The 57671-nt window shown below is 58.5% G+C and carries 43 protein-coding genes, 2 rRNA genes, 1 other RNA gene and 1 pseudogene (2 of these 47 only partly in view); 28 read left to right on the top strand and 19 right to left on the bottom strand.

The annotated features are described in order from the left end of the window. From AB4N41_RS12295 to AB4N41_RS12330, 8 genes are all read left to right on the top strand, one after another. Positions 1-2654, top strand: a 23S ribosomal RNA gene (locus tag AB4N41_RS12295) (it extends 240 nt beyond the left edge of the window). A 154-nt stretch (positions 2655-2808) separates the two neighbouring features. Continuing rightward, a 5S ribosomal RNA gene (gene rrf / locus AB4N41_RS12300) occupies positions 2809-2924 on the top strand. Positions 2925-3077: 153 nt separating this feature from the next. Then, on the top strand, positions 3078-6530 hold the full coding sequence (gene recC, locus AB4N41_RS12305; protein WP_252877393.1) for an exodeoxyribonuclease V subunit gamma: 3453 nt from the start codon (positions 3078-3080) through the stop codon (positions 6528-6530). Further along, entirely contained in the window at positions 6527-10213 is a 3687-nt protein-coding gene (recB, locus tag AB4N41_RS12310; RefSeq protein ID WP_252877394.1) for an exodeoxyribonuclease V subunit beta, read from the top strand. The genes recC and recB overlap by 4 nt, the downstream gene beginning before the upstream one ends. After that, positions 10210-12318: an exodeoxyribonuclease V subunit alpha gene (gene recD / locus AB4N41_RS12315; protein ID WP_252877395.1), complete on the top strand. Its 2109-nt coding sequence runs from the start codon at positions 10210-10212 to the stop codon at positions 12316-12318. The genes recB and recD overlap by 4 nt, the downstream gene beginning before the upstream one ends. 119 nt (positions 12319-12437) lie before the next feature. Next, the gene (locus AB4N41_RS12320) at positions 12438-13007 is read left to right on the top strand and encodes a YfiR family protein (RefSeq protein WP_252877396.1); all 570 of its coding nucleotides are present in this window, start codon (positions 12438-12440) and stop codon (positions 13005-13007) included. Next, a complete protein-coding gene (locus AB4N41_RS12325; RefSeq protein WP_252877397.1) occupies positions 13004-14272 on the top strand; it encodes a diguanylate cyclase domain-containing protein in 1269 nt (422 codons plus the stop codon). Before AB4N41_RS12320 ends, AB4N41_RS12325 begins: the two co-directional genes overlap by 4 nt. Then, on the top strand, positions 14272-14772 hold the full coding sequence (locus AB4N41_RS12330) for an OmpA family protein (RefSeq protein WP_252877398.1): 501 nt from the start codon (positions 14272-14274) through the stop codon (positions 14770-14772). The genes AB4N41_RS12325 and AB4N41_RS12330 overlap by 1 nt, the downstream gene beginning before the upstream one ends. On the opposite strand, the gene AB4N41_RS12335 is transcribed toward AB4N41_RS12330, so the two are convergent. Next, positions 14769-15716: a LysR family transcriptional regulator gene (locus AB4N41_RS12335; protein WP_016771799.1), complete on the bottom strand. Its 948-nt coding sequence runs from the start codon at positions 15714-15716 to the stop codon at positions 14769-14771. The two genes, AB4N41_RS12330 and AB4N41_RS12335, sit on opposite strands and share 4 nt — an antisense overlap. 149 nt (positions 15717-15865) lie before the next feature. Between AB4N41_RS12335 and AB4N41_RS12340 the strand changes: the two genes are divergently transcribed. Beyond that, positions 15866-17392 (top strand): CoA-acylating methylmalonate-semialdehyde dehydrogenase, encoded by a 1527-nt coding sequence (locus AB4N41_RS12340; protein ID WP_024011486.1) that lies wholly within the window; start codon positions 15866-15868, stop codon positions 17390-17392. A gap of 10 nt (positions 17393-17402) precedes the next feature. Then, positions 17403-18290 (top strand): 3-hydroxyisobutyrate dehydrogenase, encoded by an 888-nt coding sequence (gene mmsB, locus AB4N41_RS12345; RefSeq protein WP_252877399.1) that lies wholly within the window; start codon positions 17403-17405, stop codon positions 18288-18290. A gap of 233 nt (positions 18291-18523) precedes the next feature. On the opposite strand, the gene AB4N41_RS12350 is transcribed toward mmsB, so the two are convergent. Beyond that, positions 18524-18874 carry a cupin domain-containing protein gene (locus tag AB4N41_RS12350; RefSeq protein WP_016770579.1) on the bottom strand — a complete coding sequence of 117 codons (351 nt, stop codon included), beginning with the start codon at positions 18872-18874 and terminating at the stop codon, positions 18524-18526. A 42-nt stretch (positions 18875-18916) separates the two neighbouring features. Next, on the bottom strand, positions 18917-19855 hold the full coding sequence (locus tag AB4N41_RS12355) for a LysR substrate-binding domain-containing protein (RefSeq protein WP_460138399.1): 939 nt from the start codon (positions 19853-19855) through the stop codon (positions 18917-18919). A 232-nt stretch (positions 19856-20087) separates the two neighbouring features. On the opposite strand from AB4N41_RS12355, the gene AB4N41_RS12360 reads away from it, so the two are divergent. Then, complete coding sequence (locus tag AB4N41_RS12360) at positions 20088-20852, top strand: sulfite exporter TauE/SafE family protein (RefSeq protein ID WP_252877401.1); 765 nt, start codon at positions 20088-20090, stop codon at positions 20850-20852. On the opposite strand, the gene AB4N41_RS12365 is transcribed toward AB4N41_RS12360, so the two are convergent. Then, positions 20842-21156, bottom strand: coding sequence for a putative quinol monooxygenase (locus tag AB4N41_RS12365; RefSeq protein WP_252868770.1), 315 nt, complete (start codon positions 21154-21156; stop codon positions 20842-20844). The genes AB4N41_RS12360 and AB4N41_RS12365 overlap by 11 nt on opposite strands. Positions 21157-21337: 181 nt before the next feature. Here AB4N41_RS12365 and AB4N41_RS12370 point away from each other — a divergent pair, with 181 nt between their 5' ends. From AB4N41_RS12370 to AB4N41_RS12400, 7 genes are all read left to right on the top strand, one after another. Further along, positions 21338-21928 (top strand): NADPH:quinone oxidoreductase MdaB, encoded by a 591-nt coding sequence (locus AB4N41_RS12370; RefSeq protein ID WP_150635981.1) that lies wholly within the window; start codon positions 21338-21340, stop codon positions 21926-21928. 108 nt (positions 21929-22036) lie between these two features. Then, a complete protein-coding gene (locus AB4N41_RS12375; protein ID WP_150743427.1) occupies positions 22037-22948 on the top strand; it encodes a LysR family transcriptional regulator in 912 nt (303 codons plus the stop codon). Between the two features lie 103 nt (positions 22949-23051). Beyond that, positions 23052-23945 carry an NAD-dependent epimerase/dehydratase family protein gene (locus AB4N41_RS12380; RefSeq protein WP_252877402.1) on the top strand — a complete coding sequence of 298 codons (894 nt, stop codon included), beginning with the start codon at positions 23052-23054 and terminating at the stop codon, positions 23943-23945. A gap of 365 nt (positions 23946-24310) precedes the next feature. Beyond that, entirely contained in the window at positions 24311-25660 is a 1350-nt protein-coding gene (locus AB4N41_RS12385; RefSeq protein ID WP_236169264.1) for a GntP family permease, read from the top strand. A 16-nt stretch (positions 25661-25676) separates the two neighbouring features. After that, on the top strand, positions 25677-26537 hold the full coding sequence (locus AB4N41_RS12390) for a MurR/RpiR family transcriptional regulator (protein WP_252877403.1): 861 nt from the start codon (positions 25677-25679) through the stop codon (positions 26535-26537). A 1-nt stretch (position 26538) separates the two neighbouring features. Further along, the gene (locus tag AB4N41_RS12395; RefSeq protein ID WP_252877404.1) at positions 26539-27996 is read left to right on the top strand and encodes an N-acyl-D-amino-acid deacylase family protein; all 1458 of its coding nucleotides are present in this window, start codon (positions 26539-26541) and stop codon (positions 27994-27996) included. A gap of 176 nt (positions 27997-28172) precedes the next feature. Next, positions 28173-28541: a glyoxalase superfamily protein gene (locus AB4N41_RS12400; protein WP_016771789.1), complete on the top strand. Its 369-nt coding sequence runs from the start codon at positions 28173-28175 to the stop codon at positions 28539-28541. A 282-nt stretch (positions 28542-28823) separates the two neighbouring features. Here the strand turns inward: AB4N41_RS12400 and AB4N41_RS12405 are convergent, their stop codons facing one another. Both AB4N41_RS12405 and gliR read right to left on the bottom strand, forming a co-directional pair. Beyond that, positions 28824-29189 (bottom strand): DUF6124 family protein, encoded by a 366-nt coding sequence (locus tag AB4N41_RS12405; RefSeq protein WP_095180333.1) that lies wholly within the window; start codon positions 29187-29189, stop codon positions 28824-28826. Positions 29190-29666: 477 nt separating this feature from the next. Then, positions 29667-30683, bottom strand: a complete 1017-nt coding sequence (gene gliR, locus AB4N41_RS12410) for an AraC family transcriptional regulator GliR (protein ID WP_252877405.1) — start codon at positions 30681-30683, stop codon at positions 29667-29669. 188 nt (positions 30684-30871) lie between these two features. Between gliR and AB4N41_RS12415 the strand changes: the two genes are divergently transcribed. Genes AB4N41_RS12415 through AB4N41_RS12425 form a run of 3 tightly spaced genes read left to right on the top strand, consistent with a single transcriptional unit; the run spans position 30872 to position 35615 of the window. After that, entirely contained in the window at positions 30872-32476 is a 1605-nt protein-coding gene (locus AB4N41_RS12415; RefSeq protein WP_252877406.1) for an FAD-binding oxidoreductase, read from the top strand. After that, complete coding sequence (locus AB4N41_RS12420) at positions 32473-34068, top strand: glycerol-3-phosphate dehydrogenase/oxidase (RefSeq protein WP_252877407.1); 1596 nt, start codon at positions 32473-32475, stop codon at positions 34066-34068. Before AB4N41_RS12415 ends, AB4N41_RS12420 begins: the two co-directional genes overlap by 4 nt. After that, on the top strand, positions 34065-35615 hold the full coding sequence (locus tag AB4N41_RS12425) for an FGGY-family carbohydrate kinase (RefSeq protein ID WP_252877408.1): 1551 nt from the start codon (positions 34065-34067) through the stop codon (positions 35613-35615). Before AB4N41_RS12420 ends, AB4N41_RS12425 begins: the two co-directional genes overlap by 4 nt. 880 nt (positions 35616-36495) lie before the next feature. Here AB4N41_RS12425 and AB4N41_RS12430 read toward each other — a convergent pair. The 4 genes and pseudogenes from AB4N41_RS12430 to AB4N41_RS12445 form a co-directional block, all read right to left on the bottom strand. After that, positions 36496-37359 carry a methyl-accepting chemotaxis protein gene (locus AB4N41_RS12430; RefSeq protein WP_370593494.1) on the bottom strand — a complete coding sequence of 288 codons (864 nt, stop codon included), beginning with the start codon at positions 37357-37359 and terminating at the stop codon, positions 36496-36498. A gap of 42 nt (positions 37360-37401) precedes the next feature. After that, a pseudogene (locus AB4N41_RS12435) lies at positions 37402-38415 on the bottom strand (methyl-accepting chemotaxis protein); the annotation flags it as partial. A 147-nt stretch (positions 38416-38562) separates the two neighbouring features. Beyond that, positions 38563-39150, bottom strand: coding sequence for a GNAT family N-acetyltransferase (locus AB4N41_RS12440; RefSeq protein ID WP_252877409.1), 588 nt, complete (start codon positions 39148-39150; stop codon positions 38563-38565). A 238-nt stretch (positions 39151-39388) separates the two neighbouring features. Beyond that, positions 39389-40237, bottom strand: coding sequence for a hypothetical protein (locus tag AB4N41_RS12445; protein WP_252877410.1), 849 nt, complete (start codon positions 40235-40237; stop codon positions 39389-39391). 739 nt (positions 40238-40976) lie between these two features. Here AB4N41_RS12445 and AB4N41_RS12450 point away from each other — a divergent pair. The 7 genes from AB4N41_RS12450 to AB4N41_RS12480 all read left to right on the top strand — a co-directional run bounded on the left by AB4N41_RS12450 (position 40977) and on the right by AB4N41_RS12480 (position 49138). Further along, positions 40977-41141, top strand: a complete 165-nt coding sequence (locus AB4N41_RS12450) for a hypothetical protein (RefSeq protein ID WP_460138400.1) — start codon at positions 40977-40979, stop codon at positions 41139-41141. A gap of 190 nt (positions 41142-41331) precedes the next feature. Continuing rightward, positions 41332-41535, top strand: a complete 204-nt coding sequence (locus tag AB4N41_RS12455) for a helix-turn-helix domain-containing protein (RefSeq protein WP_434767654.1) — start codon at positions 41332-41334, stop codon at positions 41533-41535. A 93-nt stretch (positions 41536-41628) separates the two neighbouring features. Further along, entirely contained in the window at positions 41629-43188 is a 1560-nt protein-coding gene (locus AB4N41_RS12460) for a type I restriction-modification system subunit M (RefSeq protein ID WP_460138401.1), read from the top strand. Then, positions 43185-44492, top strand: coding sequence for a restriction endonuclease subunit S (locus AB4N41_RS12465; protein WP_460138402.1), 1308 nt, complete (start codon positions 43185-43187; stop codon positions 44490-44492). Before AB4N41_RS12460 ends, AB4N41_RS12465 begins: the two co-directional genes overlap by 4 nt. A gap of 1 nt (position 44493) precedes the next feature. After that, a complete protein-coding gene (locus AB4N41_RS12470) occupies positions 44494-45687 on the top strand; it encodes an anticodon nuclease (RefSeq protein WP_460138403.1) in 1194 nt (397 codons plus the stop codon). Positions 45688-45911: 224 nt separating this feature from the next. Then, positions 45912-46040, top strand: a complete 129-nt coding sequence (locus AB4N41_RS12475; RefSeq protein WP_460138404.1) for a hypothetical protein — start codon at positions 45912-45914, stop codon at positions 46038-46040. Next, entirely contained in the window at positions 46037-49138 is a 3102-nt protein-coding gene (locus AB4N41_RS12480; protein ID WP_460138405.1) for a type I restriction endonuclease subunit R, read from the top strand. Before AB4N41_RS12475 ends, AB4N41_RS12480 begins: the two co-directional genes overlap by 4 nt. An 843-nt stretch (positions 49139-49981) precedes the next feature. Here AB4N41_RS12480 and AB4N41_RS12485 read toward each other — a convergent pair. The 9 genes from AB4N41_RS12485 to AB4N41_RS12525 all read right to left on the bottom strand — a co-directional run. Continuing rightward, entirely contained in the window at positions 49982-50260 is a 279-nt protein-coding gene (locus AB4N41_RS12485; RefSeq protein ID WP_460138406.1) for a hypothetical protein, read from the bottom strand. Next, positions 50257-51237 (bottom strand): integrase domain-containing protein, encoded by a 981-nt coding sequence (locus AB4N41_RS12490; protein WP_460138407.1) that lies wholly within the window; start codon positions 51235-51237, stop codon positions 50257-50259. The genes AB4N41_RS12485 and AB4N41_RS12490 overlap by 4 nt, the downstream gene beginning before the upstream one ends. Then, entirely contained in the window at positions 51215-51574 is a 360-nt protein-coding gene (locus AB4N41_RS12495; RefSeq protein ID WP_248484625.1) for a hypothetical protein, read from the bottom strand. The genes AB4N41_RS12490 and AB4N41_RS12495 overlap by 23 nt, the downstream gene beginning before the upstream one ends. After that, the gene (locus AB4N41_RS12500; RefSeq protein ID WP_460138408.1) at positions 51558-52925 is read right to left on the bottom strand and encodes a YfjI family protein; all 1368 of its coding nucleotides are present in this window, start codon (positions 52923-52925) and stop codon (positions 51558-51560) included. The genes AB4N41_RS12495 and AB4N41_RS12500 overlap by 17 nt, the downstream gene beginning before the upstream one ends. Positions 52926-53831: 906 nt before the next feature. Then, on the bottom strand, positions 53832-55088 hold the full coding sequence (locus tag AB4N41_RS12505) for an integrase domain-containing protein (RefSeq protein WP_231671442.1): 1257 nt from the start codon (positions 55086-55088) through the stop codon (positions 53832-53834). Positions 55089-55274: 186 nt separating this feature from the next. Next, positions 55275-55663, bottom strand: a transfer-messenger RNA (tmRNA) gene (gene ssrA / locus AB4N41_RS12510). A 95-nt stretch (positions 55664-55758) separates the two neighbouring features. After that, entirely contained in the window at positions 55759-56034 is a 276-nt protein-coding gene (locus AB4N41_RS12515) for a hypothetical protein (protein WP_016771781.1), read from the bottom strand. 206 nt (positions 56035-56240) lie between these two features. Next, positions 56241-56522 carry a hypothetical protein gene (locus AB4N41_RS12520; RefSeq protein ID WP_041477921.1) on the bottom strand — a complete coding sequence of 94 codons (282 nt, stop codon included), beginning with the start codon at positions 56520-56522 and terminating at the stop codon, positions 56241-56243. A gap of 112 nt (positions 56523-56634) precedes the next feature. Continuing rightward, positions 56635-57671, bottom strand: partial view of an FAD-binding and (Fe-S)-binding domain-containing protein gene (locus AB4N41_RS12525; RefSeq protein ID WP_252877426.1) — the end only. It continues 1774 nt past the right edge of the window; only the last 1037 of its 2811 coding nucleotides appear in the window; the start codon falls outside the window, past its right edge; the stop codon is at positions 56635-56637.

The following is a 57671-nucleotide window of genomic DNA, read 5'->3' on the forward strand; positions in this document are numbered from 1 at the left end:
AGTAGTGGCGAGCGAACGGGGACTAGCCCTTAAGTGGCTTTGAGATTAGCGGAACGCTCTGGAAAGTGCGGCCATAGTGGGTGATAGCCCTGTACGCGAAAATCTCTTAGTCATGAAATCGAGTAGGACGGAGCACGAGAAACTTTGTCTGAATATGGGGGGACCATCCTCCAAGGCTAAATACTACTGACTGACCGATAGTGAACTAGTACCGTGAGGGAAAGGCGAAAAGAACCCCGGAGAGGGGAGTGAAATAGATCCTGAAACCGTATGCGTACAAGCAGTGGGAGCAGACTTTGTTCTGTGACTGCGTACCTTTTGTATAATGGGTCAGCGACTTATTTTCAGTGGCGAGCTTAACCGAATAGGGGAGGCGTAGCGAAAGCGAGTCTTAATAGGGCGTCTAGTCGCTGGGAATAGACCCGAAACCGGGCGATCTATCCATGGGCAGGTTGAAGGTTAGGTAACACTGACTGGAGGACCGAACCGACTACCGTTGAAAAGTTAGCGGATGACCTGTGGATCGGAGTGAAAGGCTAATCAAGCTCGGAGATAGCTGGTTCTCCTCGAAAGCTATTTAGGTAGCGCCTCATGTATCACTGTAGGGGGTAGAGCACTGTTTCGGCTAGGGGGTCATCCCGACTTACCAAACCGATGCAAACTCCGAATACCTACAAGTGCCGAGCATGGGAGACACACGGCGGGTGCTAACGTCCGTCGTGAAAAGGGAAACAACCCAGACCGTCAGCTAAGGTCCCAAAGTTATGGTTAAGTGGGAAACGATGTGGGAAGGCTTAGACAGCTAGGAGGTTGGCTTAGAAGCAGCCACCCTTTAAAGAAAGCGTAATAGCTCACTAGTCGAGTCGGCCTGCGCGGAAGATGTAACGGGGCTCAAACCATACACCGAAGCTACGGGTATCATCTTCGGATGATGCGGTAGAGGAGCGTTCTGTAAGCCTGTGAAGGTGAGTTGAGAAGCTTGCTGGAGGTATCAGAAGTGCGAATGCTGACATGAGTAACGACAATGGGTGTGAAAAACACCCACGCCGAAAGACCAAGGTTTCCTGCGCAACGTTAATCGACGCAGGGTTAGTCGGTCCCTAAGGCGAGGCTGAAAAGCGTAGTCGATGGAAAACAGGTTAATATTCCTGTACTTCTGGTTATTGCGATGGAGGGACGGAGAAGGCTAGGCCAGCTTGGCGTTGGTTGTCCAAGTTTAAGGTGGTAGGCTGAGATCTTAGGTAAATCCGGGATCTTAAGGCCGAGAGCTGATGACGAGTGTTCTTTTAGAACACGAAGTGGTTGATGCCATGCTTCCAAGAAAAGCTTCTAAGCTTCAGGTAACCAGGAACCGTACCCCAAACCGACACAGGTGGTTGGGTAGAGAATACCAAGGCGCTTGAGAGAACTCGGGTGAAGGAACTAGGCAAAATGGCACCGTAACTTCGGGAGAAGGTGCGCCGGTGAGGGTGAAGGACTTGCTCCGTAAGCTCATGCCGGTCGAAGATACCAGGCCGCTGCGACTGTTTATTAAAAACACAGCACTCTGCAAACACGAAAGTGGACGTATAGGGTGTGACGCCTGCCCGGTGCCGGAAGGTTAATTGATGGGGTTAGCTAACGCGAAGCTCTTGATCGAAGCCCCGGTAAACGGCGGCCGTAACTATAACGGTCCTAAGGTAGCGAAATTCCTTGTCGGGTAAGTTCCGACCTGCACGAATGGCGTAACGATGGCGGCGCTGTCTCCACCCGAGACTCAGTGAAATTGAAATCGCTGTGAAGATGCAGTGTATCCGCGGCTAGACGGAAAGACCCCGTGAACCTTTACTATAGCTTTGCACTGGACTTTGAATTTGCTTGTGTAGGATAGGTGGGAGGCTTTGAAGCGTGGACGCCAGTTCGCGTGGAGCCATCCTTGAAATACCACCCTGGCAACTTTGAGGTTCTAACTCAGGTCCGTTATCCGGATCGAGGACAGTGTATGGTGGGTAGTTTGACTGGGGCGGTCTCCTCCTAAAGAGTAACGGAGGAGTACGAAGGTGCGCTCAGACCGGTCGGAAATCGGTCGTAGAGTATAAAGGCAAAAGCGCGCTTGACTGCGAGACAGACACGTCGAGCAGGTACGAAAGTAGGTCTTAGTGATCCGGTGGTTCTGTATGGAAGGGCCATCGCTCAACGGATAAAAGGTACTCCGGGGATAACAGGCTGATACCGCCCAAGAGTTCATATCGACGGCGGTGTTTGGCACCTCGATGTCGGCTCATCACATCCTGGGGCTGAAGCCGGTCCCAAGGGTATGGCTGTTCGCCATTTAAAGTGGTACGCGAGCTGGGTTTAGAACGTCGTGAGACAGTTCGGTCCCTATCTGCCGTGGACGTTTGAGATTTGAGAGGGGCTGCTCCTAGTACGAGAGGACCGGAGTGGACGAACCTCTGGTGTTCCGGTTGTCACGCCAGTGGCATTGCCGGGTAGCTATGTTCGGGAAAGATAACCGCTGAAAGCATCTAAGCGGGAAACTTGCCTCAAGATGAGATCTCACTGGAACCTTGAGTTCCCTGAAGGGCCGTCGAAGACTACGACGTTGATAGGTTGGGTGTGTAAGCGCTGTGAGGCGTTGAGCTAACCAATACTAATTGCCCGTGAGGCTTGACCATATAACACCCAAGCAATTTGCTGACCTGAAAAGGCACCAGATTGCGGTGTGTGAAGACGAAACGAACCGAAAGTTCGAAATTCACAAACACCTAGCTGTCACATACCCAATTTGCTGAAGCGAGGCCATCTGGTCACGAGTCAGTACCCGAATTTCTTGACGACCATAGAGCGTTGGAACCACCTGATCCCATCCCGAACTCAGCAGTGAAACGATGCATCGCCGATGGTAGTGTGGGGTTTCCCCATGTGAGAGTAGGTCATCGTCAAGATTAAATTCCGAAACCCCAATTGCGAAAGCAGTTGGGGTTTTGTTTTGCCTGCGAGAAAGTTCTTACAGCCTTCGCAGACCTCGTCCGGCTGTCACAGCCGGCCGACAATGCTAAGGTTCTGCCTCGGCTTTAGCGATTTTCCAAGGAATCCATATGTCGGACGCCCAGTCCCTCAACGCTGCATTCATGGTGGTTCAGAGCAACAGTCTCGATGAGTTGCGCAGTCTTGTGGTCAGCATCATGCGGCGCTACCCTCTGGCACCCCTGGAAAACGAAATCGCTTTGGTGCAAAGCAACGGCATCGCCCAATGGCTCAAACTGGCATTGGCCGAAGATCCTGAAGACGACGACCTTGGCGGTTGCGGGATCGCTGCGGCGATTGACGTTCAACTACCCGGCAGTTTCATGTGGCAGCTCTATCGCCTGGTATTGGGACGAGAAGAGATTCCGCCTAAATCCCTGCTCGATAAGGCTCCGCTGACTTGGCGCCTGATGCGCCTCTTGCCACAGGTAATCGATCGCCCCCATTTCGAGCCGCTGCAACGCTTCCTTACCCACGACAGCGATCTGCGTAAGCGCTACCAATTGTCAGAGCGCCTCGCTGACCTGTTCGACCAATATCAAGTTTATCGGGCCGACTGGCTCGAGGACTGGGCTGAAGGGCATCATCAACTGCGCAATGTCAGAGGTGAAATAAAACCGCTGCCACCGACCAGTTGCTGGCAGGCCGAGTTGTGGCGAGCGCTGCTGAATGATGTCGGCGAACAAGGCATGGCGCAGAGCCGTGCCGGCGTCCATCAACGTTTCATGGAACGCATCAACACCCTTGATGAGGCTCCGGCTTCACTGCCGCCGCGCGTTATCGTCTTTGGCATTTCTTCATTGCCCGCACAAGTTCTTGAAGCGCTCGCCGGTCTGGCGCGCTTCAGTCAGGTTCTGCTTTGCGTACACAACCCCTGTCGCCATCACTGGGCCGATATCGTTGCCGACAAGGATCTGCTGCGACATCAATACAAGCGCCAACAACGCAAAAGCGGGATGCCCGTTGTACTTGATGCCGAAACCCTGCATCAGCACGCGCATCCGTTGCTGGCCGCTTGGGGCAAGCAAGGTCGCGACTATATCAACCTGCTCGACAGCTACGACGATCCCAACAGCTACCGCGCAGCCTTTCGTGACGGCCGCATCGACCTGTTCAGCGAAGCCCAGCCGCACAACATGCTTAACCAGCTTCAGGACGACATCCTCGAATTGCGCCCCCTCAACGAGACTCGTGAGCTCTGGCCCGCTGTCGACCTGACGCAGGACCAATCGATCCGTTTTCACATCGCCCACAGTGCCCAGCGCGAAGTCGAAATCCTGCACGATCAACTCCTGGCGCGTTTCAGCGCCGACCCGGCTCTACGCCCACGGGACGTGATCGTGATGGTCCCTGATATCGACAGCTACGCCCCGCATATCCGCGCGGTTTTCGGTCAGCTCGATCGATTTGACCCGCGCTTCATTCCGTTCACTTTGGCGGACCAGGGCCAGCGAGGACGTGATCCATTACTGATCGCCGTCGAGCACCTGCTCAAGCTGCCGGACAGCCGTTTCCCGGTCAGCGAGATTCTCGACCTGCTCGATGTTCCAGCTCTGCGTGCTCGCTTTGGCGTAGAGGAACGTGACCTGCCAACCCTGCACCGCTGGATCGAGGGTGCCGGCGTGCGTTGGGGCATGAGTGCCGAACAACGGGCCGGTCTCGGATTGCCTGAGGAACTGGAGCAGAACAGCTGGCATTTCGGTCTACGCCGAATGCTGCTGGGCTACGCCGTCGGCAGTGCCGATGCATGTGCAGGTATCGAGCCTTACGACGAAATTGGTGGACTTGACGCTGCCCTGATCGGGCCATTGGTGGCGCTGCTGGATGCCTTGGAAATCGCTCATCAGCAACTCACGCAACCGGCTCAACCGAAAGAGTGGGGGCTGCGCTTGCAGGCGCTGATGCAAGTGTTCTTTCAGGCGAGCAACGAGCACGACGACTACCTGCTGACTCAGCTCGAAGAGCTTCGCGAGACCTGGCTGGAGACCTGCGAGGCGGTCGGCCTGACTGACGAACTGCCGCTGACTGTCGTGCGCGAAGCCTGGCTCGCCGGGCTCGATCAGGGCCGTTTGTCACAACGATTCCTCGCAGGTGCGGTGAATTTCTGCACCTTGATGCCGATGCGTGCCATTCCTTTCAAACTGGTTTGTCTGCTGGGCATGAACGACGGCGATTATCCCCGCGCGCAACCACCGCTGGACTTCGATCTGATGGGCAGCGATTACCGACCTGGGGATCGCTCACGACGTGAGGACGACCGCTATCTGTTACTTGAAGCGCTGTTGTCCGCGCGCTCTCAGCTCTACATCAGTTGGGTCGGTCGCAGCATCCGCGACAACAGCGAACGACCTGCCTCGGTGCTCATCGGCCAGTTGCGCGATCACCTCGCCAGCGGCTGGCGTTCAATCGACCCTACCCAGGATCTATTGGAAGCGCTGACCGAAGAACACCCCCTGCAACCTTTCAGTGCCCGCTATTTCCACGAAGGCGAGCAACTGTTCAGCTACGCCAGCGAGTGGCAGGTGTTACATCAAGAGAAAGCGCAGCAAAGCGAAGCGCCGTTACTCGCGCCATATGTTCAAGAGGAACCGTTGACGCTGGCATTGCTGCAGGATTTTCTGCGTAATCCGGTTCGGCATTTTTTCACCCAGCGTCTCAAGGTCTATTTCGAGGCGGCGCAAGCGCCGTTGGCAGATGAAGAACCTTTCGTGCTGGACGCCCTACAGCGCTACACGCTGAGCGACAGTTTGCTGGAAGCCGCACTCAGCCAGCCGGACAATATCGATCAGGCACTGCAAGCCCGGGCGCTGCGCCTGCAAAACAGTGGTCTGCTGCCTATGGCCGGTTTTGGCGAATGCCTACAGCGTGAACTGATCGAACCGCTGCCGGATCTTCTGCAGCGTTATCAACAGTTGCTGACGTTATGGCCGACGCCATTGAGTAGTGCAATCCCGGTCAGTCTCGACTTGCAGGGTTTGCGGCTGGAGGGCTGGCTCGCAAACCTGCATCAACGCGCCGATGGCGGCCTGCTGTCGGTCACGACCATTCCCAATAGCATCGGCTCGATCAAAACTCGCAAGTGGCATCGGCTGACCAAATCGTGGGTTACCCATCTGGTCGCCTGCGCCAGCGAGCATGCGCTGACCACGGCATTGGTCGCCAGTGACGATACGTTGTTGCTGGAGCCAATGGAGCGAGACCGAGCGTTGCGTTTGCTCGGTGACCTGCTTCTTGCGTGGCAATCAGGCATGCGCCAGCCCTTGCCGATTGCGATAAAAACCGCGTTCGCCTGGTTGTCTCAAACTGACCCGGTCAAAGCCGAAGCAGCTGCGCGAAAAGCCTATGACGGTGACGGCCAGACCAGCAACGGCGAGCGGCGTGAAAGCCCGGCACTGCTCCGGCAATATCCCGACTTCGATGCATTGTTGGCAGACGAAACCTTCACCGGCTGGTGCGACGCGTTGTACCGCCCATTATTCGAAGCGCCGTGGCGTTCCTTGTCCAGCGAAGGTACGCGCGCATGAGTACCAAAACACCTTTGGCTCTGGCCTTCCCGCTGCGCGGCAGTCAGTTGATCGAAGCAAGCGCAGGCACCGGCAAAACCTTCACGATTTCGGCACTTTATCTGCGGCTGATTCTCGGCCATGGCGGCGAGACAAGCGGTTTTGCACGCGAACTGCTGCCGCCGCAAATCCTCGTAGTGACGTTTACCGACGCTGCTACCAAAGAGCTGCGTGAACGGATTCGGACACGCTTGGCTGAGGCCGCGCGGTTCTTCCGCGACGAAATTGTTGCCCCGGACGGACTGATTGCCGAGCTGCGCGATCAGTTCGATCCGCAGCAATGGCCGGGCTGCGCCAACCGCCTTGATATCGCCGCGCAGTGGATGGACGAAGCCGCCGTCTCGACCATTCACAGCTGGTGTCAGCGCATGCTGCGCGAGCATGCGTTCGACAGCGGCAGCCTGTTCACGCAATCCCTGGAAACCGATCACAGCGATCTGCTCGGCGAGGTGCTGCGCGATTACTGGCGGCTGTTCTGCTACCCGATGCAGGGCGATGCGCTGAACTGGGTGCGCAGCAATTGGGGTGGCCCCGCCGCGTTGTTGCCTCGGGTGCGCGGTTTGTTTGCCAGCGAGCGTGACACCGATGAAGGCAAGGCGCCCGCGGAGCTGATCGAGGAGTGTTTGCTGGAGCGGCGAGCGGCGTTGGTCGAACTGAAAATGCCTTGGCGTGACTGGGCAGACGAGCTGCTTGCTCTCTGCCATGAAGGCGTCGCCAGCAAAACCGTCGATGGCCGCAAGATGCAGGCGCGTTATTTCGAGCCCTGGTTCGAGAAGCTCAAGACCTGGGCCGAAGACGAGTCGCTTGAGCAACTGGACATTGGCACCGGCTTCACCCGATTGACGCCCGATGGCATGGCCGAGGCCTGGAAAGGCCAGGCTCCCAGTCATCCGGGGCTGGACGCCATGCCCGGACTCAAGTCGAGCCTGGATGCCTTGCCGACGCCCGATGCTGCTGTTCTGCAACACGCTGCCAAGTGGGTCGGCGCGCGTTTTGAAGAAGAGAAGCGCCGTCGCGCAGAAATGGGGTTCGACGACATGTTGCTGCGTCTGGATGCCGCGCTGCAATCGGAGGGCGGCGAGCGTCTGGCAACGCTGATCCGCGAGCAGTTCCCGGTCGCGCTGATCGACGAATTCCAGGACACCGACCCGGTTCAGTACCGCATCTTCGAGAGCATTTACCGCATCGAAGACAATCACCCTGACACCGGCCTGTTCCTGATCGGCGACCCCAAGCAGGCGATCTATGCCTTCCGTGGTGCCGACATCTACACCTATCTGCGCGCACGTCAGGCCACTACCGGCCGTTTGCATACACTAGGCACCAACTTCCGCTCCAGCCACGGCATGGTGACAGCGGTCAATCACGTATTCGAACGCGCCGAGTCCCGAGAGCAGGGACGCGGCGCGTTTTTGTTTCGCGAAAGAAATGGCGAGAACCCGGTACCGTTCCTCCCGGTCGAGTCTCAGGGACGCAAGGAAACGCTGCGGATTGCCGGGCAAGACGTCGCGGCACTCAATGTCTGGCTACTGCCCAGCGATCAGCCGCTGTCCGGCGCGGTTTATCGCCAGCAAATGGCCGCCGCCTGCGCCAGTCAAATCACCGCACTGCTCAATGGCGGGCAAACCGGCAGCGCTGGTTTCTTTCAAGCAGACGACTTCAAAGGTTTACGCCCTTCGGACATCGCGATCCTCGTCCGCGACGGTAAGGAAGCCCAGGCCGTACGCGCCGAACTCGCCGCCAGAGGGGTGCGCAGTGTTTATCTCTCGGACAAGGATTCGGTGTTCGCCGCGCAAGAGGCGCACGACCTTCTGGCGTGGCTGAAGGCTTGCGCCGAGCCCGATGTCGAACGTTCGCTCAAGGCTGCGCTGGCTTGCACCACATTGAACCTGCCGCTGATCGAACTGGAGCGCCTGAACCAGGATGAAATGGTCTGGGAAGCCCGGGTCATGCAGTTCCGCGGCTATCGAGAGCTTTGGCGCAAACAGGGCGTGTTGCCAATGTTGCGACGCCTGCTTCACGACTTCCACCTGCCGCAAACCCTGATGCAGCGCAGTGACGGCGAACGCGTGCTGACCAACCTTTTGCACCTCTCGGAACTGATGCAGCAAGCCGCCGCTGAACTGGACGGGGAGCAAGCGTTGATCCGCCATCTGGCCGAGCTGCTGGCACTGTCCGGTCAGGCCGGTGAAGAGCAGATTCTGCGTCTGGAAAGCGACGAGCAACTGGTTAAAGTGGTGACCATCCACAAATCCAAGGGGCTGGAATATCCGCTGGTGTTCCTGCCATTCATTTGCTCGGCGAAACCGGTGGATGGCAGCCGTTTGCCGCTGCATTACCACGACGCTGCGGGCAAGGCGCAGTTCAGCCTCAAGCCTACCCCCGAGTTGATCGCCCTGGCTAACGATGAGCGTCTGGCCGAAGATCTGCGTCTTCTGTATGTCGCGTTAACCCGCGCGCAGCATGCCTGTTGGCTGGGCATCACTGATCTCAAGCGCGGCAATAACAACAGCTCGGTGCTGCACCTGTCGGCGTTGGGTTATTTGCTCGGTGGCGGTGCCGCTTTGGGCGAGTCCAGCGAACTGAATCGCTGGCTGCGGGATCTGCAGCAAGACTGCCCGGTCATCGGCATCGGCGAAATGCCTCAGCCCACTGACGAGCATTACCAGCCGCCGCGCAATGAAGCAGTCCTGCGAGCCACGCTACGGCCCAAGCGCAAAGCCAGTGAAAACTGGTGGATCGCTTCCTATAGCGCTTTGCGCATCAGCGACATATTGAGCGTCGGCAGCGATGAAGCACCGGACAGTCCGCAGGCGCAAAAGCTCTTCGACGACGAGCGCCTCGATCCCGACGCGCCACATGAAATCAGCAGCGGTGGCGCCGATATCCACCGTTTTCCTCGCGGACCGAATCCCGGCACGTTTTTGCATGGCTTGCTCGAATGGGCGGGCGCTGAAGGTTTTTCGGTTACCCGCGAAGCGCTGGAAGATGCAATTGCCCGGCGTTGCAACCTGCGCGGCTGGCAAGGCTGGATCACCACGCTGACTGACTGGCTGCAGCATTTGCTCAAGTCACCGTTGCCGATCGCTGGCGGGCAACCGCCGGTGGTTCTTGAGCAGTTGAAGCAATACCGCGTCGAGATGGAGTTCTGGTTTGCCAGCCACAAAGTCGACGTGCTCAAGCTCGACGAACAGGTGCGCCAGCACACCCACAATGGCGTCGCCCGGGTGTCGGCGGAGCCGGTACAACTCAACGGCATGTTCAAGGGCTTTATCGACCTGACCTTCGAGCACGCTGGCCGCTATTACGTCGCCGATTACAAATCCAATTGGCTCGGCGTGGATGATCAGGCCTACACGGTGCAGGCGATGGAGCAGTCGATCCTCGACAACCGTTATGACCTGCAATACGTGCTGTATCTGCTGGCACTGCATCGCCAGTTGAAGGCGCGGCTGGCGGATTACGATTACGACCGTCACATCGGCGGGGCGCTGTATCTGTTTCTGCGCGGTACGCGTGCGGAAAGTCGCGGCGTGTACTTCGTGCGTCCGCCACGGGAATTGATCGAACGCCTCGACCGGATGTTCCAGGGCAAACCCGAACCCAAGTCCGAACCCGCCTGGGAACAGGGAGTCCTGCTATGAGCCGCACATTCGCCGATCTGCTGCCGACGCCGCTGGAAGCGGACAGCCTGTCGAAACTCTCGCCGCTGACCCGCGCCGATGATTTGCTGTTGTTGCTGAGCCGTTGGGTCGAGCGCGGCTGGCTGCGCGCGCTGGACCGCGCCTTTGTCGCGTTCCTGCATGAACTCGAGCCCCAGACCGACCCGTTGGTGTTGCTGGCGGCGGCGTTGACCAGTCACCAACTCGGCCATGGTCACGTGTGTCTGGATTTGTTCGAAACCCTCAAGGCGCCGGATTTTGCCCTGTCATTGCCGCCCGAAGGCGATGTGCAGGGCGGTGTGTTGTTGCTGCCCTCGCAATTGCTCGAATCGCTCGATGGAGCCCATTGGTGCAAAGTGCTGGCAAGCAGTCCATTGGTGGCCCTGGCCGCTGACCCGAGTGAAACAGCGCAGACACGTCCGCTGGTGCTGTCCTCGAAACGCCTGTACCTGCGCCGCTACTGGACCTACGAACGCCGCATCGATGCAGCGTTGCGCCAACGCTTGTTGCAGCAGGAGCCGACGCCGGATGATCTGCCGCAGCGTCTGAACGAATTGTTCGGCGGCGCGGAATCCGCAGCTGTCATCGATTGGCAAAAACTCGCCTGCGCCATCGCTACGCGCAGCGCCTTCAGCATCATCACTGGCGGCCCGGGCACCGGGAAAACCACCACGGTGGTGCGCTTGCTCGCGTTGTTGCAGGCACCGGCCGTCGAGGCTGGCCATCCGCTGCGCATTCGTCTGGCGGCACCGACCGGCAAGGCCGCTGCGCGTTTGACCGAGTCGATCAGTCAGCAAGTGCAATCACTGCAAGTCGCCGAAGCGGTGCGCGCGGCGATCCCCAGCGATGTGACCACCGTGCACCGTTTGCTCGGCAGTCGACCGGGCACTCGCCACTTCCGTCACCATGCCGGCAACCGCCTGCCGCTGGATGTGCTGGTGGTCGATGAAGCGTCGATGATCGACCTGGAAATGATGGCCAATTTGCTCGACGCCATGCCGGCCCATGCTCGGCTGGTACTGCTGGGCGACAAGGATCAGTTGGCCTCGGTCGAGGCCGGCGCGGTACTGGGCGATCTGTGCCGTGACGCCGAGGGCGGTTGGTACAGCCCGCAAACGCGACAATGGCTGGAGTCGGTCAGTGGCGAGTCGTTGCAGGGCAGCGGTTTGCATGAGGACCGCGACGGCACCCACCCGCTGGCGCAGCAAGTGGTGATGCTGCGTCACTCGCGCCGCTTCGGCGAGGGCAGCGGTATCGGTCAGCTCGCGCGCCGGGTCAATCAGCAATTGGCCGATGAAGCGCGGCAGTTGCTCGCGGTCGGCAGCTACGACGACGTGTATTCGCTACCGCTCAAAGGCGAGCACGATCTCAAGCTCGAACGTCTGCTGCTCGAAGGTCACGGCAACGGCCCGCAAGGTTACCGCCATTACCTGAGCGTACTGCGCGATCAGCGTCCACCGTCGACGCGGCCCCTTGAGCATGCGGCCTGGACCGATTGGGCGCGGGAAGTCTTGCAGGCGTTCGACACGTTCCAGTTGCTGTGCGCCGTGCGCAAAGGGCCATGGGGCGTTGAAGGTCTGAACCAGCGCATTACCGCTGCCTTGCTCAAGGCGCGTCTGATCGAGAGCGATCAGCAATGGTATGAAGGTCGGCCGGTGCTGATGACTCGTAACGACTATGGTCTGGGCCTGATGAACGGCGACATCGGCATCGCCCTGAAACTTCCCGAGCGTGAAGGCGCAGAAATCGGCAAGACGGTTCTGCGCGTGGCCTTCCCGCGTAACGATGGTCAGGGCGGCGTGCGCTTCGTGTTGCCGAGTCGACTCAATGATGTCGAAACCGTGTACGCCATGACGGTGCACAAGTCCCAGGGTTCGGAGTTCGCCCACACGGCGCTGATCCTGCCGGATGCGTTGAACCCCGTGCTGACCAAAGAACTGATCTACACCGGAATCACTCGCGCCCGGCACTGGTTCACCTTGATCGAGCCGCGTGCCGGCGTGTTTGAAGAGGCGGTGCTGCGCAAGGTCAAGCGTCTGAGCGGGCTGATGCTGGAACTGGAAGAGGGCACCGAGCCTCCGGTATGAAGCGCTGAATGACCGACAACGAGTACTGACCAACCGGTCAGAGGCAGGCGCCTCGCTGGTGTCCTGGCGCTGTGCTATCGTTGCGGCATCATTTCGTTACGCTCCAAGAGAATCCCTCCATGAAGGTGGCCGTCTGGGCGACACAGCGTGTGGTGGCCTGCCAGCACGCATTGCTGATCGTTTTGCTCTGGTTGTTCACGGGCAGCGCCATCGCCCAAGCGCAAACCGGGCCGGCCGAGCAACGGGCCAAAGCGGTCACGCAAGTGGTGCTTGGCATCCTCAGTTATGCACGCTGGCCGGTGGAACCGGCGCAATTGCACCTGTGCATCGTCGGCCCCACCGAATACACCGATGACCTGGTCAAAGGCACCACCCAAGCCACGGGGCGGCCGGTGGCTGTGCGGCGCCTGCTGGCAGACAACCCGGCCATCGTCAGCGAATGCGATGCGGTGTACATCGGCAAGCTCACCGCCGATGAACGCAGTCGCCTGTTCGCATCGTTGATCGGGCATCCAGTGCTGAGCATCAGCGAAGCAGACGATCAATGCACCGTCGGCAGTCTGTTCTGCCTGCGCGTTGGCGATGAACAGGTGTCGTTCGAGGTCAATCTCGACTCCGTGGCTCGCAGTGGTGTGCGCATTCACCCCAGCGTGTTGCAGTTGTCCCGTCGCAAAGCGGCGGCGCCATGAAGCTGTTCAGTTGGAAGGCTCGCCCCACCCTTGGTTCGGTCATTGGCCGTGGGCATTTGATTGTCGCGCTGGTGGCGGTGGCGATGGCCAGTGTTTCGCTGACCTTGCTGGGCGTGCTCGCGCTGCGGGTCTATGCCGACCACAACCTGCACTTGATCGCCCGTTCGATCAGCTACACCGTCGAGGCAGCCGTCGTGTTCAATGACAAAGCGGCGGCAACCGAGGCGCTGGCGATCATCGCCGCCACCGAGGAAGTGGCAGATGCCCGAGTGCTCGACGCGCAAGGCCAATTGATCGCGCAATGGCAGCGCGTCGAGACCGGCTTGTTCTCCGAGCTGGAAATGCAGATCACCCGCGCTCTTCTGGAAAAACCGGTCAGCCTGCCGATCGAGCATCAGGACCGTGAAATTGGTCGCGTCCTGCTCATCGGCCACGGCGGCAGCCTGATGCGCTTCCTGCTCAGCGGCCTGGCCGGGATTTTGCTCTGCACCGCGATCAGCGCCTGGGTCGCGCTCTATCTGGCGCGGCGGCAGCTGCGCGCAATCATTGGCCCACTGCACAGCCTCGCCGCCGTCGCCCACGCCGCGCGCAGTGAGCGAGCGCTGGATCGGCGCGTGCCGCCGGCGCAAATCGCTGAACTGGATAATTTGGGCAACGACTTCAATGCCTTGCTCGGCGAACTCGAGTCGTGGCAAACCCATCTGCAAAACGAAAACGAAACTCTCGCTCACCAAGCGACCCACGACAGCCTCACCGGTTTGCCCAACCGCGCGTTTTTCGAAGGCCGCTTGATCCGCGCCTTGCGCAACGGCAAAAAACACGATGAGCGGGTCGCCGTGCTGTTTCTCGACAGCGACCGCTTCAAAGGCATCAACGATAACTTCGGCCACGCCTCGGGCGACGCAGTGCTGGTGGCCATCGCCAATCGCGTGCGAGCGCAATTGCGCGAGGATGATCTGGTCGCGCGGCTGGGTGGCGACGAGTTCGCCGTGCTGCTTGCGCCACTGCACACGGTCGAAGACGCTGAGCACATCGCTGACAAGATTCTCGCCAGCATGGACATGCCGATCACCCTGCCCGGCGACAGCAGTGTGGTGACCTCGCTCAGTATCGGCATCGCCGTTTACCCCGATCATGGCGCCACGCCGGGTGCCTTGCTCAACGCAGCCGACGCGGCAATGTACCAGGCCAAGCGCCTGTCGCGCGGCGCGCAATTCACCGCCGGGTCGGAGCGCCCGGTCGATTCCGTTCACACCAGGAGCTGATGTCCGTGTTCACTCTTCCCGTTCGACTTTTTTCCGCATTGCTGATGATCGCCGCGCTGACCCTGAGCGGTTGCCAGACCGCCCCGCAAAAGGGCCTGACACCGGCGCAGGTCGCCGTGCTCAAACAGCAGGGTTTCGAGTTGACCGATGACGGCTGGGAGTTCGGCCTGTCGGGCAAAGTGCTTTTTGGCAGCGATGTCGAAAGCCTGAACGCAGCCAGCACGGAAATCGTCGAACGCATCGGCAAGGCGTTGCTCGGCGTGGGAATCGAGCGGGTGCGCGTCGATGGCCACACCGATGCGTCCGGCAAGGAAACCTACAATCAGCAACTGTCGCTGCGCCGGGCCAAGAGCGTCGGCAACGTCCTCGGCACGGTCGGCATGAAGCAGGAAAACATCCAGCTGCAAGGCCTGGGCAGCAGCGAACCGGTGGCTTCCAACGACACCGCAGCGGGGCGCACGGAAAATCGCCGGGTGTCGATCGTGGTCAGCGCCGACTAATCGGCAAAGCGCATCTCCCGCGTTTCACCCATCAACAACGCCTGATTGCGTTCAGTCACCTCACGGATGTAATCCCACAACAACGTAATCCGCTTCAGCTTCCTCAGATCCTCCCGGCAGTACATCCAGAACTGCCGGGTGATGTCGATTTCCTCCGGCAACACCGGCAGCAATCGCGGGTCTTGTGCGGCGAGAAAGCACGGCAGGATCGCCAGCGAGCGCCCCTGCTGTGCGGCGACGTATTGCGCGATCACGCTGGTGCTGCGCAAGTTTGCGCTGGCGCCGGGCAGCACGTTGGCCAGGTAGAGCAGCTCCGAGCTGAACGCCAGATCATCCACATAACTGATGAATTGATGCTTGCTCAAATCGGCCGGTCGGCGGATCGGTGGGTGTTTGTCCAGATAGTCCTGGGTTGCGTACAGCTGCAAGCGGTAGTCGCAGAGTTTGCAACAGACGTACGGCCCGTGCTCCGGCCGCTCGAGGGCGATGACGATGTCGGCCTCGCGCTTGGACAGGCTGATGAAGTGCGGCAGCGGCAGGATGTCCACCGAGATTGCCGGGTAGGCGTCGACGAAATGGCTCAGTTGCGGGGTGATGAAAAAACTGCCGAAGCCTTCGGTGCAGCCCATGCGCACATGGCCGGACAGGGCCACGCCCGAGCCCGAAACCTGCTCGCAAGCCATGTGCAATGTGCTTTCGATCGACTCGGCATAACCGAGCAAGCGCTGGCCTTCAGTGGTCAGGACGAAGCCGCTGGTGCGGGATTTCTCGAACAGTAATGTGCCGAGCGCCGCTTCCAGCGAACTGATCCGTCGCGACACCGTGGTGTAGTCCACGGCCAGGCGTTTGGCGGCGGTGCTGGCCTTGCGGGTGCGGGCGACTTCAAGGAAAAACTTCAGGTCGTCCCAGTTCAGCGAGCCTAGCGAGGTGATGTTTTTTTGCATGATGGTCGGGCTTATATGTGCGTTCTTATTAGAAGTTTGCACATCTATACTCCAAAAACAGTCCGACAACCAATTCGCGACACACGCCTCATCTCAAGGCGAACCTTTCGCCTTGGCTCCTACGATAAAAACAAGTTCTGGAGACCAGCATGAACGCATCGCTTACGCCCAACGACACCACGCTGCAAAAGGTCAAACTGCTGATCGACGGCGAGTGGGTCGAGTCGCAGACCACCGAGTGGCACGACATCGTCAACCCGGCCACCCAGCAAGTGCTGGCCAAGGTTCCGTTCGCCACCGCCGCTGAGGTCGATGCCGCTGTCAGCGCCGCCCAGCGCGCGTTCCAGACCTGGAAATTGACCCCGATCGGCGCGCGGATGCGCATCATGCTCAAGTTGCAAGCGCTGATCCGCGAGCACTCCAAGCGCATCGCCGTGGTCCTCAGCGCCGAACAGGGCAAGACCATTGCTGACGCCGAGGGCGATATTTTCCGTGGCCTGGAAGTGGTCGAGCACGCGTGCTCGATCGGCACCCTGCAAATGGGCGAGTTCGCCGAGAACGTGGCTGGCGGCGTCGACACTTACACCCTGCGCCAGCCGATCGGCGTCTGCGCCGGCATCACGCCGTTCAACTTCCCGGCGATGATTCCGCTGTGGATGTTCCCGATGGCGATCGCCTGCGGCAACACCTTCGTGCTCAAGCCTTCGGAACAGGACCCGCTGTCGACCATGCTGCTGGTGGAACTGGCCATTGAGGCTGGCGTTCCGGCGGGCGTGCTCAACGTCGTGCACGGCGGCAAGGATGTGGTCGATGGTCTGTGCACGCACAAGGACATCAAAGCCGTGTCGTTCGTCGGTTCGACCGCTGTCGGCACCCACGTTTATGACCTGGCCGGCAAACACGGCAAGCGCGTGCAGTCGATGATGGGCGCAAAAAACCACGCCGTGGTGCTGCCGGACGCCAATCGCGAGCAAGCGCTGAATGCTTTGGTCGGTGCCGGTTTCGGTGCCGCCGGGCAACGCTGCATGGCCACGTCGGTGGTGGTGCTGGTCGGTGCCGCAAAACAGTGGCTGCCAGACCTGAAAGCGCTGGCGCAGAAACTCAAGGTCAACGCCGGCAGCGAGCCGGGTACCGATGTCGGCCCGGTGATTTCGAAAAAAGCCAAGGCGCGGATCCTCGAACTGATCGAAAGCGGCATCAAGGAAGGCGCCAAGCTTGAACTCGATGGTCGTGACATCAGCGTGCCGGGTTATGAACAAGGCAATTTTGTCGGCCCGACCCTGTTCTCCGGTGTGACCACCGACATGCAGATTTACACCCAGGAAATCTTCGGCCCGGTGCTGGTGGTGCTGGAAGTCGACACCCTCGACCAGGCGATTGCGCTGGTCAACGCCAATCCTTTCGGCAACGGCACTGGCCTGTTCACCCAGAGCGGTGCGGCGGCGCGTAAATTCCAGACGGAAATCGACGTCGGTCAGGTCGGCATCAACATTCCGATTCCGGTGCCGGTACCGTTCTTCAGCTTCACCGGTTCGCGCGGTTCGAAACTCGGCGACCTCGGCCCGTACGGCAAGCAAGTGGTGCAGTTCTACACGCAGACCAAAACGGTCACGGCGCGCTGGTTCGACGACGACAGCGTCAACGACGGCGTGAACACCACCATCAACCTGCGCTGAGGATTCGATCATGAAAATCGCATTTATCGGGCTGGGCAACATGGGCGCGCCGATGGCGCGCAACCTGATCAAGGCCGGCCACTCGTTGAACCTGGTCGACCTGAACAAAACCGTGCTGGCGGAACTCGAGCAACTGGGCGGCACCATCCGCGCTTCGGCCCGCGAGGCGGCGGAAGATGCCGAACTGGTGATCACCATGCTCCCGGCCGCGGTGCATGTGCGCAGTGTCTGGCTGGGTGAAGAGGGCGTGCTCGCCGGCATTCGCCAAGGCGTGCCGGCGGTGGATTGCAGCACCATCGATCCGCAGACCGCCCGCGACGTCGCAGCGGCCGCCGCCAAACACGGCGTGGCCATGGCCGATGCGCCGGTCTCCGGCGGTACTGGCGGTGCGACGGCCGGAACGCTGACCTTCATGGTCGGCGCTACCTCGGAACTGTTCGCCACCCTGCAACCGGTGCTGGCGCAGATGGGCCGCAACATCGTCCATTGCGGTGAAGTCGGCACCGGCCAGATCGCCAAGATCTGCAACAACCTGCTGCTGGCGATTTCGATGGTCGGCGTCAGTGAGGCGATGGCGTTGGGCGATGCGCTGGGGATCGACACCGGCGTGCTGGCCGGGATCATCAACAGCTCGACCGGGCGTTGCTGGAGTTCGGAGATGTACAACCCGTGGCCGGGCATCGTCGAAACGGCGCCGGCCTCGCGCGGTTATACCGGCGGGTTCGGTGCAGAACTGATGCTCAAGGATCTCGGGCTGGCGACGGAAGCGGCGCGGCAGGCGCACCAGCCGGTGGTGCTCGGCGCGGTGGCGCAGCAGTTGTATCAGGCGATGAGCCAGCGCGGTGACGGTGGGAAAGATTTCTCGGCGATCATCAACAGCTATCGCAAGCCGCAGTAACGCGATCAGCCCTTTGTGGGGAGGGGGTTTATCCCCGTTGGGTTGCGCAGCAGCCCCCTGGATTGTGTCAGGCAAACCGAGTCCTCAGGGTTTGCGACTGCTGCGCAGTCGAGCGGGGATAAATCCCCTCGCCACAGGGTTCTCTATGTCCACAGGTAACACTGGGGTGTGTTTAAAAATTGCAGCAGGTGTTGCCGGGAAATCACGTCGGGTGATTTCCCGGCTTTTTTGCATCAGGCGAAGACGAAATATTTGCGCACGGTCTCGACCACTTCCCACGTGCCTTTCATGCCCGGCTCAACCACGAAGATATCGCCCGCGCGCAAGTGGATCGGCGCCATGCCGTCCGGGGTGATCACGCAGTAGCCTTCCTGGAAATGGCAGTACTCCCACTTCACATAATCGACGCGCCACTTGCCTGGCGTGCAGATCCAAGTGCCCATGATCTTGCTGCCGTCTTCGCTGGTGTAGGCGTTGAGGTTGACGGTGTGCGGGTCGCCTTCGAGTTTTTCCCATTTGCAGGCGTCGAGTACCGGCAGCGGGTGGGTGTCGCGCAGAACGGTGATAGGGGCGGTCGCGGTCATGAGGGACTCCGGGCAAGTGGACTTGAGAATTGAAGTCGCACCCTATAGCGGCCGGTCGCCGCTCAGTTGTCTGGGGTCGACATCGGAGTGCTCAGAAACGCGCGCAGCAATAAGTGCTTGTAACAGCGCTTGGGCATAACCCGGCAGCGCGGCGAAGTCTTTCGCGCAGAGCAATAACGCGCGGCGCGCCCACGGCTCATTCAGGGTCACGCACTGGAACCGTTTGAGCGTCGCGCGTTCGACAGCGGCCAAGGGCACGATGGCCAGTCCCGCTCCTCGGGCGACCATACGCATCGCGCCATCAAAGCCATCGGCGCGAATGCGCACCTGCATCCGCGCGCCGCTGTGCAGCGCCTGTTCTTCCAGATAAATCGCCAGTGCGCTGTCGGCGCTCAATCCGACAAAGTCGTGCTGCAAAGCGTCGCTGAAACTGACCCCGGCGGCGTCAGACAACGGGTGATCAAGCGGCAGAATCAGCACCAGCGGATCGTCGCGAAACGCCTGGGTCTGCAGGCCGTTGGTGTCGACCGCGTCGGAGACGATGCCCAGATCCGCTGCGCCTTCACGCAAGGCATGGGTAATTCGCGCACTGGGTAGTTCCTGTAGATCGATGTCGAGATTGGGATGGCTGCGCAGGAAATCCGCGAGCACTTCCGGAAGGTACTCGGTGATCGCCGTGGTGTTGCATAACAGCCGCACCTGGCCTTTGACGCCATGCGCGTAATCGGCCAGATCCTGCTGCATGCGTTCGGCCTGTTGCAAAAGAATGCGCGCATGGCGGGCGAGGGCTTTACCGGCCGGGGTCGGGGTGACGCCACGCCGACCACGTTCGAGGAATTCGGCGCCCAGCGAGGCTTCCATCGCGCGGATTCTGGCGCTGGCGGCGGCGAGGGACAAGTGGCTGCGGGCGGCGCCGGCGGTGATGTTGCCGGTGTCGAGAATGTGCAGGTAGAGGCGCAGGTCGGTGAGGTCGAAGTGCATGGGGTTTGCCTCTGATTTTTATGGTGTGTGGGCTGGCCCTTTCGCTGGCAAGCCAGCTCCCACAGGTTTCTTGTTGATCTCTAAATGGATGAACAACCGAGATTCTGTGGGAGCTGGCTTGCCAGCGATGAGGCCAGATGCATCACTGCAAAGATCAGCCTCTTGCAAAGGAAGAGGCTGCCTTAGTATATGGCAGATTTTCCCCCAGCCCGGATCAGTGCACATTACCCCAATGCACACACTGACCGACTTCTACCAAACCCTCGGCCTGACCCTTTCTCTACTGGTCATCGCCACCTTCCTCCTCGCCGGCACGGTCAAAGGCGTGATCGGCCTCGGCCTGCCCACTGTCGCGATGGGCCTGCTCGGTCTGGCTATGGCGCCGGCGCAGGCAGCCGCTTTGTTGATCGTCCCCGCGACCTTGACCAACCTCTGGCAACTGGCCTTCGGCGGTCATCTGCAAGGATTGATCAAACGCCTCTGGCCCATGCTGCTGATGATCTTCCTCGGCACCGGCATCGGCACCCTCTGGCTCGGCATGTCCAGCGGACATTGGGTAGTGCGCGGACTTGGCGCGGCGCTGTTGCTGTATGCATTGAGCGGATTGTTCTTGCCCACGCTACACGTCAAATCCGCGCATGAATCGTGGCTCGGCCCGCTGTGTGGCCTGAGCACCGGCGTCATCACCTGCGCCACCGGCGTCTTCGTGATTCCGGCGGTGCCGTACCTGCAAGCGCTGGGGCTGAGCCGCGATGAGCTGGTGCAGGCGCTCGGCCTGTCCTTCACCGTCTCGACCCTGGCGCTGGCCGCTGGGCTGCTCTGGCACGGCGCACTCGGCGGTAGCGAATTGAGCGCCTCGCTGCTGGCGCTGATCCCGGCCATGCTTGGCATGTGGCTCGGTCAGTGGCTGCGTCAGCGCATCAGTGCGGTGCTGTTCAAGCGGGTGTTCTTTATCGGACTGGGCGCGCTCGGCGCCCATTTGCTGATCAGCGGCTAGCCGACGATTCGCTGAGCATGTCGATCGCGCGGATATCGAAATCGCGCTCCAGATAGTCCATGCGCCTGGCGAAAAACGCTTTCATGTGCGGCAACGCCGAGTGCACATCCAGATGCGCCTGGCTGGCCCAGATCTCGTAGAAGATAAACAGCGTCGGATCTTCCTTGTCGCGCAGCATGTGGTACTCGATACAGCCCGGTTCGGCGCGGCTTGGCTCGACGTAAGCGCGGAACAGCGCTTCGAACTCGGCGGCTTTTTCCGGGCGGGTCTTGGCGTGCAGGATAAAACCCTGGCGTTCACTCATCACAACTTCCTCAAAAGCAGAAAGCGGCGATGCTACGGCAACAATTGGTGATCGATTCGTGCGTTTTGATCAAATGTATTTTGCGTCGATGTGGCTGTTTCCGCGCGAGATCGATGGTTAATCTGCGGCCATTCCAATTCCTGTTTCAATCCAGCCTCAAAGGCTGCGCCGAGGTTTTCCGATGAAGAAAGTGCTATTGCTCAATGGCGGTAAAAAATTCGCCCATTCCGATGGCCGCTACAACGCCACCTTGCACGAAACCGCGCTGAGCGTGCTCGATCGGGGCGGTGTCGACGTCAAGACCACCTTCATTGATGAGGGCTACGACGTTGCCGAGGAAGTGGCGAAATTCCTCTGGGCCGACGTCATCATTTATCAGATGCCGGGCTGGTGGATGGGCGCGCCGTGGACGGTGAAAAAGTACCTCGACGAAGTCTTCACCGAAGGTCACGGCAGCCTCTACGCCAGCGACGGCCGCACCCGTTCCGATGCCTCGCAGAAGTACGGCAGTGGCGGTCTGATTCAGGGCAAGCAATACATGCTGTCGCTGACCTGGAACGCGCCGCAGCAAGCCTTCGATGACCCGACGGATTTCTTCGAAGCCAAAGGCGTGGACGCGGTGTACTTCCCGTTCCACAAGGCCAACGAATTTCTCGGCATGACCGCACTGCCGACCTTTCTCTGCGTCGACGTAATGAAGCGTCCGAATATCGACAATGATGTGGTGCGCTATGAGCAGCATCTGACTGAGGTGTTTGGCCTCAAGGCTTGATGGGTTTCGGGCTACTATCCGGGTACAGCAAAAGATCGCGGCCTTCGGCAGCTCCTGCAGAGGGCATGGCGATTGGTTGCGATCTTGGCGATTCCAAAGAGGACACCCGTGAAAGCCAGATCCGATGAGTTGCAGATTTTCGTCTGCGTGATCGAGTGCGGTTCGATTTCCGCCGCCGCCGAGCAGGTCGGCCAGACGCCGTCGGCCGTCAGTCGCACGCTGTCGAAGCTCGAAGCCAAGCTCGACACCACGCTGATCAACCGCACCACGCGACGCATGGACCTGACCGAGGAGGGCAAGTATTTCTTCGAACAGGCCAAGTTGATTCTCGACCAGATGGATCAACTCGAAGAGCGTCTGTCTTCGCGCCAGCAAACTCCCTCCGGGCGCCTGCGCATCAACGCCGCCTCGCCGTTCATGCTCCACGCCATCGTTCCCTACATCGACGAATTCCGGCAGTTGTATCCGGACATTCAGCTCGAACTCAACAGCAATGACCTGATCATTGACCTGCTGGAACAAAGCACCGACGTCGCCATCCGCATCGGCACCCTCGCCGACTCGACGCTGCATGCGCGTTCGCTCGGTTGCAGTCCGTTGATGATCGTCGCCAGCCCCGCCTATTTGAAGAAGCACGGTGCACCACGACAAGTGGCGGATTTGAGCGAACACACGTTGCTCGGCTTTACCCAGAACGAAGGCCTCAACCAGTGGCCGCTGCGCTATGTGCATGGCGACCGTTGGCCGATCAGCCCGGCGATCAGCGCTTCCAGCGGCGAGACCGTGCGCCATTTGGCACTGGAAGGGCAGGGCATTGCCTGTCTGTCGCATTTCATGACCATCGACGACATCCGCGCCGGACGCCTGAAAGTCCTGCTCGGCGAATTCAACAGCGGCTACCGCCAGCCGATCAACGCCGTGTACTACCGCAACTCGCAACTGGCGTTGCGCATCCAGTGCTTCCTCGACTTTATCCAGGGCAAACTCGCCGCCTACGCCAGCGCCGAATTCAAAGACTGATTCGTGATCCCTGCGCAAGAGTGAATTGGCCGAGGGCGGGTTTTTCGCCGGGTTTCATCGGCCGATACTCGCTGCATCACTTATTCACGCAGGGAGTTTCTCCATGAACGTATTCGTCACCGGCGCGGCCGGTTTTATCGGTGGGTCCATCGCAACCGGTCTGGTGCAGGCCGGGCACAACGTCACCGGCCTGGTGCGCAGCGCGGAGCAGGCTGACGAGCTGAAAGCATTGGGTATGAACGCGGTAATCGGCACCCTCGATGACAGCCAATTGCTGGCGCAACAGGCCCGTGCTGCCGATGCCGTCATCAACGCTGCCAGCAGCGACCATCGCGGTGCGGTGGAAGCGTTACTCGACGCTTTGCGCGGCTCGAACAAGGTCTTTCTGCACACCAGCGGTTCGAGCATTGTCGGCGACGCTTCCGGCGGCAAATCCAGCGATGACATTTACTACGAGGACAACCTGCCGGAGCCGACTGTCGACAAGGCCGATCGCGTAGCCATCGACAACCTCGTGCTCGCGGCGGCGAAGGATGGCGTGAACTCGGCGGTGATCTGCAACACCCTGATCTACGGCCACAGCCTGGGCGTCAACCGCGACAGCGTGCAACTGCCGCGACTGCTGAAACAGGCGCGCAAAAGCGGCGTCGTTCGCCACGTCGGAACAGGGCGGAACATCTGGTCCAACGTGCACATCGAAGACGTCGTCGCCTTGTATCTGCTGGCGCTGACCAGGAATGTGCCGGGCACTTTCTACTTTGTCGAGAGCGGTGAAGCCTCGTTCATCGACATGACCACCGCCATGGCCGAAGCCCTCGATCTGGGCAAACCGCAAGACTGGCCATTGCCTGACGCCGAAGCCGAATGGGGCTACGAAATGGCCAACTACGGCCTCGGTTCCAACAGCCGCGTACGCGGCAAACACGCCCGGGAACTGCTGGGCTGGACGCCGAAGCGCACGTCGGTGGTTGAATGGATTCGTAACGAAATGGTGTGAGTCCAGCGCGCACCGAGTGAAGCCATTCGCGAGCAGGCTCGCTCCCACAGGTGACCGCGTTCTGCCTGGAAAAATGTAATTCCTGTGGGAGCTGGCTTGCCAGCGATAGCGGTGGATCAGTCGCCACCCATGTTGAACGTGGCGCCGTCATCGCTGGCAAGTCAGCTCCCACAGGGACTTTGTGGTGGCCAGGAAGCCATGAAAATCCCACCCTCCGATTTTCATTGATCACGACAACACATATCCACCAACGACACCTCTTGTCTCTCCACGAAAATTAATTTCATGCGGTTTGAAATCTCTATCTCGAAATGATTTATGAGTTTCACAACCCATTCGAACGTGACCCTTTCGAGGAGTACCGCATGACGCTTTCCTTCGGCTATTGGCTGCTGGTCTACGCCGCCGTGGCCATCATTGCGCTGATCGTGTTGATCGCCCGTTACCGGCTCAATCCTTTCATTGTCATCACCCTGATTTCCCTGGGCCTGGCGCTGGTGGCCGGGATGCCGCCGTCGGCGGTGGTCGGTGCGTATGAGGCGGGCGTCGGCAAGACGTTGGGGCATATTGCGCTGGTGGTGGCGTTGGGGACGATGCTCGGCAAGATGATGGCCGAGTCCGGCGGTGCCGAGCAGATGGCGCGCACGCTGATCGACAGATTCGGCGAGAAGAACGCGCACTGGGCGATGGTCTGCATTGCGTTTCTGGTCGGCTTGCCGCTGTTCTTTGAAGTCGGTTTCGTCTTGCTGGTGCCGATCGCTTTCACCGTGGCGCGCCGGGTTGGCGTGTCGATTCTGATGGTCGGTCTGCCGATGGTCGCCGGCCTCTCGGTGGTGCATGCGCTGGTGCCGCCGCACCCGGCGGCGATGCTCGCGGTGCAGGCCTATCAGGCGTCGGTCGGGCAGACCTTGTTGTACGCGATCGCGATCGGCATTCCGACCGCGATCATCGCCGGCCCGCTGTACGCGAAATTCATCGTGCCGCGCATTCAATTGCCGGCGGACAACCCGCTGGAAAAGCAATTTCTCGAGCGCGAGCCGCGCGACAGATTGCCGGGTTTCGGCATCACCATGGCAACCATTCTGCTGCCGGTGGTGCTGATGCTGATCGGCGGCTGGGCTAACCTTATTTCCACTCCCGGCAGCGCTTTCAACCAGTTCCTGCTGTTCATCGGCAATTCGGTGATCGCGCTGTTGCTGGCGACTTTGCTGAGCTTCTGGACGCTAGGGATTGCCCAAGGTTTCAACCGCGAATCGATCCTCAAGTTCACCAACGAATGCCTCGCGCCCACCGCCAGCATCACCTTGCTGGTCGGCGCTGGTGGCGGCTTGAACCGGATTCTGGTGGATGCCGGCGTTACCGATCAGATCGTCGGCCTCGCTCACGAATTTCACCTGTCGCCGCTGATCATGGGCTGGTTGTTCGCTGCGCTGATGCGCGTTGCCACTGGCTCGGCCACCGTGGCGATGACCACCGCATCAGGCGTTGTCGCGCCGGTGGCCATCGGTCTGGGTTATCCACATCCTGAGCTTTTGGTGCTGGCGACCGGCGCGGGCTCGGTTATCTTTTCCCACGTCAACGACGGCGGCTTCTGGTTGATCAAGGAATACTTCAACATGACGGTCGCGCAGACGTTCAAGACCTGGACCGTGCTCGAGACGCTGATTTCGCTGGTCGCTTTCGCGCTGACCGTCGGCCTTTCCTACCTGCTGTAACCGGAGCCCGCCGCCCATGGACATCCTCTACCAGATCCGCGCCCGCCAGGATTCCTTCAGCGCCGGCGAGGGGCGCATTGCGCGGTTGATGCTCGACGATGTCGGGTTTGCCGCCAGCGCCAGCCTCGAAGACCTCGCGCACCGGGCCGAGGTCAGCACCGCCACGCTGTCGCGCTTTGCCCGCACGGTCGGCTGCCGTGACCTGCGTGATCTACGTCTGCAACTGGCCCAGGCCAGCGGCGTTGGCAGCCGGTTTCTCGACCCGGCAGGCACGCCCGAGCAGTCGGCGTTCTATGGGCAGATCGTCGGCGACATCGAAACCACCCTGCGCCAGCATCTGGCCGGATTTGACGAATCGCGGTTCGCCGACGCAGTGAAATTGCTCAGCCAGGCGCGGATGATTCGCGCGTTCGGCATGGGCGGTTGCTCGACCCTGTGCAGCGATGAATTGCAGGTGCGCCTGGTGCGCCTCGGTTACCCGATTGCGGTGTGTCATGACGCGGTGATGATGCGCGTCACCGCCGCCAGTTTGAACGCCGAGCAAGTGCTGATCGCCTGCTCGCTGACCGGCATCACTCCGGAGCTTTTGGAAACCGTGGAGCTGGCGCGCAATTACGGCGCGCGCATTCTCGCCATCACTCGCGGCGATTCACCGTTGGCCGAACTGGCCGACGTCGTCCTGCCGCTGCAAGGCGCGGAAACCTCGTTCATCTACAAACCGACGGCGGCGCGCTACGGCATGCTGTTGGCCATCGACGTGCTCGCCACCGAACTGGCGCTGGCCAGCCCTGAAGACAATCAAGAACGTCTGCGGCGAATCAAACTCGCCCTCGACGAATACCGTGGCGGCGACGATCACCTGCCGCTGGGAGACTGACATGCAGTACGACACCCTGATCCGCAACGCGCTGGTTATCGACGGCAGCAACACGCCGGGCTACCGCGCAGACGTGGCGATTCTCAATGGCCGCATCGAGCGCATCGGCGATCTGCCTGACGCCCGCGCCAGCGAAGAAATCGACGCCGCCGGCCGGGTGCTGGCGCCGGGTTTCATCGACGTGCACACCCACGACGACACGGTGGTCATTCGCCAACCCGAGATGCTGCCCAAGCTTAGCCAAGGCGTGACCACGGTGATTGTCGGCAACTGCGGCATCAGCGCTTCGCCGGTCACCTTGAAGGGCAATCCACCCGATCCGATGAACCTGCTCGGCAGCGCAGCGGCGTTCGTCTACCCGCGTTTCAGCGACTACCGCGCTGCCGTCGAAGCGGCCAACACCACGTTGAACGTTGCGGCACTGGTCGGCCACACCGCGCTGCGCAGCAATCACCTCGACGACTTGTTCCGCACCGCGACCCCCGACGAAATCACCGCCATGCGCGTGCAGTTGCGCGACAGTCTCGAGGCTGGCGCGTTGGGCTTATCCACAGGCTTGGCCTACGCCAGCGCCTTCAACGCGTCCACAGATGAAGTCATGCAACTGACCGAAGAGCTGACGACGTTCGGCGCGGTGTACACCACCCATTTGCGCAGCGAATTCGCCCCGGTGTTGGAGGCGATGGACGAAGCATTTCAAATCGGCCGCCACGCGCAATCGCCGGTGATCATTTCCCACCTCAAATGCGCCGGCGTCGGTAACTGGGGGCGCAGTCCGCAATTGCTCGCAGCGCTGGAAGAGGCAGCGAAAACCCATCCGGTCGGCTGCGATTGCTATCCCTATGCGGCGAGTTCCTCGACCCTGGATTTGAAGCAAGTCACCGACGCCCACCGCATCACTATTACCTGGTCGACCCCGCATCCGGAAGTCAGCGGGCGCGACCTGATCGACATTGCTGGCGAATGGAAACTGTCGCTGGAAGAAACCGCGAAACGGCTACAACCGGCGGGCGCGGTGTACTACGGCATGGACGAGGCGGATGTACGAAGAATCCTCGCCCATCCGCTTTCGATGGTCGGTTCTGACGGACTGCCCGAAGACCCGTTCCCGCATCCGCGCCTGTGGGGCGCTTTCCCACGGGTGCTGGGCCATTTCAGTCGCGACGTCGGGTTGTTTCCGCTGCACACCGCCGTGCATAAGATGACCGGCCTGTCGGCGGCGCGTTTTGGCTTGCAGGAAAGGGGCGAAATTCGTGCAGGACATTGGGCGGATCTGGTGTTGTTCGATCCGGCGACCGTGCGCGATGTGGCCGATTTCAATGATCCGCAACGGGCCGCGCAGGGGATTGACGGGGTTTGGGTCAACGGCGTGTTGAGTTATCGCGACGGGCAGGCGAATGGCAGCAGGGCAGGGCGGTTTCTGGCTCGCGAAGGTAATTTGCGCGAAGGATTTTATTGATGATGATGGCGCCAAAAGATCGCAGCCTTCGGCAGCTCCTACAGGAGATCGAAGGCTGCGATCTTTTGATCCATGTCTCATAGTGGCACTGTGCAATTAAAGAAAGCCATCCACAAGCCGATTTGCTGACATCCTCCCCATCTACACTGTGGGGCCAATCAGTCAGGGAGCACCCCATGAGCTTCGGCAAAACCACCCCGATCCTGCGGATCTTCGATGAGGCCAAGGCTGTCGAGTTCTACGTCGATTTTCTCGGTTTCAAGATCGACTGGCAGCATCGCTTCGAAGCGAATTTTCCGCTGTATCTGCAGGTGTCGCGGGGCGAGTGTGTGCTGCATCTGTCCGAGCATCACGGCGATGCCTGCCCGGGTTCGGCGCTGCGTATCGAGACCGATGAGCTGGAGGCGTTTCAGCAGCAGCTGATGGCCAAGGATTACAAGTTCTCGCATCCGCAGATTCAGGCGATGCCTTGGGGGAGTCAGGACATGACCATTGCTGATCCGTTTGGCAATCGGTTGGTGTTTACCAATGCGATCAGTCTTTGAGCTTGGCGCCCAAGATCAAAAGCCCCTCACCCTAGCCCTCTCCCGGGGGGAGAGGGGACCGATTGCGGGATGCTCGGGAGTTACGCCGACCTGAATGTGCTGTGCTGAATCCATAATCGAATTGAATGCATGGCGTCGAATCCACAATCGACTCGGTCTTTCAGGTCGACGGACAACGCAAGACAACCGGGTCGGCCCCCTCTCCCTCTGGGAGAGGGCTGGGGTGAGGGCAATCCCTGACACCCCACCAAAACCAGCCCACACCAAATTCCTCAAAAACCCTCAATCAGTCGGCACCAACCGATCCAGCACCCGATTCACCGCCATCTCCGCGACCATCACAATCTGCGCAATGCCCTGCAACGTCTTGCGCTGCGAGCCGTTCACCAGCCCCGCCTGATCGTTGAGCATCACCGTCGCCGACCCCAGGGTTTCGCAGGCATCGGCCAGCAGCGATTCGTTGTCGGCCTCGGGATTGGCCATGTACAGCGTGTTGGATTTGTAGGGCGGGGCCATGAATTCGGCGCTGGACGGGCCGAGGTAATGATCGAGGGCGCGGTCGGCGGCTTCGTGGAATTTCTTTGAGTCGGCGGATTCGTAGGGAGATGCCGAGTCGGTGGGGGGCGGGTTTGGGGTTACTTTGAACATATCCAGATCCTCATTTGGCTGGCCACCGCTTTCCTACTAAAGAAAGTGGAGGCAGCTGTGCGCAGGTTAGTAGACCGGGGATCTGGGAAACCGGCGCGCCCGAGAGCGCCCTGCGCACAGCCACCATAAAGCTCAGGCGAGACCTGACTGTCTGATGAACGATGCACCCCAAATACTCCGGGCTACTAAACCCGATCACTGATAGGCAGTGACGCAATCACAGTAGCGATGAGGTCTGGGGCGCACAAGCCGGCGGATTCTGGCGCAGGCGTAGGCAGGGGCGCAAGGAATTGTGGGTGGTTTCGCTGAATGTCTGGCGGCTTTAAACAGTTGTGCCAAGGCGTGTTTAATCGGTGTGGCGAATGACGCCTTCGCGAGCAAGCTCGCTCCCACAAGGGGATCTGCGATGAACTCGAAAGTGCAGGCAACCGAAAAACTACTGTGGGAGCGAGCTTGCTCGCGAAGGGGCCATCAGCATCACCGCCGATTCCGCAACCGAAACTCCCCCGGCGGCATCCCGCGCCAGCTCTTGAAGGTGCGATGAAACGAGCGCGGTTCGGTGAAGCCCAGATACTGCGCAATGTCCTGAATCGGCAACGTACTGTTGAGCAAATAGTGCTCCGCCAACTCCTGACGCAGCTCATCAAGAATCTGCTGATACGACGTCCCGACCTGCTGCAACTGCCGCTGCAACGTGCGCACCGACACGCTGAGCTGTTCGGCCACTTGCTCCTTGCGCGGCAAGCCCTCCTTGAGCAAACTGCGCAGGATGTTTTTCACCTGCTGCGCCAGCGAGGCATCTTCCAGCGTCGCCAGCAAACCCATCGCGTGTTCTTCCAGGGTTCGCAGCAATTGCGCATCGGCCTGGCGCAGCGGCAATTGCAAATACGCCAGCGGCACCACCAGCGCCGAATACGCCTGATCGAATAGCACCGGGCAACCAAAAAACGCCTCGTACTCGGCCAGCGTCACCGCATCCGGCCGCCCATGCTCCAGCCATACGCAGGCCGGTGACAGCTGCGTGTCGGCGATCCAGCGCGCGTAGTGCAGCCACGAACCGAGCACGTTTTCCACCAGATGCCGACGAATCCGTGGCCGCTGGTAGCGGCAGGTCCAGATCAGATGCACATGCTCGCCCTGCACCTCGGCGCGGCTGACGCCCATGTCGCCGACGAGTTTTTCGAACGGCATGATCCGGCTCATCGCATCGCCCAGCGTCGCGCAATTCATGGTGATGTAACCGAGCACGCTCCACGAATTGGGCAGGACGAAATTCGCCGCATGCAGCCCGAACAACCCATCGCCCGAGTGCTCGCAGAAATAATCCAGCAAGCGCTCGTGAACCTCACCCGGCAGGCGCAAGGTGTTGTCGCTCAACTGCTGCGCCTGCAACCCGGCCGCCGCCAACGCAGGCTCGATGGCCATGCCCAACTGTTCGGCATGGCGCAGGTATTTGAGCAGCGGCGGAACGGAAGTGAAGCCAAGCGATGGCATGGTCGCGGTCCTTTGATCGACGGCGCGTGAGCGAGTGAATGGCGCAAGGTAAGTGGATTGCCCGGCGAAAGTAAATGCCCGGACGTTTGGCGCCATTGGCTACAGGATCTGGCCGGATGCGACCGTGACAGATCTACAGCGCTGACTAGTATGCAAGCTTGATCCAACGGCAGAAAAAGGACACACGCATGCGACGCTGGAACGGCTGGGGAGAGGCAGGCACGGTGGTCGAATTGCCGGCCCAGGGCGCGACATTTCTCCACGAACGCTTGGGCGCTGGCCGCGCATTGCCTGATGCGACATTGGAAGCGGCGTTGACGCAAGTGCCGACCTCGCGCCTGGTGCCGCATCGCTTGTACAGCGTCGATGCGCACGATCGCCTGCTGCACGCGCGCGGCCAGAGCCTGCCGGACTGGCTGGCGTTGCGCGAAGGCGCATTGGGCACATATCCCGATGCCGTGGCCTTTCCCGAAAGCGCTGAGCAGATCCGCCAATTGCTGGCGCTCGCCCATGATCAGGATCTGTGCCTGATTCCCTACGGCGGCGGCACATCGGTGGCCGGGCACATCAATCCGCCGAACTCCACGCGGCCGGTGCTGACGGTGTCGCTGGCGCGGATGAATCGCCTGACCGACCTCGACGAACAGAGCCTGCTGGCGACATTCGGCCCCGGCGCCAGCGGGCCGCAAGTCGAAAGCCAGTTGCGTGCGCGCGGCTACACGCTGGGACATTTCCCGCAGTCGTGGGAGCTGTCGACGCTGGGCGGTTGGGTGGCCAGTCGTTCCAGCGGCCAGCAGTCGTTGCGCTACGGGCGGATCGAGCAATTGTTCGCTGGCGGCACCCTGGAAACGTTCGCCGGGCCTTTGCAGATTCCGACATTCCCGGCGTCGGCCGCCGGCCCGGATCTGCGTGAAGTGGTGCTCGGTTGCGAAGGCCGCTTCGGGATCATTTCCGAAGTCAAAGTGCGAGTCAGCGCGTTGCCGGCGGACGAGCGTTTCTACGGCGTGTTTCTGCCCGATTGGCCGCACGCGCTGCAAGCAATCCGGCAACTGGCGCAGGCGCGCGTACCGCTGTCGATGCTGCGTCTGTCCAACGCGGTGGAAACCGAAACGCAACTGGCGCTGGCCGGCCATCCGCAACAGATCGCCTGGCTGGAGAAGTACCTCAAGCTGCGCGGCGCCGGCGACGGCAAATGCCTGCTGACCTTCGGTGTCACCGGCAATCGCCGGCAAAACGCACTGTCGCTGAAACACGCGCGCCAGCATCTGAAAGCCTTCGGCGGCGTGTTCACCGGCACCCTGCTGGGCAAGAAGTGGGCGCAGAACCGCTTCCGTTTTCCCTACCTGCGCGAGAACCTATGGAACGCCGGTTACGTGGTCGACACCCTCGAAACGGCCACCGACTGGAGCAACGTCGACCACTTGCTCAGCCTGATCGAAAACAGCCTGCGCGATGCCCTGGCCGCCGAGGGCGAGCGCGTGCATGTGTTCACTCATCTCTCGCACGTTTACGGCGAAGGCTCGAGCATTTACACCACCTACGTGTTTCGCCCGGCAGCCGACTATGCCGCGACGCTGGCGCGCTGGCGGATGCTCAAACACGCGGCCAGCCAGACCATCGTCGACAACCACGGCACCATCAGCCATCAGCACGGTGTCGGCAAGGATCACTCGCCGTATCTGCTGCGCGAAAAAGGCCCGCTGGCGATGCAGACGTTGCAGGCGCTGAGTGAACATTTCGACCCGGAAGGGCGCCTCAATCCCGGCACGTTATTGCCAGAGTCGCGGCCATGACAGCGGAATGGAACGCGCAATGGCGCGAGCAGATGCTACCGACGCTAGCGGATGAAACCTGGGACCTGATCGTGATCGGCGGCGGCATCAGCGGCGCCGGAATCGTCCGCGAAGCCGCGCGCCGGGGCTGGCGCTGTTTGCTGCTGGAACAGCGTGATTTTGCCTGGGGTACGTCCAGCCGATCATCGAAAATGGTCCACGGCGGTTTGCGGTACATCGCCAAGGGCCAGTGGCGCCTGACCCGCGATTCGGTGCGCGAGCGTCAGCGCCTCCTCGACGAAGCGCCGGGGCTGGTCGAGCCGATGAGTTTCATGATGCCGCACTATCGCGGCGGCTTTCCCGGGCCGCGCGTCATGGGCGGCCTGCTCTCGGTGTACGACGCGCTGGCGGGGCGGCGCAACCATGCTTTTCATGACGCGCAGCAACTGCGTTTTCTCGCCCCGGGGGTGAAGGAAAACGGCCTGCTCGGCGGCAGCTGTTTTGTCGATGCCCTGACCGATGACGCGCGGCTGGTGATGCGCGTACTGCGCGAGGCCCGGGCCGATGGTGCGGTGATTATCAGTGGTGTGCGGGTCACGCAACTGCTGCGTGAAGGCGGGCGGGTGTGCGGGGTTCAGATCGAAGATGGCGAGGGCGGCGCGACGCTGCGATTGCGCTCTGGCGTGCTGGCCGTGGCTACGGGCGCTTGGGCTGAGCGCTTGCGTCCCGCCGAAGCAGCGAAGCAATTGCGACCGTTGCGCGGCAGTCATCTGTTGCTGCCAGGCTGGCGTTTGCCAGTGGCGCAGGCGTTCACTTTTCTGCATCAGCGCGACCGGCGCCCGGTGTTCGTGTTTCCGTGGGAAGGCGCGACGGTGGTCGGCACCACGGACCTCGATCACCGCGAGGACCTAGACCACAGTGCGCGCATTTCCAGCGACGAACTCGACTATCTGCTCGCCGCGTGCCAGCAGCAATTTCCCGGCGCCGAAGTGGGCGTCGACGACGTGCTCTCGACCTGGTCAGGCGTGCGTCCGGTGGTGGGCAGCGCAACGCGTGCGCAGCAGGGCAAACCGTCCAACGAAACCCGCGAACATGTGTTGTGGCAGGAGCCGGGTTGCGTGACTTTGGCCGGCGGCAAACTGACCACATTTCGCCCGCAAGCGCTCGAAGTGCTCAAGGCTTGTGCGGCGATGCTTGGGCGTTCTTTTGTCGATGACGGCGCGCCGGTGTTCGCCGCTGTGCCGCCGCTGACGATTGCGGGACTGAGCGGCAATCAATGGCGACGCTTAGCCGGGCGTCACGGTCGAGACCTGCCGAGGCTGGCGCAATTGCTCGGCGAACTCGGTCTGGAAACGGTTGGCGCCACCGATACTTTGTGGGCAGAGCTGGCGTTTGCCTGCGAGGCGGAAATGATTCTGCACCTGGATGATTTGCTGCTACGCCGCACCCGTTTGGGCCTGTTGCTGCCGCGCGGTGGCGAGGATTATTTGTCTGCGATCCGCACGCTGTGCCAGCCACGATTGGCCTGGGATGATGAGCGCTGGCATGCGGAAACTCAGCGTTATCGGTTGTTGTGGCTGCGCGATCACGGCTTGCCGGAGATCACGCCATGAAATACCTGTTAGCGATCGACAACGGCACCCAGAGCGTGCGCGCGTTGCTCTTCGATCTGCAGGGCAATCTGCTCGGCAAAGGCAAAGTCGACTTGCAGGCGTACTACTCGACGCAACCCGGTTGGGCCGAGCAGGATCCGGAATATTACTGGGCGAAACTCGGCGAGGCCTGCCAGCAACTCTGGCAGCAGACCGGCATCGACCGTGCGCAGATTGCCGGCGTGTCCCTGACTACCCAGCGCGGCACAGTGATCAACGTGGACGCCAAGGGCAAACCGCTGCGCCCGGCAATTGTCTGGCTCGATCAACGTCAGGCTGAGGTCGAGGGCGGCATCAAGGGGCCGTGGGGCTGGCTGTTCAAACTGGTCGGCGCCCAAGCGACGGTGGATTATTTCCGCGCTCAGGCCGAGGCCAACTGGATCGCCCGGCATCAGCCCGAGGTGTGGGCGGCGACTGACAAATATTTACTGCTTTCTGGCTTTCTCACCCATCGCCTCTGCGGGCGCTTCGTCGATTCGGTCGGCTGTTGCGTCGGCTATCTGCCCTTCGACTTCAAACGGCTGAAATGGGCGGCGCCGCGCGACTGGAAATGGCAGGCACTGGCGGTGCGCCCGGAGCAGTTGCCGAGCCTGCACAAACCCGGCGAAACCCTCGGCTACATCAGCGCCGAAGCCGCCCGGCACACCGGCATTCCCGAAGGCCTGCCGCTGATCGCGGCGGGCGCGGACAAGGCCTGCGAAGTGATCGGCTCCGGCGTGGTCGACGCACGCACCGTGTGCCTGTCTTACGGCACCACCGCGACGATCACCAGCACCCGCTCGCGCTACCTGGAAATCGTCCCGCTGATCCCGCCGTACCCCTCGGCCGTGCCCGATCAGTACAACTGCGAAGTGATGATTTATCGCGGCTACTGGATGGTCAGCTGGTTCAAGAACGAATTCGGCCTGCGCGAGATGCAGCAGGCGAAAGCCCAGGGCATCGAGCCGGAGCAACTGTTCGACGCGCTGGTCAACGAAGTGCCCCCGGGCTCGATGGGCCTGATGCTGCAACCCTACTGGTCACCGGGCATCCGCGAACCGGGCGTGGAAGCCAAAGGCGCGATGATCGGCTTCGGCGACGTACACACCCGCGCGCATATCTACCGGGCGATTCTCGAAGGACTGGCCTACGCGCTACGCCAAGGCATGGAGAATATCGAGCGACGCTCAAAAGTCTCGATCCAGCGCCTGCGCGTCGCCGGCGGCGGCTCACAAAGCGACGCCGCCATGCAACTGACCGCCAACATCTTCGGCCTGCCGGCCGAGCGCCCGCATGTGTATGAAGCGTCCGGGTTGGGGGCGGCGATTTGCTGTGCGGTGGGGTTGGGATTGCATAGGGATTTCCCATCGGCCATTGCGGCGATGACTCGGGTTGGAGCGGTTTTCACACCGCAGCCTGAGGCGCAGAAGGTTTATGAGCAGTTGTATAAAGAGGTGTATTTGCGCATGTACCGGCAGCTCAAACCGCTGTACCAAAGCATCCGCAGAATCACCGGGTATCCCGAATAGTCCCGACACCCTAGACCCCTGTGGGAGCGAGCCTGCTCGCGAAGGCGGAGTGTCAGTCAATGATGATCTGAATGATCCACCGCTTTCGCGAGCAGGCTCGCTCCCACAGGGATTTTGCTGTGCGCTCAAAATCCGGTGAGTCACACAAATCCAAATGTGGGAGCGAGCTTGCTCGCGAAGGCGCAGCGTCAAGCAATGTTGATTTGATTGACCCACCGCCATCGCGGGCAAGCCCGCTCCCACAGGGGTATTGCGGTGTGCTCAAAATCCAGCGACCCACACAAATCCAATGTGGGAGCGAGCCTGCTCGCGAAGGCGCAGCGTCAAGCAATGTTGATTTGACTGACCCACCTCCATCGCGGGCAAGCCCGCTCCCACAGGAATTTTGCTGTGTGCTCAAAATCCAGCGACCCACACAAATCCAATGTGGGAGCGAGCCTGCTCGCGAAGGCGCAGTGTCAGGCGACGTTGGTTTGACTGACCCATCGCCATCGCGGGCAAGCCCGCTCCCACAGGGATTTTCGGTGAGCTCAAAATCCGGTGAGTCACACAAATCCAATGTGGGAGCGAGCCTGCTCGCGAATGCGGAGTGTCAGGCAACATGGATTTGGTTGACCCACCGCCATCGCGGGCAAGCTCGCTCCCACAAGAAATCTGCGGTCTGCTCAAAATCCGGTGAGTCACACTAATCCAAATGTGGGAGCGAGCCTGCTCGCGAAGGCGCAGTGTCAGGCAATGTTGATTTGATTGACCCACCGCCATCGCGGGCAAGCCCGCTCCCACAGTTATCGAGGTGAACACATCAACAGTGGTCGACCACGAAAACCTGTGGGAGCGGGCTTGCCCGCGATTCGGTTTCAGCTACAGCGCAAAACCAACATCAAACGCGGAAGTGGCTGACCATCTGCTGCAACTGACCACCCAACCGCGCCAGTTCAACACTCGACGCTGCCGTCTCATCACTCGCCGCTGCGGTCTGCTCGGACACGTCGCGCACGTTGATGATGCTGCGGCTGATCTCTTCGGCCACGGCGCTTTGCTGTTCGGCAGCGGCGGCGATCTGCTGGTTCATCGACTGGATGTTCGACACCGTGCGGGTGATGTTTTCCAGCGAGGCGCCGGCCTTGCGCGTCAGGGCGACGCTGCTGTCGGTTAGCGCGCGGCTGTTGTTCATCACTGCAGAAACCTGCTGGGTGCCGTTCTGCAGACCGGCGACCAGACCTTCGATTTCCTCGGTGGATTTCTGCGTGCGTTGAGCCAAACCGCGCACCTCATCGGCGACCACGGCAAAACCACGCCCGGCTTCACCGGCACGTGCCGCCTCGATCGCGGCGTTGAGTGCGAGCAGGTTGGTCTGTTCGGCGACAGCCTTGATCACGTCCATGACGCTGCCGATCTTGTCGCTTTCCTGCTGCAACACGCTCATCGCTTCGGTCGAACGCACCACTTCGCTGGCCAGACGCTCGATCTGCGCGATGGCCTCATTCACAACCTTGTCGCCTTCACGAGCTTCGCCGTCAGCGGCGGCGGCGGCTTGCGACGCTTCCTCAGCATTACGCGCAACTTCCTGCACGGTGGCAGTCATTTCGTGCATGGCCGTGGCGACCTGATCGGTCTCGACTTTCTGGCTGTTCACACCCGCACTGGTCTGCTCGGTCACGGCCGACAACTCTTCGGCGGCGCTGGCAATCTGCGTGACGCCGTCGCGGATGCCGCTGATCAAGTCACGCAGGGTCACGCCCATGCGCGCGATGCCTTGCTGCAACACGCCGAGTTCGTCGCGGCGGGTAACGGTGACATTCTGGGTCAGGTCGCCGCTGGCGATGCGCTCGACCACGGCGAGGGTTTCCTGCAACGGACGGGTGATCTGACGGGTGATGATTACCGCCGCAATCACGCCAACCAGCAGCGCCAGCAACGTACTGATCAACTGGAAGGTGCGCGCCTGGGCACTTTCGGCGTCACGGCGATCAAGCTGGATCTGGTACAGCTGTTCGCTCAGGGCGACGATGGTGGTGCCCTGATCGGTCATTTCCTTACGCGCCTGCACCGCCTCGGTGTTGGCGTTCTTGTACGCCATCAACGCACTGCGATAGCTGGTCAGCGCGGTTTCCAATTGGCGCAGGGCATCCTGCTGAGTCGCGGCAAATTGCGCATTCAGTGGCTTGAGACTGGCGATGGCCGCGTCGATCTGGCCGACGGCTTTCTGCTCGGTTTCGGCATTGCTGGTCGCGGTGTAACCACGCACTTCATAGCGCGCGAGGATGAAGGCTTCCTTCGCTGCAGTAACCGCCTGGAACTGCTCGAAACGCTGATCGCTCAACTCCATCTGCTGCACGCGCTGGCTGATCGATTCGATCAGGTTGTAGGCGTTCTGGGCATTGACGCTCATGGTGTCGCGGGCGCTGTTGCCGGTGCGATAGGCGTTGCGCATTTTGTTCAGCGAGGTCTGGTATTCAGCGATGGTCGCCGCCTGCTGCTTGAGCAGTTTGACGTTCTCCGGACTCTTGAATTTGCTGATCAACGCCTGCTGCTGAGCAGCGAAGCTTTCCAGGGTGGTCTGCACATTCTGCGCGGCGGTTTCGTCGCCATTGGTCAGCATGTATTGCAGGCGCACCACGCGCAGTTTGGTCAGGCCAGCGTTGAGCTGGGTGATGTCGCTCATCCAGTTGCTGCGGTCGATCAGGCCGCCGAGGCTGGTCCAGCCGGTCAGCGCCAGAACGCAGGTCAGGGCCAGCACGAGGCCGAAGCCCAGGCCGAGTTTCATGTTCACGCTGATGTTACCGAACCAGCTATTCATGCAAATCCTCCAGAAACGTTGGGTTTCTTGGTCGTCAGTTAAGCTGGAAGATTGTTGTTCTTTTGAGCCAGCAGGGGTGTTAGCAGGTCTGTATCGGCCGCAAACCCGAGAGCTGAAAGGATTTTTGTCGGACAGATTTCGCGCAACTCAACCCAGGCGCCGCGACCAACGCTGATCCGGCGCCTCGAACCCCGGATTGACCAGCGCCGTCAGCACATGATCCTGCCAACGTCCGGCGATGTTCAGATACGCCTTCGCATAGCCCTCGCGCTCAAAACCCAAGCGCTCAAGCAACCGCGCACTGCGCTCATTGCCCGGAATGTAATTGGCCATGATCCGATGCAGATTCTGCACATCGAACATATAACCAATCCCCGCCTCCAGCCCCTCCTGCATCAAACCCAGCCCCTGATGCGCCTCATCGATGTGATAACCCAAATAACACGCCTGAAACGCCCCACGAATAACCCCGCTGAAATTGCACGCACCGATCATCTGCTGACCGTCCGACGACAGCAGCGCGAAATGCATGGCTAACCCGGCTTCGAAAGCACTGGCCTGGATCTCCAAGCGACGACGGATGTTGGCGGTGGAGAAGTAGTCGGTGGTGCGGATGGGCGACCACGGCGCCAGGTGGCGGAGGTTGCGCTGGTAGAACGCGCTTTCGAGCTCGGCTTGATCGGGGGAGAGGATGGCAAGGGTCAGGCGCGGGCAGGGCAGGGATAACAGCGGCATCGAGCGCTCCTTGGCGAGGGATCTGCAGGCAGAGTCGCGCATATGGTGGGGAGCGGCAAGATATGGAGAAGCCGAGGCGAAAAAAAGCCCGCTAGGAGCGCGGGCGAACCGTAGTTTCTTGAATGAGCGGGGGGATTTTATGGGATTGGTCGGGTGGGCGTAGTGAAGAAAAGTTCATCTCGCTTCTGCCGACCGGGTTGATGTCCCGACAGTCGATCTCCAGCGCACGATGAAAATATCAGCGCCCATACAGCACCGTGTTCATCAACGCATTGACCTGATTTGGCATCGTGTGGATGAACCAGTCGAAAGCAAGACCCGAGGTAAGCAGGTACGCGAGAACCAGCAGGATAGGCATGAAGATGATGTTTTTGCGCAGATTGGCGTACTTGCGGGTTTTTCTGGAAAGCCAAGGTTCGTGAGTACCGTTGTTATTGGCATGTGCACCCGCAACGATGAAGTAGGTTGAAAAAAGCATCATCCGAAGGCTGGTATAGATAAACAGCAGTACGCCTATCAGGTGTAGCAAGAACCAGTGCATGTCCAGCAAGACGAAATATTTTTTTATTCCCGTCAGGCCCTGCTCATTGATGATCTGCTGGCTGTACTGAAAGTTTTGCGGCGCTAGGGTGGGCATAAAAGCTTCGTCGGTGACATACGTCGCGGCCACGCAAAATGCCAAGCAAAACAACAGCGCAACGATCCACTTAATGCCCGCGAAGAAGCCTCGGTAAAGGCTATGCAAGGTGCCGCCAGCCCATAGTGAAATGGTGAATAGCGTGATCCAGGAAAGCAGGTTGAGTATCTCGGCCCGGAAAAACACATAAATCAGCCCGGCAATCACCATCATCATGAAGATGACTGGAGTCATATCCTGGCTTGTGCTGGCGGCGTTCACGCCCAGCGGTGGATTGACCACCGTGTTGAAGGTCAGGTTTACCGAATGGCCCGGCTGATTGGCGGATTGTGGAGAATCGCCTTTCAGTACCCGATCCAGAATGGCTCCCAGAATCAGGCCGAGGATGGTGAAGAACGCCGATATGTAGATATCGACTTCCTTGGATTGGATTGTTTCGATGAAGCTCATGTTTTATTGCCTTCCTTGTGCAGGTTGAGTGTTTCCGCGTGCGAACCGGGTTTCTCTGCGAGGCATCCAGCCAGCCGCGGAATGGTAAGGGGATGGCTGTGGTTTTGCTATCACACAAGCGCACTCGTCTTTCAGCCAAACTGGTTTCGTTAAATTGGAGAATGAGCCGAAGCGGTGCCGCCCCAGCGTCCTTTTAGTACAACGTCGAACATTCACAGCCACCGGCAGGCTTGAGAATGTGAAGGAAATGGGCGGCCATTCGACTAACCGAAGATATGACAAAGCCCGCACTGGGCGGGCTTTGTCGTTGACAGTTGGTGGGCCGGGGTAATCTGAACCAATCATGTAAGTTACTGATATAAATAATATATTTAGGTTAGGAAAACTGCATGGAATACTGTTTGGAATACAGAGTTTTGATGCTGTTGCGTCAGGGCAGTGTCGGGTGATGTGAATGCGACACCTATCAGCGAAAGGAGGCTCATGGGGGGCCGGCTAATAATCAAGGTGTATCCCTGCTTCGAATTCACCGGTTATCAGCCGCACTATGACTTGCGGTCGCTTCAGTTTGGGCTTTACGGCCAATTCATCCAGCTGGGCGAGCCGGGTGCTACATTTCGAAAAAGCAGTCAGTGTCGAGCTGCCGTTACACCTCGCTAGTCATAACTCAGAAACCCTCAGATGGGCGATTCGCTATGCGAAGCTGTTCGAGCGTACGGAGTCGCCGCTCTAGCTTGCCATGCATGCGTTGCTCGCAGGGGATGAGTGGCAAGTCTTCTTCGGTGTTTTCGACCGTTTATTGGATCAACTCAAGCCTTTTGATGAGCTGATTGCCCGCTCTGAAAAACAGCTTAAGCATTTATCGCTGCTTGAGTTGTTTTCCTACCTCCGTGTGCTGGCTTAGGGGATAACCCACGAAGGTGTTTGCCGAATAGTGGGGCTCGATCTCGCGCTAATCTCCAGGCAAACCCAAAGCCGATAAGAAGTTAGTTTTGGCTGCAAAATTTTAGTTTGACTAGCAAAATGTCACGCTAACAAAAGCCACCGTGTTACCCTCTGGGTTCACGAGAAGACCAATTTCCAGGGGCACAGCCATGATCCGCTGCCATCTCGCCCGCATGATGGGCGAGCACAAAATGCGTATTGCTGACGTAGCCAGAGAAACGGGGCTTAGCCGCGCCACGGTAACCCTGCTCTACAAAGAAACAGCGCAGAAAGTGGATCTGGAGGCCATTGAGAAGCTGTGCCTAATGTTTGAATGTCAAGTAGGCGAACTGCTTGAGCTGAAACCAGCATAGACCGCGCAGCTGCCACGGCTCCGGATCACACAGCAAGCGCCTTAACGACATCCAGCAAACGACTAAAACCTAGAAAATTAACAGGGAAAACGCATGACCAGCACCCAACAACGTGCCGCTTTGCAGCGCCAGATATGGGCCATCGCCAACGATGTCCGTGGCGCCGTCGATGGCTGGGACTTCAAGCAATATGTGCTCGGCACCCTGTTCTACCGCTTTATCAGCGAAAACTTCGCGGATTACATGACCGGCGGCGATGAGTCAGTCGATTACGTCGCAATGGGTGATGGCGACAAGAATATCGCGGCAGTCAAAGACGATGCCATCAGGACCAAGGGCTACTTCATCTACCCCAGCCAGCTATTCGCCAAAGTGGCGGCCAGTGCCCACAGCAACGAAAGCCTGAACACCGACCTGGCTAACATCTTTAAAGACATTGAAGCGTCCGCCAGCGGCTACCCCTCCGAGCGCGATATCAAAGGTCTGTTTGCCGACTTCGACACCACTAGCAACCGTCTGGGCAATACCGTAAAGGACAAGAATGCGCGCCTCGCCGACGTGCTCAAAGGTGTAGCAAAGTTGGACTTTGGCACCTTTGACGAAAGCCACATCGACCTTTTTGGCGACGCTTATGAATTCCTCATCTCCAACTACGCCGCCAATGCCGGCAAATCGGGCGGTGAGTTCTTCACTCCGCAGCAGGTCTCCAAGCTGATCGCCCAGCTCGCCATGCACAAGCAAACCAGTATCAACAAGATCTACGATCCCGCTTGCGGCTCGGGCTCGCTGCTGCTGCAAGCCAAGAGGCACTTTGATGAACACATCATCGAAGACGGTTTTTTCGGTCAGGAACTCAACCACACCACGTATAACCTGGCGCGGATGAATATGTTCCTCCACAACGTCAACTACGACAAATTCAATATCCAGCTCGGTGATACGCTGATCGAACCGCACTTTGGCGACGATAAACCCTTCGATGCCATCGTCTCCAACCCGCCGTATTCGGTGAAGTGGAAGGGGGCGGACGACCCCACCCTGATCAACGACGACCGCTTTGCCCCGGCCGGCGTGCTAGCCCCCAAATCCAAGGCTGATTTCGCCTTTGTGCTGCACGCCCTCAGCTACCTCTCAGCTAAAGGCCGCGCCGCCATTGTCTGCTTCCCCGGCATTTTCTACCGGGGTGGAGCCGAGCAGAAAATCCGCCAATACCTGGTGGACAACAACTTTGTGGAAAGTGTGATTTCGCTCGCCTCCAACCTGTTCTACGGCACCACCATCGCTGTGAATATTCTGGTGCTGTCCAAACACAAGACGGACACCACCACTCAATTTATCGACGCCAGCGGCCTGTTTAAAAAAGGCACCAACAACAACCTGCTGGAAGACTCGCATATCGAGCGCATCATGCAGGTGTTCGACAGCAAGGCGAATGTGGATCACTTTGCCAGGTCCGTCCCTTTGGATAAGGTGGCTGCCAACGATTACAACCTGTCCGTCAGCAGCTATATCGATGCCAAGGACAACCGCGAAGTGGTGAATATTGCTCAGCTCAATGCCGACCTGAAAACCGCGGTTGTCAGGATCGACCAGCTGCGCAAAGATATTGATGCCATCGTTGCGGAGATCGAGGGTGAGGAGTTGGGAGCATGAGCAGCATGAACTTCTTGGGTAGATTGCTGGATGGTGTAGTGGTGGTGTGGAAACCACTTGATGATGTAATTGTTTCACTAAAAACTGGGCTTAACCCCCGCCAAAATTTTCAGTTAAATACAGTGGATGCAGAAGGCTACTACGTTACCGTACGTGAAATTCAAAATGGAAATGTAGTATTTCTAGATAAAACAGATAGGGTTAACAAGAAGGCCCTGGAGCTTATAAATAATCGCTCAAATTTAGAAGTTGGCGATATTTTGTTTTCAGGAACAGGAACAGTCGGAAGAGTTGCTGTTGTAAAAAATGAACCCGAGACCTGGAATATAAAGGAAGGGGTGTACGTAATTAAGCCCATTCATAAAATTATTGATTCACGATATCTTTCGCACCTCCTGCGTTCTCAAGGGATAGTGAAAGAATACAGCAAAAAAATTGTTGGGTCACCGGTGGTGAGTTTACCGATGGGCGATCTTAAAAGGCTCCTAATCCCCATCCCTTGCCCAGAAAATCCCAAAAAATCGCTTGAGATTCAAACCGAAATTGTCCGCATACTGGACACCTTTACCGAGCTAACTGCCGAGCTAACTGCCGAACTTACTGCCGAGCTTACCTCGCGTAAAAAGCAATATATCTACTATCGCGACAATTTGTTGAGTTTTAAAGAAGGGAATGTGGAGTGGAAGGCGCTGGGGAATATTGGCGAGTTTATTCGTGGCAAGCGTTTTACCAAGGCTGACTATGTGGAAGACGGAATCAACGTTATCCATTACGGCGAGATATACACGCGTTACGGCGTTTTTACGACGCGAGCTTTTTCTCAGGTCAGAAATGATATGGTTGGGTCGCTGCGCTATGCAGAGCCAGGCGATGTGGTGATAACCGATGTGGGTGAGACTGTTGAAGATGTTGGTAAGGCAGTGGCATGGCTCGGAGATGAAAAGGTCGCTATACATGACCATTGCTATGCTTTTCGGCATTCGATGGATCCGAAATTTGTTTCCTATTGCATGCAAGCAACACCATTCGTTGCAGAGAAGGCAAAATATATAGCCAGAACCAAAGTTAATACACTGCTGGTTAAAGGTTTTTCAAAGATTAAAATCCCTGTTCCTTATCCAGGTGATCCTGATAAATCCCTTGCCGAACAAGCTCGTATCGTTGCCATCCTCGACAAATTAGACGTTTTGACACACACCGTCAGCGAAGTATTACCGCACGAAATTGCTTTGCGCCAAAAGCAATACGCGTATTACCGCGACTTGCTGTTCAGTTTCCCTAGGCCTGAAGAGGTAGCGGCGTAATATGGGCAAGACGCTATCGGAAATAGCTCAACAGTTGAGCACTCCTAAAACGGTTCAAAAAACCGTTCCTGAAAAGACGAAGGTGATAGAAGAGGCTAAACCTGTGCCCAAGGTGCAGCTTATCTATGCCTTTAACGGTACGGGCAAAACACGCCTGTCGCGTGAGTTAAAGCAGCTAATTGCACCGAAGGGCGATGGCGGAGACGGAGCTGGTGAGGCTGATCAGCTTGAGTTGTCGCGTAACAAGATTCTTTATTACAACGCGTTTACCGAAGATCTGTTCTTTTGGGATAACGATTTGGCGGGAGATGCAGAGCCCAAGCTGAGGATTCAGCCGAATTCATACACGGATTGGTTGCTCGCTCTGCTTAGAGATTTGGGTCAAGACGGAAACATCGTCAAGTATTTCCAGCGCTATGCGAATGACAAACTAACGCCGCATTTTAGTGAGGACTTCACAGAGGTAAGCTTTTCTCTGGAGCGTGGCAACAATGAGCGATCTGGCTATATCAAGATATCTAAGGGTGAAGAAAGTAATTTCGTATGGAGTGTCTTTTATGCTCTTTTGGATCAAGTAATCACGATTCTAAATTTCGCCGAGCCTGAAGGTCGGGAGACCAACCAGTTTGACCGCCTGGAATACGTCTTTATTGATGATCCGGTCAGCTCTCTTGATGACAACCATTTGATCGAATTGGCGGTCAACTTGGGGGGGTTGATCAAATCCAGTCGATCCGACCTGAAGTTTATCGTTACGACGCACAGTCCGTTATTCTACAACGTATTATTCAATGAGTTAAAAAATAAGGTCTGCTATTTGCTAGAGCATCTTGATGATGGAACTTATGCTCTCACTGAAAAGCCCGGCGATTCTAACAAGAGCTTTTCCTATCATCTACATTTGAAGCAAACGATAGAGCAGGCGATTGCTGAAAACAGAGTTGAAAGGTATCACTTCACTTTGCTGCGCAATCTCTACGAAAAAACTTCCAGCTTTTTGGGCTATCCCAATTGGTCGGAGCTCTTGCCTGAGGACAAGCAGCTCTATCTGGGCAGGGTCATGAATTTTACAAGCCATAGCACTTTGTCTAATGAGGCCGTTGCAGAACCAACTCCAGCAGAAAAAGCCATGGTCAAGTTGTTGCTCGATAATTTGAAAGACAAATACGGCTTTTGGAAGCAAGAGGGCGTATGAAGGCATGACCGTCATCATTCATCCCAGTGATTACCACCAGACGCCGGTAGCGTACGCACCCTGCGTGCTATGACACGAGAGAACGACCATGTCGAAGTACAACCTTAAATTGCGCGATCAAACCACTGAATTTCTGCTCTACACCACGTCTAATGGCGCTATCAAGGTAGAGGTATTGCTCAGCAATGAGAATATTTAGCTGACGCAGAAACGGCTACGGCACAGTGTCGCGCCAGCAGGCGGAACAGAAAACCCTTGCCGAGTATGAAAAGTTCAATACACAGCAGCGCATCGAATCTGATTTCGACCGCGAGGTGAAAAAGCTGTTGCAGAAAAGGGACGCGCAAGAATGAGCGATTACACGACCATCGCCGAATCGAAAAGCTTCATCGTTCTGGACCAGTACATAAAGGAATCGCAGGTGGCCGAAAGCTATCAGAGCGAAGGCGATTTGGAGCGTGAGTTTATTGAGGATCTGGTCAATCAGGGTTATGAATACCTGCCCGGCCTGAACACGCCCCAAGCCATGCTGGCCAATGTGCGCGTGCAGCTGCAAATGCTTAATAACGCGCAGTTTTCCGACAGTGAGTGGCAACGCTTTGTCGAGAGCTGGCTGGACAAGTCCAGTGAAGGGCTCAATGAGAAAACCCGCAAGATCCATGACGACTACATTCATGACTTCGTCTTTGACGAAGGCCGTATCCAGAACATCTACCTGCTGGACAAGAAAAACGTTCTGCGCAACAAGGTGCAGGTGATCAAGCAGTTCGAACAAAAGGGCAGCCACGCCAATCGCTACGACGTGACGATTCTGGTCAATGGCTTGCCCCTTGTGCAGGTGGAATTGAAGAAGCGTGGTGTGGCGATTCGTGAGGCCTTCAATCAGGTGCACCGCTACAGCAAGGAGAGCTTGAATAGTGAGCATTCCCTGTTCAAATACCTGCAGCTATTCGTGATCTCCAACGGCACCGACAGCCGTTACTTTGCTAACACCACCCAGCGCAACAAGAACAGCTTCGACTTCACCATGAACTGGGCGAAGTCCGATAACAGCCTGATCAAAGATCTGAAAGACTTCACCGCTACCTTCTTCCAGAAGCACACGCTGCTCAATGTGCTCCTGCACTACTCGGTGTTCGATGTCAGCAACACACTGTTGGTGATGCGCCCGTACCAGATTGCCGCCACGGAACGCATTCTGTGGACGATCAACTGCGCGTATCACGCCAAGAACTGGAGCAAGCACGAAGGCGGCGGCTTTATCTGGCACACCACCGGCTCCGGCAAGACGCTGACCAGCTTCAAGGCGGCTCGTCTGGCCACTGAGCTGGCGTATGTCGACAAGGTGTTCTTCGTGGTGGACCGCAAGGATCTGGATTACCAGACCATGAAGGAATACCAGCGCTTTTCCCCGGAAAGCGTGAATGGTTCGGACAGCACGGCCGGCCTGAAGCGTAACCTGGACAAGGACGACAACAAGATCATCGTCACCACCATCCAAAAGCTCAACAACCTGATGAAGAGCGAGCCTGACCTGCCCATTTACGGCAAACAGGTGGTGTTCATTTTCGACGAGTGCCACCGCAGCCAGTTTGGTGAAGCGCAGAAGAACCTGAAGAAGAAATTCAAGAAGTTCTATCAGTTCGGGTTTACCGGCACGCCGATATTTGCAGGCCATAACGCCTTAGGTGCGGAAGATACGGCAAGCGTGTTTGGCCGTGAATTGCATTCGTACGTGATCACCGATGCGATTCGCGACGAGAAGGTGCTCAAGTTCAAGGTCGATTACAACGATGTACGGCCGCAGTTCAAGGCCATTGAAACCGAGCAGGATGAGAAAAAACTTACCGCGGCTGAAAACAAGCAGGCGTTGCTGCACCCCGAGCGTATCCGCGAGATCACGCAGTACATCCTGAACAGCTACCGGCAGAAAACCCACCGACTGCACGCGGGAAATAAGGGCTTCAATGCCATGTTCGCGGTCAGCAGCGTGGACGCTGCCAAGCTGTACTACGAGTCTTTCAGGGAGTTACAGAAGGGCAGTGACAAGCCTTTGAGGGTGGCCACTATCTTCTCGTTCGCGGCAAATGAGGAGCAGGATGCGGTTGGTGAGATCGAAGACGAAAGCTTCGATGTTTCTGCCATGAACAGCAGCGCCAAGGAGTTTTTGAATGCGGCTATTGCGGACTACAACGGGCTGTTCAAAACCAACTTCAGCGTCGACAGCAACGGCTTTCAGAACTACTACCGCGACCTGGCTAAGCAGGTCAAAGCCAGGGAAATTGACCTGTTGATCGTGGTGGGCATGTTCCTCACCGGCTTCGATGCGCCCACGCTCAACACGCTGTTCGTCGACAAGAACCTGCGCTACCACGGCCTGGTGCAGGCCTATTCGCGCACCAACCGGATTTTTGATGCGACCAAGACCTTTGGCAATATCGTGACCTTCCGCGATCTTGAACAGGCGACCATCGATGCCATCACCTTGTTCGGCAACAGCAATACCCGAAACGTGGTGCTGGAGAAGAGCTACAAGGAGTACATGGAGGGCTTTACCGATGTGCTAACGGGCGAGGCGCGGCGTGGTTTCGTTGAGGTCGTTACAGAGCTGGAGCAGCGCTTCCCCAACCCTGCAGCCATTGAAAAAGAGTCTGATAAAAAGGCCTTTGCCAAGCTGTTTGGCGAGTACTTGCGCGTGGAGAACGTGCTCCAGAACTACGATGAATTCGCCAGCCTCAAGGCCTTGCAAAGCTTGGACATGAACGATTCGGCGGCAATTGAGGCGTTCAAGGCACAGCATTATTTGAGCGATGAAGATCTTGCCGCACTGCAAGCGATCAAGATGCCGGCGGAGCGGAAAATCCAAGATTATCGCTCGACCTATAACGATGTGCGTGATTGGCTGCGCCGGGAAAAAGCGGGCGCAGAAAAGGAAAAATCCACCATCGATTGGGATGATGTGGTCTTTGAAGTGGACCTGCTCAAATCGCAGGAAATCAATCTAGATTACATCCTGGAGCTGATTTTTGAGCACAACAAGAAGATCAAGAGCAAATCGGACCTGGTGGATGAAGTGCGCCGGGTGATTCGTGCCAGCTTGGGTAATCGCGCGAAGGAAAGCTTGTTGGTCGATTTCATCAACCAGACCGATCTGGATCAGATTGGCGACAAGGCCAGCGTGATCGACGCCTTCTTCAGCTTTGCTCAAGAGGAACAACTGCGTGAGGCACAAGAGCTAATCTGCACCGAGAATCTGAATACCGAGGCGGCTAGACGCTATATCACCACCTCGCTCAAGCGTGAGTTTGCCAGTGACAGTGGTACTGAGCTGAATGCCGTTTTGCCCAAGATGAGCCCGTTGAATCCGCAGTACTTGACCAAAAAGCAGAGTGTTTTCCAGAAAATCGCAGCATTTGTTGAGAAGTTTAAGGGGGTGGGCGGGAGCGTTTAAAAAAGTGAAGCTTAGCTCTTGAACCTTTTTTTAGCCTGATCATAGCCAATTTTTTAGCTGCTTAAGCCCAGGCTGTCCGCACTGCTGCACTGGGGTTGGATCAAAGTGGTATTGATCGACGGTGTTGAGCCGACGCGATTGACAGTAGAGAACAACTTGGGCGTGAGCGTTAAGCAGGTGTACGAGGTGAAGCAACTCGACAGCGATTATTTCGCGGGCGAGTGAGTTGCAACGTAGCTAGCAGGGTTAGTAATTTTCAGATCGGTGACGCATGGGCGGTCTGTGGCAAAAAGTTGTTTTCGACTTTGGCTGGAAGCTCGGGCTGAGTTTGGCAATGGCATCGTTGCGCGAAATTTGTGACACGTGCGGGCTTTATGCTACGCCCTTCCAATTTGGAGCGCACTGCGTACCAAATTGAGCCCGACCCCGCTAAGCGATAGCGCCCATTCTTGATGTACCACCCTGACGGTCTATCTGTCGCTCATTGAAGAATATCTTTGTGGGCGGGCGATTGGACCAGACTTTCCGCGGAGGACAATTTTTGCACGGGCAGAGGCTAATTCAAGCATCTGAGAGTCTGCCGCATAGACCGCGTCGACCTGACGGTCACGCGAGCTGCTTTTAACGCTCATCATCTCTGCAAAGTTGAGTTCTTCTGAATGCAGGAGATCGTTGATCATAATGAAACTACCCATAAGTAGGGGACGTTGAACTTCGATTTGAGATTAACACGCTGATTCGGGGTGTTAGCAGTTGAAAGTCTTTGATCGCGAGGCTTTAGCCGACGAAATGCATCACCGTCAGTTCAACGATAGGGTGGGGATTGATTAGCTGAACGGTCAGCTACGATTTCAAAAAAAACCAGCTCCGGCCTAGTCTTTTCAATATTAGCCGTGCAGTGAGTCGGTAGTAATAACGGGTGGCTTCTGAGCGGTCCTTCAGGTGGTGTACCAAAAACCAACGCACATGCTTGAAGTGCCAGCCCCAAGGGTTATCGCGCTGCCACCTCTGTTGGATAGCTGCCTGCATGATACGAGCTTGTCGAAGGTGTCTTTGCTGCGTGGCTGTCGAACCGTTCAGTACTCCACCCAGGAAAAGTGCCATATCGAAAGGCTTGCTCACGCTCTACCCCCAATGTAAGCCGAAACCACCTCGATTCGATTGTGCCCAAGCTCAAGACTGATTTGCCGTCGCGCACTTTGGTCCAGAGCGTGGTCGATGCGATAGCATCGGCCACCATTGACGGGGGCCGCGTGGCCCGTGAGCTGTATGTAGCGCTCGCACGCATAAGCCGCTCGAAATTCATGAACCCCCTTCAGTCCCAGCTTCTGAAGCAATTCACGGGCTGGCCTCACCGTCTGTTGCTGGAACTTGGCGTAGCTTTCACCTTCGGCCAGCAAATTGCGGCTGTGGGGTGGCGAGGCGTGACGAGCCATCTGCAAGGCTGCCTTAACCTCGTTATTTGCGATGATCCAGCGCGGTGCTGAAGCGCCAGCCCGGCCGCCTTTGGTCCCATCCTGAATATTGATGCGGCCTAAGTGTTTAGCCTCACGTTGCAAACGTGGCAGGTCAGCCAAGATCGTTTCGCGCAAGCGCATGCCGGTTGCGCGGGCCAAGCAGACAATCGCAGCGACGCGGTGGTGTTGCTGTTCGCGAAGCGCTTCAATCACTCGACTCAGTTGTTGGTGATCTTGGCCATTCGGTGCGCGGGTGCGTAGGCTTGATCGCTGCATGCCGAGTGCCTTGCTCGGGCTGGCGATTTTCACGTACTGGTCGCCGCGTAGTGCTGCGAGGGTACGGTTTACGCTACTCAGGCGGTTCTGCGCGGTGGCGATGCAGATTTCACCTTGTTGGATTTGCTGACGCAGGTGTGTGGAGTAGCTGTGCAAGGTACTGCGATCTATCTGGCGGGCGTCGTTGTAACCGGGGCCGTCCGCTGACCGACACCACTTCACGAAAGCCTGCCAGCGATCACTGTGTGCTTTGACCGTAGCGAAGTGGCCGCCGGCAAACATATCTTTCAGCGCTTGTGGGCCGGCATAGCTGAGCTGACGGCCGTAGCCAAAGTTGCGCCCGTCACGTCGGCCGACCAATGCCATCAGCTTCACCGTTTTCATTGTCTTGCAGAAAGCGCAGCACCGCTTTCCAGTGGGCGCTGATCTTGTTCACTTGTTGCCAATGTGCGGGACGAATAATCAGGGCGTTTTGCTGATGCCGCAGTATTGCTCCCTCTTCGCGCAGTTGGTGGATCAGTTGGCCGATGTTGACAGGCCCTAAGGCGGGTGTGGCGACAACGGCGACAGTGGCGACAACCCTTGTAGTTGCTGCTCTGAAGCATGGCGACAAGGCGGCGACGGAAGTGGCGACACTCCGCAATGCAGGTCGTGTCTGATGCTGCGCCTGGTAACGGCGCACCGCGTCATTGAGGCGGAACATGGCGCACCTCGAAGGTCTTTCCGTCAGAAGAGTCCAGCCAGCTATGTGAGATCAATTCGACCAGCAGCGTAATGGTGTGATGACTGCTTTTGCGGGCAAAGCGGGGGCCATTGCGATTGAGGTCGCGGACGGTAAATTGGGTCCAGCCTTTTTGCGTCAGCCAGCGCAGCAGTCGATCCGCCTCCTCGCGTAACGTGTTTATGGGCTCTTGCTCCGTCAGGCGCTGGATTTCGGCCAGGTAGTAATCCATCAGCGTCGAGGCACGCTGGATATGGGGTTCGTCCACTACGGGCGCGTCTTCAATCACCGCCAATACCCCGGCGATACGCAGTACATTGGCGGCTGCTTTCCCGGCGACAGATTGAATGCCGGCCAGCTCGCCAAACTCACCAGATTGGCATTCGATGGTGTCGTGAATATCGATCCAGGCAGTGCGAGCGCTGGGTGTCAGTTCCAGCCTGTCAGGGTTAAGTGAGCCGTCGTTGTGTAGCGACAGCGGCTTATCCAGCAGAGCGGTAATGCGCGCTTGGTAGCGCTGGATCCTGGCATCTCGCGTAAGGTCGACCGCCTTGTACAAGCGTCGCCCCACTAGGCGTTCGGGCCAACTGATCAGGCAACGGCCAAGGATGCCTTGGCCGTTGATCATCCGGTCTGTGAGTAGCTGGGTGGCCAGGTAAGGTTGCAGCATCAGATGTAGACTGAGGCGACGATCATAAGCTCGCAGGCTTTCGCCAGGCATGGAGCGCGCCCGGTCGATGGGGCTGCCGTCCCAGAGTGCTGACAGGGTGGTGATGGCCTTGAGTTGGTTCTCTTTGCTCATGGTGCTGCTGCCCAAAAACTGGCCGCCCTCATCGTTGAATAACCCCATGCTGGGCAAGCCCTGGCATAGGTTTTTGATCAGCGCCTCAATGGTGGGCTCGGCGATGATCAACCTGGGCGGTATGGGGTCGGATAACTCACGAGCGTCGTGCTTTCCTCGAATGGCGGCGCGATTGGCTTTCAGTTGCTCCAAGTACAGCATCCACTGCCGCCGCTCCCACTCACGCGCAGCCGCCAGCGCCAGATGATCCACTGCGCTTTTCCGATCACCCGACGATGCCACCGTCAGCATGTACAGGGACAACGGATAAACACGGCCATCGAGCTGCACATTGGCATGCGACTGGGTCACCAGGGCGGCAGTGGCCAACACCGATTGCGCAGCCATGGCGCAGGGCACGCCGATCACCTCGGCCATGCGTTCGACGGCTGGTCCTAATATCTGTCCCAACGCTTCGACCGGATACGCCAGCGGCTCGGGCCGGTATTCCAGCAGCGGCTGTGGCAGGTCAAACGCTTCGCACAATTGCATCGTCATTCTCCTGGTACTTCGAATTTCTCCCTCACTCTCCCCGCCACGGTTGTTGAGTGTTATCAGGGATCAAGGCCCCTGCAGCCTGTGAGGGTTGTCCACTTACGCGGGACGGGCGGCTCTTTACGACCGGGAGCTTGGGCATCTCATGATCTGGCCTCCTGAGCACCAATAGCGGTGGGCGGGTGGAGGCTGCGTTGGCTGACGAGACCAGCGCCGCGAGATCCTGAGTCTGTTGCAGGCAGTGATGCGATGACCGGGGCGTGCCTGACTGTCAGTCAGGTGCAGTCCATTCCGTGGGATGCGGCACCATCATCTGCATTGCTGCTGCGAGTGACATCGGGGTTTGTCACGCCGATTGTCACAGGGACAAACGCTGCAATGTGTTGCCCGGCAAGGGCTGCGGCAGTGATTTCGGCGCCCGTCTCTTTCCTGGAGAAAGAGACGGGCGTGGGCTGCCGCATTTGCACTGTGGATAAGTCGGCTTCGATCACGTTGGGCGTGACTGCGCGCCTAATTGGAAGCGAGCGCGCATGGGCTGGGACCACCACTGTAGGGCGTAGCCTTAAAGGCCCCTGGCTACCTGGGCAATGCTGTCGATGACAGCGCTGTACGGCTCTGGTGTAACGCGTGCTCGGAGGGTGGTCAACTGGGTGTGCGGTGGGCTTTTTAGTCGTTGGACGTGCGTGGGAGAAGGTGGCTTTGAATGGACGATGGGCCGTTCGTCGGTTTTTAAAGTGAGCCCCTGAGGACGGGAAGGCGAAGCCTTCCTGCCCTCAGGGGCTGGGCCTTAAAAGCTTATGGGCGATGCAGATGGTGGCGACGGTCGCCACGTTGTCGACATACGAAGGACCGCTAAATACGTGGGTTGTCGCCACTGTCGCCGTTGTCGCCAGCAGGAATTGATTAACGAAACGGGATGACGTTCCCGTTTTTGTTTTCATGAATGGCCGTCACCGACAAATTGCCGGTGGCGGCTTTTTGAATGTACTCGCTCCACCAAGTCATCATCGGGCGTCTTCGCTCGATGTAGTCCGCTCGGTTGTACGCGCTTCGGACTTCGTCTTTGTCGACATGGGCGAGTGCGACTTCAATCAATTCCGGGTCCCATCCATGTTCGTTGAGGATGGTGCTGGCCATTGATCGCAGGCCGTGGCTGACCAACCGATCCTGGAAGCCCATACGCTTTAATGCCATGTTCGCGGTCTGGCTGTTTGCGTGGGTACGCGGATTTCGGTCGGCCGGAAATACGTGTTCCCGATGGCCGCTGTAGGGCTTGAGTGTCTCTAGCAGCGCGAGCGTCTGGTCGCTTAGGGGGATGGGGTGCGCACGGCGTTTTTTCATGCGCTCCTTTGGGATGGTCCAGATGCGTTTCTCGAAATCTATTTCTGCCCAGGTCGTCCCGGCTGCCTCGGCAGGGCGGGTCATAGTGTGCAGTTGCCATTCGATCAGGCAGCGGGTGATGCGTTTGATGCTGGCGTTGGCAATCGCCAGCATAAGGTCGGGTAGTTCTTCGGGAGGAAGTGCCGGCATATTTTCTTTTTGCGGCTTTTTGAAGGCTGCCCGAATGCCGCTGAGCGGGTTCGCGAAGATCAGTCCGCAGTTGACGCCGTAGGCCATGATTTCGTTGAGACGTTGGGAAAGTCGCTTGACCGTCTCCAGGCTGCCTTTGGCCTCGATCGGGCGTAGGAGCTTGATGATCATGGGGGCGGTGATGTCTGCGAGGGGTGTGGCTTTGAGGCTGGGGAAAACATGCAGCGTGAGTGAGCGCCAGATGTCTTCGGCGTAGGCCGTTGTGACGGAGTGTTTTTTCAACTCGAACCAAGCGGTGGCCACCTTCTCGAATGTGTGCTCGGTTTTTGCCAGCTTGGCCTGCCTTAGCTCATCGCGGTGAGCCTTGGGATCAATGCCTAGCGCCAGTAGTTCACGTGCTTCTTGAGCTTTCTTTCTGGCGTTCGCCAACGAGAGAGCCGGGTAAGGGCCCAGCGCCATATTGAGGCGGTTTTTGGTTACCGGCTCGCGGTAGTTGAAATTCCATATCATCGAGCCACTGGCTCTGACCCTGAGTTGAAGGCCGTCGCCGTCAGTGAGAACGAAGTCTTTTCCTGTTGCCTTGACTGCCTTGAGTTGGCGGTCTGAGAGGCGGGTTGCATTAGTAGGCATGAGAGCTACCTCCGACACCGTTTTGGTATCCCAAAAATAGCACCGGTGGGTCCGGGATACCAAATGGGATACCAAAACGCCTGGAACTCAAAATACCTCTACAGAAGCCAATGGCCCTGAAACCCTTAATTTCACTGGATTCAAGGCACAAAAAAAGACGTCCGTGGACGTCTTTAGATGATGAAATGGTGGAGCCGGGGGGATTTGAACCCCCGTCCGCCAGTACTCCGCTGTCGGTACTACATGCGTAGCCGTGTCTATTAAGTTAACCCTCAGCGACCCGACGGGCAGGGTGCTTTGGGCGAGTTGTGTAAGTTTTAGCCGCTTCGTCCACAACGTACTGCACGGCGATTCTGTTCTATATGACAATCATTTCGGGTTTACAGACATCCCCTGATGATTGCTGGACCCGAAGGTACCAGGAGCATTGTCAGCTGCAATTAAGCAGCGAGAGCAACACCGTATTGGTCGTCATTGGCAACTATAAGTAGTTGCAACAGTGGATTTACGACTTCTGTTACCAAGTCGGCATGCACCTAGAGTTTCGCAACCGGCGTCGAATCCTAAACGGCCCCGAACTCATTGCCCGGTGAATCTGTTCGGGCAACAAGCGTGCACAGTGTACGTCAAAACGCTTGGCAGGCCAACCCGAAGGTTGGCCTGCGGTACATCAGTTACGCGTCGGGTTACGGATCTGCATCTTGCTGATGATGCCGTTGGTAACCTCGATGCATTCCTTATCGTTGCCGGACGCCTGGGCCGCAGTGGCTTTTTCCTGTGCTTCCTTGATGTTATTCATGGAGCTTTCAGGAAGGGACGGCTGGCTGGTGACGAAGTCTTTGATGCTTTGAAGATTCCCGGCACAAAGGTCTTTGTCCGCCGCGAACACCGGCGAGGCCAGAAGTGCACCAGTGATAAACAATCCAGCAATTGCAGAATGCTTCATGGGTATCTCCTTGAACGATGGGGGCTCGGTGCTGCCGGACGGTCTGGCCGCGATGCCGAGGTCAAGACAAGCGAGGTCAGTATAGGACCTGTCTGGTTGACCGCTTCGCTGCGCAGGAATTCGGTTTTATTTGCAACGAATGTCAAAAGGCCAGATCGGTCGGCCAGGTGCCGATGCAGCCGACCTGTAAAAGGTCGGCGCATGAATCATTTTTTGGTGTCACCGGTAGCGTTTTGAATGTCCAGCAGGGTTTGCTGTGTTTCAGCGAGGCAGTCGTCAATCTTGCCTTGTGCTTTCAGGGCGCGGGCTTTGCTGACACTGGCCGATACGCGCGCATTCAGGTCTGTCGACGTCAGGTATTGGGATTTTGCGCTATCGATTCTCTGCAGATTGGCATCGCATAAATCGCCAGGTTTTTCAGCGGCGAACGAAGTGGACGCCATCATCGAGGCAGTGACAAACAGACCTAACATTACAGAGCGGTTCATGTGTATCTCCTTGAACTGAGGGTTCAGACTTCGCTGACCGTTGAACAGGCCCCGAATCGTCCGGGGCATGTGCAGTGGACTACCGCCTCGCTCAAGGGTTCTGATTTTTTCCTCAGCAGGCTTTCGCCCGTGTCACCCGATCCACCAGATAAACCAGCCCGTGGTAGTCGATGCCACCGTGCTGGGTCAGGCCGATTTCACACGTGCGGCTGGTGGAAATGCCCTCGCTGCAATGCTGCACGGCGTCCTTGAGCGTACGCAGCGAATGGCTGTTCAGCTCCGGTGTGGTGAAGCCTTTGTCGCCGGCAAATCCGCAGCAATGTATGCCTTCAGGAATCACCACAGTGGTGCTGCATTTGCGCGCCAGATCGATCAGCGCCTGGCTTTCGCCCAAATGCTGAGTGCTGCAGGTCACGTGCACGGCAATCGGCGCTTCCTGGGGTGTGAAGTCCAGACGATCCAGCAGATGCGTACGGATGAAGCGCACCGGATCGTACAGATCCAGTCGTGTTTCGCCGATGTCCTGAACCAGTCGCAACGTACACGGGCTGGTGTCGCAGTAGATCGGGTCGAGGCCGCCGCGACTGGCGTGGAGCAGTGCGCTGATCAGCTCCTGACGTTTGTGCTCGGCCTGTTCGGCGTAGCCTTTGGAGGCGAACGGCTGACCGCAGCAGAGGTTGTCCTGGTTGTCGGGAAAGACGACCTGATAACCGGCTTTTTCCAGCAGGCCACGGGTTTTGTCGTACAGCGACATCTGCTCTTTGTCACCCGCCGCCGGGCCCATGACCCGCGACACGCAAGCTGCCAGATAAACCACGCGCGGGCGCTCGTCGGCCACGCTCGGGCTGAAGCGAATGGCTTTTTCCGGCTGTGGCATGGCGTTGGTCCACAACGGCACCTGGCCTTTGGACAAGCGCGTCAGCGTCGCCGACAACTTCGCCAGACGCGGTGCGCCGAGCATCATTCGTGCACCGTTGGCGACGTGCAGGGTGAAGCGCGCGCCTTGTAGGGTCTTGGCGAAATTTCCTTCGATCCAGTCAGCGGTTTTCTGATGCGTGGCGTGTCGGCCACGGAGCTTTTTCACCAGCTCGCCGGTGTTGATGCCTACAGGGCAGCGTTGCGCGCACAGGCCGGTGGCGGCGCAGGTGT

The sequence above is a fragment of the Pseudomonas sp. S2_A10 genome, from assembly GCF_054668465.1.

Excerpts from the sequence above, each read along its gene's own strand:
- recC (WP_252877393.1), top strand. The coding sequence starts at position 3,078 with ATGTCGGACGCCCAGTCCCTCAACGCTGCATTCATGGTGGTTCAGAGC.
- recB (WP_252877394.1), top strand. The coding sequence starts at position 6,527 with ATGAGTACCAAAACACCTTTGGCTCTGGCCTTCCCGCTGCGCGGCAGT.
- recD (WP_252877395.1), top strand. The coding sequence starts at position 10,210 with ATGAGCCGCACATTCGCCGATCTGCTGCCGACGCCGCTGGAAGCGGAC.
- AB4N41_RS12320 (WP_252877396.1), top strand. The coding sequence starts at position 12,438 with ATGAAGGTGGCCGTCTGGGCGACACAGCGTGTGGTGGCCTGCCAGCAC.
- AB4N41_RS12325 (WP_252877397.1), top strand. The coding sequence starts at position 13,004 with ATGAAGCTGTTCAGTTGGAAGGCTCGCCCCACCCTTGGTTCGGTCATT.
- AB4N41_RS12330 (WP_252877398.1), top strand. The coding sequence starts at position 14,272 with ATGTCCGTGTTCACTCTTCCCGTTCGACTTTTTTCCGCATTGCTGATG.
- AB4N41_RS12335 (WP_016771799.1), bottom strand. The coding sequence starts at position 15,716 with ATGCAAAAAAACATCACCTCGCTAGGCTCGCTGAACTGGGACGACCTG.
- AB4N41_RS12340 (WP_024011486.1), top strand. The coding sequence starts at position 15,866 with ATGAACGCATCGCTTACGCCCAACGACACCACGCTGCAAAAGGTCAAA.
- mmsB (WP_252877399.1), top strand. The coding sequence starts at position 17,403 with ATGAAAATCGCATTTATCGGGCTGGGCAACATGGGCGCGCCGATGGCG.
- AB4N41_RS12350 (WP_016770579.1), bottom strand. The coding sequence starts at position 18,874 with ATGACCGCGACCGCCCCTATCACCGTTCTGCGCGACACCCACCCGCTG.
- AB4N41_RS12355 (WP_460138399.1), bottom strand. The coding sequence starts at position 19,855 with ATGCACTTCGACCTCACCGACCTGCGCCTCTACCTGCACATTCTCGAC.
- AB4N41_RS12360 (WP_252877401.1), top strand. The coding sequence starts at position 20,088 with ATGCACACACTGACCGACTTCTACCAAACCCTCGGCCTGACCCTTTCT.
- AB4N41_RS12365 (WP_252868770.1), bottom strand. The coding sequence starts at position 21,156 with ATGAGTGAACGCCAGGGTTTTATCCTGCACGCCAAGACCCGCCCGGAA.
- AB4N41_RS12370 (WP_150635981.1), top strand. The coding sequence starts at position 21,338 with ATGAAGAAAGTGCTATTGCTCAATGGCGGTAAAAAATTCGCCCATTCC.
- AB4N41_RS12380 (WP_252877402.1), top strand. The coding sequence starts at position 23,052 with ATGAACGTATTCGTCACCGGCGCGGCCGGTTTTATCGGTGGGTCCATC.
- AB4N41_RS12385 (WP_236169264.1), top strand. The coding sequence starts at position 24,311 with ATGACGCTTTCCTTCGGCTATTGGCTGCTGGTCTACGCCGCCGTGGCC.
- AB4N41_RS12390 (WP_252877403.1), top strand. The coding sequence starts at position 25,677 with ATGGACATCCTCTACCAGATCCGCGCCCGCCAGGATTCCTTCAGCGCC.
- AB4N41_RS12395 (WP_252877404.1), top strand. The coding sequence starts at position 26,539 with ATGCAGTACGACACCCTGATCCGCAACGCGCTGGTTATCGACGGCAGC.
- AB4N41_RS12400 (WP_016771789.1), top strand. The coding sequence starts at position 28,173 with ATGAGCTTCGGCAAAACCACCCCGATCCTGCGGATCTTCGATGAGGCC.
- AB4N41_RS12405 (WP_095180333.1), bottom strand. The coding sequence starts at position 29,189 with ATGTTCAAAGTAACCCCAAACCCGCCCCCCACCGACTCGGCATCTCCC.
- gliR (WP_252877405.1), bottom strand. The coding sequence starts at position 30,683 with ATGCCATCGCTTGGCTTCACTTCCGTTCCGCCGCTGCTCAAATACCTG.
- AB4N41_RS12415 (WP_252877406.1), top strand. The coding sequence starts at position 30,872 with ATGCGACGCTGGAACGGCTGGGGAGAGGCAGGCACGGTGGTCGAATTG.
- AB4N41_RS12420 (WP_252877407.1), top strand. The coding sequence starts at position 32,473 with ATGACAGCGGAATGGAACGCGCAATGGCGCGAGCAGATGCTACCGACG.
- AB4N41_RS12425 (WP_252877408.1), top strand. The coding sequence starts at position 34,065 with ATGAAATACCTGTTAGCGATCGACAACGGCACCCAGAGCGTGCGCGCG.
- AB4N41_RS12430 (WP_370593494.1), bottom strand. The coding sequence starts at position 37,359 with ATGGGCGTGACCCTGCGTGACTTGATCAGCGGCATCCGCGACGGCGTC.
- AB4N41_RS12440 (WP_252877409.1), bottom strand. The coding sequence starts at position 39,150 with ATGCCGCTGTTATCCCTGCCCTGCCCGCGCCTGACCCTTGCCATCCTC.
- AB4N41_RS12445 (WP_252877410.1), bottom strand. The coding sequence starts at position 40,237 with ATGAGCTTCATCGAAACAATCCAATCCAAGGAAGTCGATATCTACATA.
- AB4N41_RS12450 (WP_460138400.1), top strand. The coding sequence starts at position 40,977 with ATGCATGCGTTGCTCGCAGGGGATGAGTGGCAAGTCTTCTTCGGTGTT.
- AB4N41_RS12455 (WP_434767654.1), top strand. The coding sequence starts at position 41,332 with ATGATCCGCTGCCATCTCGCCCGCATGATGGGCGAGCACAAAATGCGT.
- AB4N41_RS12460 (WP_460138401.1), top strand. The coding sequence starts at position 41,629 with ATGACCAGCACCCAACAACGTGCCGCTTTGCAGCGCCAGATATGGGCC.
- AB4N41_RS12465 (WP_460138402.1), top strand. The coding sequence starts at position 43,185 with ATGAGCAGCATGAACTTCTTGGGTAGATTGCTGGATGGTGTAGTGGTG.
- AB4N41_RS12470 (WP_460138403.1), top strand. The coding sequence starts at position 44,494 with ATGGGCAAGACGCTATCGGAAATAGCTCAACAGTTGAGCACTCCTAAA.
- AB4N41_RS12480 (WP_460138405.1), top strand. The coding sequence starts at position 46,037 with ATGAGCGATTACACGACCATCGCCGAATCGAAAAGCTTCATCGTTCTG.
- AB4N41_RS12490 (WP_460138407.1), bottom strand. The coding sequence starts at position 51,237 with ATGGCATTGGTCGGCCGACGTGACGGGCGCAACTTTGGCTACGGCCGT.
- AB4N41_RS12495 (WP_248484625.1), bottom strand. The coding sequence starts at position 51,574 with ATGTTCCGCCTCAATGACGCGGTGCGCCGTTACCAGGCGCAGCATCAG.
- AB4N41_RS12500 (WP_460138408.1), bottom strand. The coding sequence starts at position 52,925 with ATGCAATTGTGCGAAGCGTTTGACCTGCCACAGCCGCTGCTGGAATAC.
- AB4N41_RS12505 (WP_231671442.1), bottom strand. The coding sequence starts at position 55,088 with ATGCCTACTAATGCAACCCGCCTCTCAGACCGCCAACTCAAGGCAGTC.
- AB4N41_RS12515 (WP_016771781.1), bottom strand. The coding sequence starts at position 56,034 with ATGAAGCATTCTGCAATTGCTGGATTGTTTATCACTGGTGCACTTCTG.
- AB4N41_RS12520 (WP_041477921.1), bottom strand. The coding sequence starts at position 56,522 with ATGAACCGCTCTGTAATGTTAGGTCTGTTTGTCACTGCCTCGATGATG.